The following is a 55,675-nucleotide window of genomic DNA, read 5'->3' as shown; positions in this document are numbered from 1 at the left end:
TTGATGTAGCCCCCAAGGCAACCGGTTTCCGTGTGAATGTATTTCTGGTTGTGTAAATGGCTTGATCACATCGCCATGCGGTAGCGCTTCGAGCAGCAGGAAGCCGCCTCAATGCATCGGAGCAAGGGCGTGGCCGCGCGCTAGGACTGTCGAGCAGCAGCGTTTTCCAGTCGAGGAACAAAATGCATCATCCAGGCAAGTCGCCTGTGGTCGGTATATAAGGCAAAGCGCTCTTGAAGCTGACGAGACGCCACGATTGCAGCAACATGAATCAGAGTTATCGCATTGGCTCAGCCGGATCAGCGGCCGTGTGGTGACATTCGCATTGTTCACGCCGTCTGCTCAAACCCGACAACCTGCGTCGTCGGTCCGGCCCGCTTCTGGCGCGCACGGCGCAGCGCGGCGAGCCGGGCCTTCTCGCACTCCTGGGCGGCGCTGGGTCGCGTCCCGCCTCGATCGGGGCCGGCTACTCGTCCGGTACGACGGTCTCGGGAAACGCCTGGGCGCTGAGCGCGCACATCGCGGCGGTCTGCTGCTCCACCGCGTCCGCTGTGGAGCGGTCCACCCTGTGCGGCGCCGCCTCCTGGTGCGCAGCGAGCGCACGGCGGTATCCATCGGAGGCGGTCTCCCGGGTGCGCTCCGGTCCGGTGGGCGCGGCTGGCTGCGGGCCCGGTTCGGCGGCCGCCGTGGCGGGGTCGGCCTTCGCGGTGGCGGGCGCGAGGACGTTGAGGCTGCGCACATTCGCGCCCGGTACCTCTGTACTGGCCGCCGCAATCAGCTTGGTCGCGCTCCAGCGCAGCTTCGTGCCGTACGCGGGAGCGTCGGGGCGACGTCCAGGCGGCCGGTGTCCGCGTCGAACTTCACGGCCTGGACCCGCCCGGCGAGCTCGGGCACGGCCGCGGCGAGCCCGAGCGGATCGCGCCCGTCACGCCGTACGACCCTGCTGCGCGAGCCGCTCGACGGTCATCGTTACGGAGGCCGTGGTGGTCTTGGGCATGGTCTCTCTCCACTTCGGAGGCAGCAGTACCCGGGGTGACGAGGGGTCCGGCCTTGAGGTGCCGGGCGGGGCAGGTCAGGCCAGGAGCAGGTCGTCGTCGCTGAACGGCATCGTGAAGTCGTCGTCGGGGTGGGTGCCGACGTGGTCGGGGCCGCTGCCGACGCCGTTCATGTTGTGGGTACCGCGCTTGTTGAGGCGGCGGGTGCAGGTGTAGCCGTCCCGGCTCATCAGGCCGCACTCGCCCTTCGGGGCGAGCGGGTTGCGGAACGGCACCTTCGGACGGGTGTAGACGATGCTGGCGTCGGCGAGGGCCTGGACGTACTCGCCGACCACGTCGGCGAACAACTCGCTGGCGCACTCCTGCTCGATCTCCGTCAGGACGACGGTGCCAGGCCCGGAGCAGGCATCGTTGCGGGCGTCGCGGATGCCGGTGGTGCTGGAGGCGTACCGGTCGATGCAGACCGTCGCACCGCAGTCGTTGCACGTGCCTTCGAAGACGAGGGCGTGCTTCTTCGACGGACGCGGCAGCCGCTTCCAGGCGAGGGTGTGGCCGTTCGCGCCAGCCACCTCGTTCATGTGCTGCTTGCCACAGATCCACCACTGCTGCGCCATGCGTCCTCCCTGATACCGGGTGGCTAACCACCTCTAGTTTGGCGCACCCTTGACGGGTGGTCAACCACCCGTGGAAGATTCCTTCATGGCTAATCAGCACAAGGAGAAACTGCGCGGCGTACGCGGCATCGACGACCAGCTATGGAAGGACTTCGAGACCGCCACCGCACACAAGAGCACCGACCGCTCCGCGGAGCTGCGCCGCTACATCGAGTGGTACGTCGGCAGACCAGACACCGAATTTCCCGAACGCCCCGAGCCGCCCGCTGGGCCCGTCGATCAGCGCAAGGAGGACATGTAGCCATGTCAGAGCAAGGCGAGATGGACTGGCTCCCTCCGAACGCCACACCGGAGCTGCCTCCGAACGCGCCCCCGGGCACGGTGCGGGTGACCACCGGCTCCATGGCTCGCAGCGTGAGCGACCAGGAGGCGCAGGACTTCGGTATCTCCACCGATCGGGCGTGCCTGGTGATCGAGCAGGTCTTCTACGACGCCGAAGACGACGTGCTGCAGCACACGGTGACCGTCAACTACAGCGGTCACCCCCACGAGATCCGGTACCAGCCGACCCCCGAGGACCTCGCGCGCAGAGAGTAGAAGCCCCACACCGTGCCCCTGCGCGGCGGGTCACCCGGCCCATCCGCTGCTGGGCGTACGCAGGGCTCGGCAACGCCTGATGGAAGCCGAGGCGGGGCATCTCCAGGCTTCCCATCGGTGCTTGGACAGCTGGCCGACCGTGCGGTTCAACAACGCGCTCCTGAAAGCAGGCGGCTTCGGCGCGGGCGTTTCCCAGACGTTGTCCGCGTACTCCGTTGCTACACCGGCCAGTTGGGCAGACTGATGAGCGGGCAGAGCCGTCTCGTACGCCAGACATCTGGCACGGAAGTGGGGGAACACGTGATCGTCAGGCGCTTCGCGGACAAGGACGATGAACTGGCCCGGCACCTTGTCCGGCACCTCAACACCCCGCTCGACTGGCCGGAGAGCGAAGGACTGAACACCGGGCAGGTTGCGGAGATCGCCTCTGCGGCAGCCTGCGACGTCTCCTACAATCAGGCGGCCAACGGCCATCTGGCCGACCTCTTCGCCGCACTTCCGCTGCCAGGCACGCCCGAGGGTCGCGATTTCTGGTATGCCCTGGGGCAGGCGGGAGGGGATGCCGCTCTTGACATCGACCCCGCCAATGCGGGTGGCCCATTCTTCGACCGCCTGATCGAAAGCAACGAAGCGGGCATCGCCGACCGCGTACTCAGCTTCCTGGGAGAACTCTCCGACCAGCAGCGCGAGGCTGTAGCCGAGGTGATCGGGGGCGCACTGGCGCGTGACACGTTCACCCAAGCCAGCCCTCGGTACATCGGGCGATTGTGGCTGCGCGACGCAGAGAGCACCGCCTGGCATGTCCTGCTCGCCAGTCGTCTGCCACATCAGGATGACGGCCGCCAGCGCTTCCTCGAAGCGTGGGGCAATGCCTGAGCACACTGATCGTCCTGGGCGGCCCGCACGGACACAGCTTCGGTTCCGACGCCAAATGCCCCGGCGATTGCGGTGCCGGGGCGGTGTGGCCGCAGCTCTCGCGCGGTCAGGAGACCTCGGTGATCCACAGCCAGGACGGGTCGTGCAGGCCGGGCAAGTCGCTGAAGCTGAGCGCCGTTATCGCCCTCGCGATCTGTGCATCCCACACTGAGCGGTGCTCGGGCGTGGCGTCGGCGCTGACGTGCGTGCCGGGCGGGACGTACTGGCGGTAGGTGACGAGGAACAGCTGCTCCTGCGTGTCGTCGCCGCCGGCCATGTAGCTGACGTCGGGGCAGTCGGTGAGCGCGGCGAGTTCCTGTTCGACCCGGTCCGTTTCCTGCCAGGCGGAACCGTTGACGGGGATGTGGACGCCATAGGCGGCGAAGGTCGAGTTGGTGTCCATGGTGCCCCCTTCGTGATGGAGGAATAGGTCGCCGTCCGGCCGGTTCCGGACTGCTGGGTTCTCCTGGCCTGTGGGTTGGGTGCGTGTCATACAGGAGTGGGGTTCCTCCCGCTTGCCTCGGGAGGAACCCCACCGCCTGTCACGCCTCGCGTACCTGCCGTTCGACTTCCTTCTTTGCCATCTCAAGCGCAGTGTCGTGATCGAACAGGTGCGCCTCGACCCACTCGTCGTCACGCTCGGACGCGGGCGGTACGTAGGACCAGTCGTGGGCGGCGTCCATGATGTCGTTGTCCATCTTGATGGCCCAGCGTCCGCTGCCGCGCTGCTGCTCGACGTTGATCGATGCGAACACCCCGCCCTCTCCGTGGAGGGATACCGCGTAGCGGGTGATCTCGACGGTCACGGCGGGGATCTCGTTCGTCATTCCCGGCTCCTCTGTTGAGTTCTCAAGGTGTCTTTCCGTCTTGCGATGCCTCCAATTTATAGGGCCTCTAGAAATCCGTCAAGGGCCCCTAGAAAAGGATCTTCAATATCCTCTACAGTCGTCTCATGACCATCAAGCCGACCGACCTGATCAGCACCTCCGCCGTTACCGAGGCGCTCGCCGCCATCGGGGCCATCGCCGATCCCGTCGCCAGGGAGAAGGCCGCACGCGATCTCCAGGACGCCCTCACCAAGGCCATCGCCGAACCCATGACGCAGGCCAAGGCCGTCCGGCAGCAGGCAGTACTCGAACTCAGGCAGACCCTCACCCTCGCCAAGATCTCCGAGAAGACCGGCCTGTCCATCCCGCGCGTCGACCAGCTCGCCAAGGGCAAATAGCCAGCGCCCCGGGTCGTGGTGTCAGGGACCGCCGAACAGGTCTGCGTGTTCGGGGTGTTGGGGTCTGTCACTTCGGCTAGGGTCGCAGCACACAGACATACGAGCTCGGGACCCTGACGTGCCCCGGGTCGGCCGACAACAAGGCGCCCCGAAGCGGGCTTGAGCCTCATCTGATGTCCACTGGTGGCTATTTATCGCAAGCGCGTCACTGATGCCGCGCAAACTTACTCGTTGAGCCCGTGAACCAGTACCGAACCAGCAGACCGGGATGAACAGCCACAGGACCGCCTTGGCACGGCATCGAGACCAGTGAACGTCAGCACGGCCTCAGCAAGATCCCACGTACGCAACGTGGTGGTCGGGCTGAGCGCTACGTGCCCCAGGTCCGGCCACCGGAAAGGTCATCCGGACCGTTGAAAACCACCCCGACGTTCGGCGTCAAGGTACTGCTGGTCGTGATCTGCGCCCTGGTCTCCTCCATCGTGGCCACCGGCGCCGGCATCCTCACCCATACCACCGGAGCCTCGCTGCCCGAAGCGATCCTGTCCGCAGGGGGCGCCTTCGCCATCTCCATGACCCTGGGACTCACGACGCTGGCCGTTCTTGGCCTCGGGTAATGACCACCCCTCCGGCCCGCGGCACCCCGACCAGTACGTCATGTCGCTGCCCGCGGCTGCCGCCGGGGCCTTCCCTGTGATCGGCGGGGCCGCGCACGGCCCCGCCGATCATCGCGCACGTTGTCCGTTCTCGCCCTGCGGCGGGCCCGCCGCAGGGCGAGAACGGACGCGCGGCCTGACGATGGCGCGGGCGTGGGCCACTGTGTCCCGGGGCCTCCGCCTTCAGCGCGCCGAGAGCGGTCGCCGGCAGATAGCCGGTGTCATACAAGGCATCGCTCCAGTCCCCAACCAGCGCGGTCCGCAGTGCCTCCCGCAACCGGCAGCTGGTGCCGCTCTGGCAGCGTCGCACCCGGCACGGGCGGGTGCCCTCGCTGGATGCGGCACTTGGCGACGGGCTGTCGCTGTACGACGTAGTCGCCGCCGACGTCAATGTGCTGGACCAGGTGACAGTCAGGGACTTCACGGACGAACGGGTCACCGCGATGCTGCACGGCCTGAGTTCCGCCGAGCAGCAGGTGGTGCTCGCGTACGCGTATGGCGAGGGCGGCACCTGGACCGAAGCCGCGGCCGTCGCCGGTGCCACCGACCCGGAAGCCTTCGGTGAACGGGTCCGGCGCAAGACTCGACGGCTCGCCGCCGAACAGGCCCGCCGCGCCACACAGTGACGCCCCGCTCCCCCGACCGCCTGATGCGGGCTCACGCCCCCTTCAACAGAGCCCGGTTACCCATGTCTCGCTGAGACTCTCGTCACGCGCTGCTGCGTTGTCCGGCTAGTTCGCCACCGGCCTCGATGCCGAGCGCTCTCTACTCGCATGCACTGAACATACAGCTCAGGGACCATCCGTACGTCCGACGGACTCTACCCGGCGCACGACAAGCCGCCTTGCGCTGCTAACTGCCCGCGCCTTCACCCTGCGACCTAAGGGGTGGGGCCTGCCCATCTTCCATGCCGCATGCGAGACGCGCATGCCTCTAATCTCACGGGAGAAGCCCGCCGTGTCCACGCTCACCCTGATTGTCGTCGTCCTAGTCGCCCTGGCCTTCGTCTCCGTCCCCGGCGCCCTCGCGTACCTGGCGTACCGCCATCCCGCCGCACGGGGGCCGATGACCGTCGCCATCACCGCCGTGGCGGCCATGGCCTCGATCGTCGTCCCGATCGCCGTTCGTTGAACCGCGCGGCGCTCACGGCCCCGGCTTACTGCTGGCAGACCTTCGCACCGAGGGACTGCCAGCACAACAGCACGAGCCCATGCCCGCTGAAAGTGGCCAGCGGGTACTGGGCCGGGTCAGCCGCAGTCGTTGTTGTTGATGCGCAGGGAGCGGGTGGTGTCGTTGAGGTTGTAGCCGCGCAGGTCGTGGATGGAGCCGCCGCTCTTGGTGACGCATACCCAGCGTCCGGCGTAGTCCCGCTTCTCGTAGACGCGGGCGGTGCGCCCGGAGTTGTTGCGTACCGAGCTGCCGCGGTCGCGGATCGCGGAGGGCAGGTCCTTGACGCTGCCGTCCACCGCCCGCTTCACCCAGGGCTGCCCTCCAAAGTTGATTTCCGGGTAGATGCAGACATACCCGTCCGGGCAGTCCACCTCCGCAGCCGCCACGGCAGCCGTACGGTGCTGCGGGACCGGCGCCGCAGGAGCAGCGCCGGCCTGGACCGGGCTGCTCAGGCTCAGGGGAACGAGCGCCAGTACGGCGCTCACGGCAAGGCGGTGCACGATTGAGGTCATGCGGCCAGGCAAGCGCAGGTGGTCGCACGGCACGCCGCAGACACACGCCGCCTCACCCTGCCAGGTACACCCCGGGCGGCAGGAACGATTTCTCTCCGCAGCCGGGTTTGGTCACCGTCCGGGCCTTGGCAGACCATTCCGGTTCCCCGCACCAAAATGGGCGACCGGTTCGGGGCTTGCGCGGGCTCGAAGGCTGTCAGGCCTTCTCGGCGAGGTCTTTCACTGGGACGGTCACGCTGTGCTTGGGGTGAGGCACTCGGGTAGTCGAGCGCGGCGCAAACGCCCTCTTGCTGCACTCAGTTGCGCCTTGCACTCTGTGACACAAGGACATTGCGATCCGTAATGGGGGGTGGGCGGTTGATGGAACGGGGGGCGGATTTATCCGAGCAAGACCAGCCAACTGTCGCCGCACTCAGGGGACGCATACTCCTGCACACCCGCACGCTGAAAGCCGCTGCTCTGGCCGACCGCACCAGCGACGGGACGATTCTCTGCGGGGCCGGGGCACTGAGCGAGGTCAAGGACGCTCTGCGGTATCTCGGCACCCTGCCGGTGCTCGCTGACCCGGCCCACTATGAGGAGAACTTCGCCGGAGTCGCGGCCAGCTTCTACGTCAAGCCCCGATCCGACACAGGAAGACTGCTCCCCCTGCCGCCCGACATGGACCGGCCCGGGCAGGACCAGCTGGCTGCTGGTACCACAGCAGTCCTCACCCCAACCTGCTACTTCGCCGCAGGGGATGACGTAGCCGTCAGCGCAGCGACCCGCCGCATGCAGCAGTTCGACGCCTCGCAGGTCATCTTCACGGTGCCGCTCGCCGCCGAATGGCTGCAGTCCGACAGGGACGTCCGGTTTCTGATCGGCGCACTGAACAAGGTTCCGCATTTGAAGGCGCTGGTCTTCGGCTCTGCCGGGGATCCGCTCCCCGACCGGGGCGCCGCATGGAGGCTGCGAAGCATGATCGACAACATCAATGATGCGGCGCTCATCCGCACCGGGCTTGCCGGCCTCGACGCCTACGCCCGTGGTGCGGCGTTTGTATCGATCGGCATGCAGAAATCGTGCCGCGCTTTCCGACCGCCCGACGCAGTAGGTCAGCCGGACGCGAACCGCAGCGGCAGGCCCAAGTCCTACGTTCTGCACCCGGACCTCATGCAGTACTTCCGCACGGATGCGCTGGCTCACCTCTACGGCTTCACCACTCCCCCGCCCTGCGACTGCACCGTCTGCGACGGCCAGTCACTCACGCGGTTCAGCGACGACCCTGACGACGTCAGGGAAGCCGAGCAGCACAACCTCGCCACCTGGCTGCCTTGGGCCGAAGAACTCCAGGAAGCATCACCCGACGACCGCCGCTACCTGTGGCGCGATCGCTGCTACGAGGCCATCGAAGCCCACGAACACGCCAGCCTCCAATGGCGCAGCCGACGCGACCCAGGACCGCCTGCCAGCCTCAGCCTGTGGGCGACCCAAGAGGACTGACCAGCCCCAGCCCCGCAGGATCTCCCAGCAGCCGCGCGTAGGCATGTTCGGCAAACTGCCAGCCGGCCGCCGTGTCGTGCACGTCCGCCAGCGGCTGCACCGGCACCAGCACGCGCGGCTCGTACGCGCCCTGCCAATGCACCACCCCGGTGCTGAACCGGGCCGCCTCCGCCTGAAGCTCCGCCGAACCGTCCATCGGAGCATTCAGCCAGATCGTCTGCGGGGCATACGCGCCGAACGGCATCACATCCAGCGCCCGAAGGCCAGCGTGGTCGCTGCGCACCACCGCCAGTTCCACCGACAGCGGCGGCACCGCCCAGCGCTCCACGCTGTCTCCACGCCGCCCGCACGCGTGGACCGGCTCGCCCCGCTCCAGCAAGCGACGATCCCTGCCGGCCAGCGACGCCCTCGCGACCGCACGCCCCACGGGCAGCTTCAACAACGCGTCCAGCAGCCACAAGTCGTCCAGAGGCCCGACACCGGCCGCCTGCCGGCGGGCGTGCTCATCGCCGTTCCAGCGGTACACCAGCACCACCTGCACGCCCCACAGCGTCACCTCGGTCACCTTGGCGTCCGGCCACAGTTTCCCGCCCGCCACCGCCTCACACAGGCGAGCAACATCGGTCTCAGTGAACTCGGAACTCATCTGATTCATCCCTCGGTACGACAGAACAAGCACACAACCACAGGGCTATCGGGTCACCGGACAGGAACGCGCCAACCCGCAAAACGCGAGAGGGAAACGGGGCAGGATGAGAGGCCCGATCCATGCCAGCCCGGCACCGCGGCCGCTGACGGCGGCCGGAGTTCCCGTGCCCGGCCGGACATCAGGCCCTGGAAGCACGGCGGCAACCCCGTTCTGACTGCCGGTGCCACTGTGGGACCTGTCCACCGGGAAAACCGGTGATCCCTTGTCTGAAGCAAGCTCTCCCTTCGGCTGCCCGGTGACAGGCTGACGTCCCGGCGGGTGCCGCAGCCCTCGCGGTTGCGGGTGGCCAGGTAGCGGGCAACTCTCTCGTGCCGCACGGTCCGGTACGCCAGCCGACCCCGCTCAGGCATGGGGCGGTTCTCTCATTGCTCAGTCGTCGTGTAGTCCTGCTTCTGCTAGGTCCTCTGGTGGCTCAACGGTGCCGTTGAGGACCCCATCGGCTAGGGCATCCCAGATGACCTTGCCTACAGGGCGGGGCCTGTCCGGGTCCGCCGGGTCGGTGGTGGGGTGGGTGAGGAGGTCGCTGCTGGCAGCCATCACAGCGAGTGCGCTCTGGCGTTGCCCAAGGGTGGGCAGCAGGTGGGCGTGGAGCTGCTGGAGGCGGGCGGTCGCACGTTGGATGACTCGGATGTCGACGTTCCAGTCCGCGTCCGGATGGGGCAGGTTCAGGCGTTCGAGCGCGCGGGGGACGGCGTCGGCGTCCCAGGCATCCGGGCTGGCGGCCATCTAGTGGAGGGTGATCGTCACGTCGTCGAGATCGTCGAAGTGCTGGTCTGTAATCGGCGCGGCAGGCGAGATGCCAGGGTCGATGGCCGGCTCGGGCAGGGAGTTCTTGATGTCCGGCAGGCTCGTCTCGATGGGCGACCGGTCGAGGACGGTATAGAGGAGGGTCCTGGTCATCGCGGCGAGTGGGCATGAGGTCACTTCGTTGAACGGTTTAATCTCGAAGCTGCTGTCGGCTGCTGCACGGTGAGCGTGGGTCTCGAATTGGTTGACCGCGTGGGTGCTCATGTTGACGCGTGGGGCTCTGGGGTTTTTCTGGGCCCCTTCGGCGGCTGCGCGGGTGGAACGCCAGACCAGATTGTAGAGCTCGCCGAGCGGGCGGTGTGCTGCCGCTTTGGACGCGGCGTCCTCAAGCCGTTGCCGGTGCGTTTCAGTGATGGCCGGCAGGTTCACCTCGTCGAGCCGGTGCTGGAAATACCGGACGGCTTCAGCGGTCAGAAGCTTCTGGGCGAGTGTGAGCAGGTCGTCCTGGCGGCCCGAGGTCAGCTTTTCGGGAGCAAGTGCTGTGTTGAGCGCGTCGTCCAGGAAGGTCGCACCGATGCCGGCACTGGTGCCGTAGGGCGCGTAGTAGTGCGCCAGGAGAGGGTAGAAGCTTGAATCCTTCTGCGGTTCGGCCACCGCATCAAGGTCGCCTCCCGCTGCTGCCAGAGCGGCCTCGAAGGATTCCGACTCCCAGACAACTGCCCCTACCGGGCTCTGGGGGTGAATGGCGATCAGGCCGCTGCGTACGAGTTCTCCGAGCAGGCTCGGCACCTTGTCCCGGTCGGGGTGCAGAGGGCTGGGCCAGTCACCAATGTTGCAGATCTGCGTCGTGGAGGGGGCGTAGCGCAAAAGTGCCAGAGCGGCGAGCATCTCGCGCACCGGTCGCTTCAGGTCGGCCTCTGCATTGAACCGGAACGCATAGTTCACGGCCATGGACTGCCGCTGCATGGCCGTCCACTCAGCGCGGGCTTCGGTAATGACCCGTTGTTCTTCTGCCTGCTTTCGAGCGATGTCCCGCTTCGCCTTCCGCCGCGGATCCAGGACCGCTTGCACAGCGGTTTGCAGGGAGTCGGTGCATTCCACACAGGGCGGGACCTGCCCGTTGCACACCTGCGTCAGAGCCGTACGGCTGGTCAGAGTGGCCGGGCCCCCGCACTGGGGACAAGCATGGTCAGCGACGGTGGCCCGCACCCCGGCAGCTGCAACCACATACAGCGGCTTCCCCCAGCCCTGACTGTCGATGTCAGCAGCCTTTTCGCACCAGTCGGGAGCGCCAAGAGCGGGGTGGAACCCGGCCAAGGCCCAGTAGCGCTCTCCGATGGCCACCAGCTCGGGATCCGCATCGTCGACGGCAGAGACCGTCGGGGTGAGATGGCTCAAATCATTGGTTACCGCGGCAGGTTGGGAAGTGTCACTCACAACCGACCAGCCTAGACAGAAACAGGAGACCGCACGCCCGGATGTCAGCGAAAGCTCCACGTGACGTGCCGCTGCGCCGCTCCTTGAACCATCGAGGGGAGACTGAGTTGTAGGTTCTCACTTTCGGTGTCATGCGCCGACGCTATGAGCTGGACGTTCCCCTCCAGTCTCACGACGTGTCGGCAGGCGGCCGTCTCAGATCGGTGTCATTTCCTCAGACTGTCCAGCCGGCTGCGCCGGACCTCATGAACCTGCATCGGCGGCCGTCCGTTCCCATCCACTCCCGCACCTTCACTGCTTGCTCGATGCGGTTGACGACGTCCTTCTTGGACTCCATGTCCAAGGTCTCCGGGATCTTGTCGAAGGTGTCGGGAAGGACGTCGAGGAGACCCCAGATCTGTTCGCCGGTACTGACGGTCAGCAGTTGCTGGCACCTCCACTGCAGCGGCACCTCGGGACGGTGCGTGAGCCGCTGCACGAGTGTCGGGAACAAGTAGTGCGTCGCCTCTGCGGCGAGGTGCTCTCGTAGCCAGTCGACCGGGAGCCGCTGGCTGAAGCCATGCATGGCGGCCTCCTGGGCCAGGTCCAGGAGCTGAGCGGTGCCGACGGCTCGGACAGTGCGGGGAAGGGTCGGGGTCATGTCGCGATGATGCCAAGAAGCCCTCGGAACACCGAGAGGTCGGCGGGGTCGGGTTGTAATCTGTCAAGGAACTTGGCCCAGGCTTTCTCGAACTCGCCGGAGGTCACCCTTCCACGGACGGCTCGCCCTTTATGCGGATCCATTCGTGGATGGTCTCGATGGCGTCGAGGAGGTCCTGGAAGGTGCAGAGATCCCGGTGCTGTCGTCGGACCTGGCCTGTTGCCATGTCCCCGTACTCAAGCTCGGCTTCCCCGCTACTCCAGACGATGAGCACGGCGACGAAGTCATCGTTTTCGAGCGTCATCCAGGTGCTGTTCTTGGTTCGGCCGTCCTCGGGCGACTGCTGGACCGCACCTGTGATTCCGCAGGATTGCAGGCGTTCCTCATGCTCGGCGAACCAGGCCTGGAGCCTCTGCGACAGTTCGACCAATATGGACTCTTTTTGTTCGTTTTGTCTCATGGTTGGGTGATGAACCCTGCGGATCGGTTGAGCTGGAAAGGAGATCCGGCCTTGGTTGGTTTCCAGCCTCGGTCCCGTGCTTCTCGGATGCTGGCAGCAACGTGGGCTGGGCGGATGGGCTCCGTCTCGACGCCCACCCAGTTGCTGGGATGGGCCTGGCCGCTGGTGACGATCAAGGTCGTGCCCGGCTGACTGCCGCTGGCTGCTTCAACCGCATAGGTCAGTGGTGTCCAGCAGAGTCCCTGCTTGTAGGAGGGCTTCCTGCGGATCCGCCAGCGGTACTCGATCCCGTCAACGGTTATGCACCGGGAACCCTTCTTGTTCAGCGCCATCTTCGCCTCCTGCGCCGTTGGACTCTGATGTGTGGCCGCGGTCGCGAAAAGCAGGTTGCACGCGAACGTACCGAACGTTATCGCCGACAAGCACCTTCGGGACTACGGATGGGTTGAACAGCCCATAAGTTGGTGTCAGTGCCGAGCGACCCGGCGCATCGCACCCGCCCCGGGTGCACTCACCGCGATCGGAGAGCACCGTGAAGAACAGGGCGTTGTGGCGTGTAGTTGACAACGAGAGTGGTAGCCAGTCCATCGTCAGCACGCCCTCTGAGGCGGTCGCGTTCGTCAACAGCCGGTTCGACACTGATGACGACGACGAGCCGTTCAGTATCACCGAGGTCGGTCCTCTCCTTCCGAAGCCGCTCGGGGTCATCACCGCATGGGCCGCCGATAAGGACGGCCAGCGAACTGACGGGCGTACTGCCCCGATCATCATCAGGCCGGTTGTGACGGACAACGCCAGCGAGTGCGATGACGTCGTGCTCTGGGGCGACGTGTACGTCTCCTGGGACCACGACATGTACACCGTCGAGGAGCCGGACAGCTCCGAGTACAGCGAGGCCTACAGTGCAGCCGAGTTGAGCGCGATCCTCGACGAGTACGCCGACGGCTACGAGTACGCGCCTGAAGGGCCTGAACAGCCCGACAGCCACAGGTGGCCGAAACCGGAAGAGTTGATCACCTACGGCGCCCAGGAGTGTGCCAAGCGGTTCGGGCACCTCGACGACGACGCCCTGCTGTGGCTCGCTGCCACCCGCATCACGCTCGCCGTATGGCGCAACACACCCGTTGAGAACTGGCATGCCGGGAAGAGTCCGCTTCACGACGGCACAATGATGCGGATCAACACGGCAACCACCCGACTCGTGCGCTCGATGCTGTCGTTCGACCATGTCGACTGGATCGGTCTCGGTCTCGCGATCGTCAACCCGTCCCGGGTTCTACCGACCGGGCAGTCTGTTCTCGAGCTCGGGCTGGCCTGCCACAACCCTGACGACCCGGCACACGAGGTTGATCCGCGCGTAGAACTCGCGGGGATGGCACAGGTCGCGATGTCATGGGGGCGAAGGTACTGCCTTAGCGAGAAGGAGTTCGGCCTGCGAACCCTGATCGAATCTTTCTGCGCGTCCGACAACGGCTGGTTCGGAGCACCGAGTTGGGGGCGCATCGTCGATCGGTTCCTTACGGCTGTCGACGACCGGGAGAATGCGCACTGGCGCATACACCGGGACGAGCCTTGGTTCGACGAGTGGTTCACCAACCGGCCGGCCGACATTGCGGACACCACGGAATTTCGTCGGCTGCTCCTTGCCGGACCCGACCTGCTGTCCGAGGAGGCCGCCGAATGGTGCGTGGATGGCGCCATCCGCTACGTCTGCCAGGACGACCACGTGAACGCCTGCTGGCGGTGCGGTATCCCGCTGGCAACGGAGTCCCCCAACGAGTGAATGTGTGCACCACATAGAAAAGCAGCAATGCACTGACCGCGCTCTCTCCCGCCTACTGCCGTCTCGACCGAGGCCGGCTGGCCGCCCAAGAACACCTCCGGCTCCGGAAACGCGCGTCGGCTGAGTTCGCGCATCGCCCTGGCCTGTCGCTCGACTGCCCGTGCGATGCTCGGATCCACCCGTATCAAGGGCGCGCCGACTGGTGTGCGGCGAGGACCTGGTGGGATCCGGCGAGCAGAGCGCACTACGGCGTCCGGCTTGGCTACGAGTGAGCCTTCTTCGATCGGGTGTATTTCTTGGCCAGCTCGACCCGTGCGCGGTGTGGGCCGCCCAGCGTGGTGCACCGCTGCTCGGGTTCCTGGCCGCAGTCGGGGCAGGTCACCTCGTACACCCGCCACTGCCGCCGCAACCGTTGCTGTTCCTTGCGTTCGTCGATGATCGGCTTCAGCCGCTCGTCGTGCGGCACCTGCCGCATCTCACCGGGCATGGCGTCGACGGCGCATTGCTGGCCGCTGCTCGCCCCGCAGCGCGGGCAGCGCCTCTCCAGCCACCGCTTCCGGGTAACTTGCTCATGGAGCTGCGGAAACCGCTTCTCTTGCCCGGGCTGGAGAGGGCCTGCGGCGTGACGTACACGCTCCCTCCAGGCTTTGACCTTTGCCTGACGATGCGGCCCGATACTGCCGGCCTCGCCTGCCGCCCGAAGCAGGTCACGGACCTTGATCCGCAGTACGTCCGGGTCCGGGTCGGGGGAAAGTTGGTCAAGGTCGTCGAGGATGGTGTTCAGGCGCTTGCTCCTGGTCGCCGCGATGGCGGTGAGGCAGCCGTCAGCCGCGTCGATCACGCGCTTCTCCTCCTCGGAACACGCGTCTTTGGCGGCTGTCTTAGCATGCCGCAACAACTTCTTGACCTTCCCAGCCCGCTTCTCAGCCACCGCCTGTTCCAGGCTGGCGAACAGCCCCCTGCGGGCCCCGACTTCTTTCTCGATCCAGAGGAGGCCAGAGCGCAGGGCGGCATCCAGCTGCTCCTGCAGCTGCGGGCTCAGGCCGGAAAGTTCCGGTATATCGCGGCATACCGAATCCGCCAGGGCGATGGACTCGGTTCGGCGGGCGTAGAGCAGTTTGCGCAGCAGCTCCCGTGCCCGGGTGTCCTGTGCCGTGTCCGTGTTCTGCCCCGGCGTCCACTTCGCGGGCGCCGCCGCGCTGCGGGCCCGGATGATCCGCTGAACCGCCGGCGTCGACAGCCCGCGCTCCGTCACCTCGCACTCCTCCAGGGCGAACCACTCGGTGCGCCGCGCGAAGGCCTCGGTACCGATCCGCACCCGCCTGCTCGTGCCTTCGCTGTCCAGGCGGATCCGGTGCACGTACCAACGCCGGATCAGCGTGTCCCGGTCGACCGGAACGCTCAGGCCGAGCACCGGCTCCAGGCCGCCGTCCCACACCGGCGCCACCACCTGGTTGAGGTGCACCCGCAGCGCGCCGCGCGGCCAGCGGATGTCGACGACGGAGCCGAGCGGGGCCCCGGCCGAGCCGGTGTACTCGATGCTCGCCTGCTCGCCGTGGCCGGCGAGCCAGGCTGTGGCCGCCGACCGCACATACAGGTGGTCGGCGCTGTTGACTCCGCGGGCGCGGCGGCCGCACAGGTGCGGGTGCCCGTCGGGGCCTGGGTGATGGGCGAAGTGACAGACCCGGTCGGTGTACAGCTTGGTGGTCAGCTGAAGACCGCACCCTCCGAGCAGCAGCCCGCACCAGAACGTGTCGTGCTCGTGACGGCGGCGGAAGGCGTCCAGCTCGATCGCCTCCAGCGGCAGCATCAGCGGATCTTCCGAGTCCGCACCGCCCAGAACCGCCGTCTGGATCTGCCGCTTGTCACCCCGCACGAACCCCCACCTTTCGTTCAAACTCATCCTGCCATCAACGACGTTGGCCTCACAGGCGATCGACGTGCTCAAGCCGTCGTACGCAGCGGGGCAGGCTCGGCAGGAACGGCCCCTGTCCCGGCCTGACGGGCGGCACGCTCCGCCCGGGCCCGGCGCAGCGCAAGAGCCCGGGTGGTCTCGGACTCGCGGCGGCGCTGGATGCGGGCTGCCTCGATCGGGGCCGACTGGTCGTCCGAGGATGTCTCCGGCTCCGGGAACGCGCGTCGGCTGAGCTCGCGCATCGCTCTGGTCTGCCGCTCGACTGCCTCCGCGATGCCCGGGTCCACCCGCCGTGCGGGGGCGACGGCCATGTGCGCGGCCAACGCCTGCTGATAGCCCGGCGCAGCCGTGTCCCTGGTCTCCACCGACGCCTGGGGTGTGGCCGCGGTCTGCGGGGCGGGTTCCGCCATACGGGGCGCGGGCGCGGCGCCGGCGGCCAGGACCCGCACGGCGCGGACGGCGTCGGTGCCGACCTCCTGGTTCGCTGCGGTGATGATCCGGGTGGTGATCAGGCGCAGTTGGGTGGCGTAGGCGGGCGAGTCCGGGCGCAGGTCCAGCTGCCCGTTCTCCGGGTGGAATGCGACGGCCTGGACGTGGTCGGGCAGCCGGGATGAGATCGCGGCTGCGATGTCGGGCCAGCGGTCCAGGAGGCTGCCGCCGGCAGCCGGGATCGCCCAGGCCCGTTCCGCCATGAGGCCCTGGAGCACGGCGGCGAACCCGCTCGGCTCGCGGCCGTCGCGCTTCACGACATGCTGGTTGGGGCGGCGCGGCATCCGGGCTTCGGTCTCGCCCCGCTTGCGGGCGGCCTCGCGGGCGGCGTGCAGCGCGACCCGCGCGAGGTCGACACCGGACAGCTCGGGGCCGTCCGAGTCGGCCTGTTCGATCGTGGTCTCGGTCATCTCAGCCTCCTACCGGCGGGTGATGGTCATGAGCGAGCTGCGGGCGGCGCTTGCCAGCTGACGGGCGCGGCGCATCAGGTCCTTGCCGTAGAGGCGTTCGGCGGTCTCCGGGCCCATGGAGTCGACCGCCACGTCGATGAGGTCGGTCACGCCCCGCCTGAGCTCACCGCGCGCCTGGTCGCGCATCTGGTCAATCTGCGGGTCAGCCAGCCCCGGTTCCTCGCACCGGTCATCCACGCTGAGGACCTGGTCCTGGTCCTGGCTGCGGCCGCCGATCGCCACCTCCCTGACCTGGACCTGGGCGAAAGCGGCCTCCACCTCGAGCTGGACGGCGCGACTGGACGGGACTTCCCAGTCGCCCTCGTGCCGCTCGGTGCGGGCGCGGACCTGCCGGATGCGGTCACGGCGGGCGGCCTCCTGGGCGCCGCGCCACCGCTCGGTCGCGTCGGCCCGCTTGGCGGGGGTGTCCAGGACCGTCACCGCGTTCGACAGCAGCACGGCGAGCAGACCAGAGCCCCGGCGGACATGGGTCGCCTCGCCGCGCAGGTGCAGCCAGGCCTTCACGTCGGTCACGGTCCATCCGGCATCAGCGACGCTGCGGGCCACCCAGGCGATCCGGGGCACCGAGCAGCCGCGCAGCCAGTCCAGCTCCTGGGTGAGCTCCCTGGCCAGCTGGAAGCGCCGTCCAACGGCGTTCAGTTTCCGGCGACCGCCGGCCTTGGCCTTGGACTTCTTTGGGACGGGTGACTGGCTGCCCCCGCTTGCGAGCTTGCTCTCAGGGGGGAGAGAAGTGGTACCGGCAGTAGAAGAACCATCAGTACCACCCCCCATTGGGGTGCAACGCGACCCGGCCGAAACAGCAGTTACAGAGGCACCAGAAGTACCCTTCCGGGCAGCCCCCACCGAGGTCTTCGCCGACGTCTTCGAGCGCGGCCGGCGCACCCTCCGGGCCGCCTTAGCCGCCAGCTTCGCCATCAGCTTGCGGCCGGACTCCGCGATCCCCGTCACCCGTCGCCCGGTGCCCTCACCAGCCGTCCGGATGCCCAGCGCGGCATCGAACTCCGGCGGCAGCATCAGCGCGAACTCCGACGCCAGCGACGGCCCGCCCCGCTGCCGCGTGCCCTTCACGATGTAGGCAAGCAACCCGGTCTCCCGCAGAATCTGCACATGGTTCTGCACCGCCCGCTTCGTCAGGCCGGTGCGGCGCATCAGGTACTCGATCCCCGGACGGCACGGCGACAGCTCGCTGAGCAGCTGCGCGATGAACACTGTCGTCGGCCCGAACGACCGCGGCCCGTGCGACCGGCAGCGGCGCGGTTCGTACAAACCCGAACCCGCCACCCAGTGCACCCCCTGCATCCAGGAGTAGCCATCCGGCGCGATCCGGCCCGTCGACGTCGACAGCCACTGGTTCGCCTCCGGCACGTACAGCGCGGGCAGCACAGCGACCGCGATGTCGTCGACCGACGAACGCGCAGCGGGAATCATCGCGGCGGCTGGCGCCGCCACGGCACTCACTGGCCCACCCGGAGGGACGTCAGAACACGATCCATCGGGCGACCATGAACCAGGTCACCTGTGGATAGATTCCGCCGAGCGGCAGCGGGCCTGTGGACAACGGGATCGGTCGCGGGGCTGACGGCGGCCGGGATGAAGGGGTGCACACCTGCTACAGGTGTCGCGATCGACTCCGGTGTGACAGTGGACAGGCACCAGATCGAGAAGACGTCCCGAACAGCGGGACGTACCGGGTAAATCAGGCTGTGAGATTGCGCGAGACGGGACGTCATGGGTGTGCAAAAGAGCATGAAACAGGCATGAGTGGGCTGGCGAAAGCCCGAGTAGTCGTGCAGAATGACGACGCCTCCTTCTTGGAAGGTGGGCATGACGAAGCCCCTCCTGTGAAGGGGGTGCTTCTGGTTCTGGAGAACCGAGAGTTGAACCGCTCGCAGCCGGTTGGCGCCGGGGCGGGCAGCTCCTCCAAGAGGCGGGCAACCTCACGGAGAGCAGATGGGCGCTGGACCTGGTGACGGGCAATCACCAAGGGCCAGTCGGCCCGGGGCGGCCTGAAGTCCTGCGATGCAGGCGCCGCCCCCGAAGACCTACGTCATCCCGACCCCCTCAACCGAGGGGCTAACCGGGGTACGCGCGGACAGCACAAACGCCCCGTCGAAGGTCCAGCAACCGGCATGGCTGTTGGACCCACGGCGGGGTGCGGTGTGTCGGGTGACGGGTACGGGTACCCTGATCACGTCGGCACCTTCCTTCTTGCGAAAAGGGTGCTCGGCAGGCCCCAGGACCCCCACTACAAGGTCCGAAGGCCACGTGGCCCCTCCCGGCTTGCTCAAGGCCGGTAGACGGGGCCACTTTTCTGTTTGATCAACGCTGCCGGTCACTGTACCGGCCTCGCCGAACCCAGCACCGCCCCGGCCCATACGTGTCGCAAAGCCAGACGACCACTGACGGCCCCTCACGACCCGACACCTCCTGCCGAATTCGCGCCTCACCCGCATCAACTGCGCCGCGCGTACCACTGATCCGAGCAGGAATCGGCTCGTGATCCAAGCGATTTGCGCGAAAATCTCCGCGAATTCCACCGGGCGGAAAACAACCTGATCGTGGCGCCCGCCTGGCGGAACGTGCCAGCGATCACCCGTCCGGAGAACCCGGTACGGTTCCTGCCCGTGACCCGACTTGCTCTCTTCGACCTGGACGGCACGCTCATCGACCGGCAGACCGCGGTCGGAGACGCTCTTACCGAGCTGTGCCGTGCGCATGACTTCAACACCCCCACCGAGCAATGGCTGCGTGCAGCGCTGGTCGACCGAGCGAATCCCGACGACTTCGTCCGGCTGCGCGACATCTTCGGCATTGCCGTGTCCGCCGCGCAGTTGTGGCAGGAGTACGTCGACCTCATGGCGGCCGCCGTTACCTGTCGCCCGGAGGTCCTTGCGGGCCTGGCACGCCTTCGCGCGGCCGCATGGACGATCGGCGTCATCACCAACGGGGCCGGCGACATCCAGCGCACCAAACTCGCCAGGACCGGTCTCACCGGAATGGCCGACGGCGTCGCCGTCTCGGGCGACTTGGAGATCCGCAAGCCAGACCGGCGGCTCTTCGAACTCGCGGCCACCCGATGCGGCGTCAGCCTCGCAGACGGCGGCTGGATGGTCGGCGACAACCCGGCCGGGGACATCGGCGGCGGCCAGCGGGCCGGCCTGGGCACCATCTGGCTGCGCGGCCGCCCCTGGCCCGACGAACTCGCCACCCCGCACCACGTGGTCGACGACGTCACCGACGCCATCACCATCCTGCTCAACGAGACGGAGTAGCACCGTGGACCAGCCGACCGTCGGCATCCTCCACCCCGGCAGCATGGGCGCCGCCGTCGCCGCCTGCGCCGCAACCAACGCGACCGCGGTCCTGTGGTGTGAGAACGGGCGCAGCACCGCGTCCGTGGAGCGCGCCGCCCGGTTCGGGCTGACACCCGTGGCGACGCTGTCCGAGCTGCTGGACCGCAGCGACATCGTCATCAGCCTCTGCCCGCCGGCCGCTGCCGAGGACCTGGCCCGTGACGTCGCCGGGCACCGCTTCGCCGGAGTGTACGTAGAGGCGAACGCCATCAATCCCGAGCGAGCGAAACGGATCGCTGCGCTGCTCGACGGCGCGACCGTCGTGGACGGCAGCGTCGTCGGCTCCCCGCCGACCGGCGGCAAGACGCCCATCTTGTACCTGTCCGGCCCGGCCGTCGCGTCCGAGCGCATCGAGGCGCTGTTCGCGGGCACCGCCGTACGAACGGCGGTGCTGGGCACGGAGGTCGGGAAGGCATCCGCGCTGAAGCTGTCGTACGCCAGTTTCCAGAAGACATCGCGGGTGCTGGTGGCGCTCGCGGTCGGCATGGCGCGCGAGCATGGCGTCGACCAGGAACTCATAGAGATCACATCGAGGCGCACCGACTCGTACCTGTCCGAGCCGCAGTACGTCGCCAACACCGCGGCCCGGGCTTGGCGCTGGGGCCCCGAGCTGGAGGAAGCCGCCGACACCCTTGCGGCCGCCGGCCTTCCACCGGAGATGCTGCGCGCGGCCGCGTCCACGCTGGCACGGTGGAACGACGTCAAGGACGACAGCGAGCTCACGCTCACCGACGCCTTGGACCGACTCGCCCAGCCGTAGCCCGCGCTCATCTTGTCGCCGCTCCTGCCCGCTGGGCCAGCAGCTGATCGATGAGCCGTGCCGCATCCTGCGGCTCCGACACCGCGGTGTCCACGGTCAGGTCCCAGACCATGCCCGGGTGCGCGTCCAGGTCCTCGAGAGTCGCGTCCCACGCCGCCAGACGTGCCGCGGTGTCGCTGTCGCCTCGCCCCGCAGACCGCTGCTCGGTCACCTCACGCGGGCACCACAGCAGCACCACTGACCAGCCGGCCGGATAGCCGTCGATCAGCGCTCGGATGCCGTCGACCTGCCCGAGATGCACCACAGGCACCCCGGCCGCGAACGCGGCGTCGACGCCAGGCCGGTCGACCGCGTACGTGTTGCCGTACCGCGCGTTCGCGTAGACGACGTCGCCCGCAGCCTCCAGCTTGCGCAGCTGCTCCGCCGTGCCCATCCGGTAGCCGTCCGACTTGCCCGTCCCGACCTTGAGCCGCGCGAACTGCACGTACCTGGAGTCGAGTCCGCTGAGCGCGGCGGTGACGGTGTCCTTGCCCGAGGCAGGCGGGCCGTAGAGGATCACGCCCTGCTTCTCCGTCACGCGTACATCGCCCCCATCGCCTGCCGGGCCTGGTCCGCGAGGCTCACTGCAGTTCCCAGCCGGTTGTCCACGACCAGATGCGGGACCGCCGGGCGCAGATCCAGGTCGATCGTGGCCATGTACTCGGCCCAGCGCTGGAGCTTCCACGCGTCCCGGGCGGCGGAGCGGAAGGTGATGTACTCCCGCATCGACTCCTCATCGCAGCGGACCCACACCGGGAAGACGTCGACGCCTAGGGCCGCTGCCCTGTTGGACAGACGCTGCATCCAGGCAGCGCTGGTCAGCTCCGAGATGAACGGGGCGGAGAGTACCGTGCTGATCCCACACTTGATGTTGGCCATGGCTGACTGCATGAGGCAGTCGTACTCCACCGGCCGGACCCGCTCCCGATAGAGCTCGGTATGCCGATCGTTCGGGTCACCGCCAAGCGCGACCAGAAGCTGTTCCACCAGCGGCCTGGTGAGCGGGTCCTTGTCGAGCAGCGGCCAGCCGGTGAGCTGGACGAAGAACCTCGCCAGCTCGGTTTTGCCGCTCCCGGCGTAGCCGCCGACCAGGATCAGTACGGGGCGGTGCGGATCGCCCCCGGTGTGTCTGCGCTTCCAGGCGTCGATGATGCGCTGCTGGAGAGCGACATGCCCGGCGTCTGTACTGCCGGGCGAGATGCGATGAATGGCCCGTTCGACAGCCAGGACGTGTGCGCCGTTGAGACTGTCCTTCACCGGTGTGAGCTTGAAGGACGTTTCTTCATCGGGCAGAGCGTTCCGGAAACCCAAGTCAGGCTCAGTGGCCCGGTAGAGGAGGCAGTAGGCGCGGCGGTAGTGCGGGCCCGGGTAGACCTCGCCCTGCTCGTGCTGCCACAGGGTCTGAGGATTTGCCGCCGGGATTCCCTTTAGCTTGGCTTGCTCAGCAACCGCGCGCAGCCGCTCGCCAGCCTGCTCCAGCGTCAACCCGTGCGACTCTCGCTGCTCGTGCAGTCGCTCGGGCCTCCACCCCAGGTGCTTCCCCACGCCGGTGACCTCCGTATTTCCCATGGCCCGGACCCTATGGCCGGAGCCCAAAATCCCGTGTGTATGCGGATGTTGAAAACGTGTGAACGAGGCCGTGCACAGGCTTCGACAAACCGCTGTGATGTTCCGTCTCCTTCGACGCCAGTGTGATGGAGCCCACAAGTTGCAGTAGTCGAAGGGGTGCAGAGACGTGGGTGTTGAGGTCTACGACGGTCGTGGTCACCACCTCTTACGCCGGCTGTCAGCCGGCCAAGGGTTGGCTCGCGCTCGATCAACGTATCACCTTAAGCGGATTCCGCTTAAGGGCGGATCGATGGAAAGGCGCCCCGGCCTTAAAGCTTGGGGCACCTGGGAGGCGACATCACACCACGCTGAGCCGGTACCTCATGCGGTAGCGGTGCGCAGCTTTCGCAAGAAGGGACACTTCGATCGGGCGGTCGTTATCCGAGTAGACGACACGGAACGTCAACAGCACCGGCATGTCCTTGGGGAGCTGGAGGGCCACTACCTCGTCCTCTGTGGGAATCTCCGAGGAAACCTCGTCGATGAACTCGCGCGGCGGGTAGCCCAGTTCGCTCAGAAGCGTGGGGGTGCCCCCACGGATCTTCCGGCGCTCCATCATCGCCGTACCTTCAGCCAGCCCAAGGGGGTAGTACGACCGCGTGAGCTCGGTGGGTTCCTCGTCCAGGAGCAGCACCTGTTTACGCAAAAGGGCACGCTCGTCTTGCTCCAGCCCGAGCGCTTGGGCGACTTCCCTTGGCGGTGTGACCACAGCTACGTCCATCAGCTTGGACGAACCTCGCTGCGAGCGCTTCGCGGCCTCACTGATCCATCGGTAAGGCTCTCCAGTGGTGGCGGGCGGCATGTACACCGCTGGGGAGATGGCCTGCTGAGTACTGCCCTTGACGAACACACCCCTGCCGGGTTGACCGACCAGGAGCTCTTCCTCCTTCAGCATCAGGAGAGCCTTCTGCACCGTGGTACCCGCGACGCCATACTGCTCCATCAAGGCAGGGGTCGACGGCAGTTGCGCTCCGGGAGCCAGATCCCCTCGGGTGATCTGGCGGCGCAAGCCTGCAGCGATCTTCTGGTGAGCCGACCGCTTATCGTCAAATGCTCTCGCCATGGGTCAGCTGGCCTGCTTCCTCTGTCGGTACTGCAGGTGCCGCGTCATGGTCATGACGCTGACTTCCATCGGCGTGCCGGTGGTGGACATGGTGAATCGGGTCAAGACCAGTACGGGTGCGCGTGCCGGCAGGTCGAGCTCCTCACGCTCGCGCGCAGTCGCAGTGGATGCTGCAACGTCTTCAAGGGGTTCGCTTTCAGGGGTGAAGCCCAGCTTGGCAAGCAGCGTTACTGCGCCACCTGGAATCTTTTTCGCGTTCGCGAGCGGGGTGCCTCGGGCGATGTGCGCCGGGTAGTACGAGTCGGCAAGCTCGACGGGTTGGTCGTCCAGTGTGATCAGGCGACGGCGAACCACGACCATCTCACTGGGGTGAATGCCGAAAAAGTCACGCACTGGCTGTGGCGCCTCTACCTCCTGAACTGCCAGAAGGCGCTGGCCGCCCCGTCGGCCGCGTGCTGCCGCCTCGGCGCTCCAGGCGTCGCCCTGTCCTGCTTCGCGTGGCAGGAGGTACGGCTGCGCTTCACCCATCCATGCATCGTCGCTGCTCACGACTCATCCCCTTGGATCGTCCAGACCTTCTCCAAACCCTAATCCCCTGACGCTTCAGCCATCATGGCGCCTGCGACACCTTGCCACCTTAAGGCGCATGCACTTATGGTCGCACTTAGGTCATCTCGCGAGAGATGGATTGCCTGAAGACGCCTGTTTTGATCTGCCCGAATCGCATGGCCCGCCTCTGCGCGACCTCCTACCGAAGGGAGCTCCACCTCGTGAACGTCACTCGCCGCCCCGTCTCCAGCCTCGCCACCGAGGACTACGACGCTGAGACACAGGACCTGCTGGACGCGATCGAGGTGGGGCTGCCGGACTTCGGCGACACCGGTCTGGTTGACCTGGACGTCGCCTTCGGTACACCACTAGCGATGTACGAGGCCGGCCTCCTGCCCGACGAGCGGCTGGAGGGCCTGGACATCGAGGCGACGATCGAGGCGATCGAAGCCAGGGAGAACCGGATGCTCGCCGCCCGTGACATCGCGGCCACCGACCCGACCATCGCCCGTTTCGTGCGTGAGCGTCTGGTCGACGTCCTTCTCCCCTATGCCGCGCAGCTGAATACTGCCCAGCTGGCCTCCGCCACGGCTTTGCCTGCCGCAGCCTGACCTTCCCCCTCGCCGGGTCTTCGGACCCGGCTCCCCCACCCGGAACCGCTCCTGTGGACGGCGCCGGATGAGGGAGCCGGAACCTCGGTCCCTCACAGAACCACAGCCAAACAGCAGGAGTCACCGTCTCTCCGGAGGCGGCGGCAATGGGGTTGAGCCCGCGCTCCCCCGGTCGACGGCACCTGTACCGAATAGCTCCACCCGAACCACCCCTGAACAGCGAAGTTGCGCTGTCTGTCCGCCAGGATCCCCGGCCGTCAGGTCGGCCTGGCGCGGCAGAGAGGGCAGCACTCGCCTCACTCGCCCGGAAAGGAACGCGATGGCGAAGAACCACAAGCGACCAGGCCGGACCCGCACCAAGCGCGACAACCGCCGCGAGCCGATGCTGCTCAGCAAGATCGACCCCCAGGAGATCAACATCCGTGAGGGCGAGATCAAGTCGATCGTCTGCCCCGACTGCCGCACCTGGCGGCGGCTGATAGGCGAGACGAAGCTGGTGATCCGTGATCACTGCATCAGCGACAAGGTCGCCGAAGGCCACAAGCACGTCCGGTGCGACGGAAGCAACCAGGTCGTCCAGCTCGACATCCCGATTGAGCAGTGGAGCGAGTCGATGCTCGCTGCCGACAGCACGGCCACCGGACGTCGCTCCGCTCGCCAGCACTACAAGCCGCTCCCGGCCCCGGCCAAGCCCATCACCAAGCTGGCCGTGCCCACCGCGCAGGCGGCCCTAGCCGCTTACCGAGAGCACTTCAAGAAGTGCCAGGCCAGCGGCGTGTCCGGGCGTTGCACTGGTATGCAGCGTTGTGCCGCCGGGGCCAGGCTCGCCACGCTCTACGAGCAGCGCAAGGTGCTCGATCGTGAGCGAGCCCGATTCGACCGCTCCTACAGGGCGGCTGCTTTGACGAATACCGCAGTCGAGTGGGCCAAGCACCACGAGGCCACGGTGAGCGTGAAGGCGGGCACGGCCAAGCGCAGCGGTACGGCGGTCGAAGAGGCCAACAACGCCTGCCGGATGCGACAGGCCGACACGGTCTCCGAGTTCCGCGGCCCCCAGCTTCCGCTGGCGCCGAAGGACGCGGCGGTGCACGAGCAGAGGCAGGCCGAACTAGGCAAGCAGTACGCACGGAGGAAGGCCACGTCAACCGCCTGAACTGCACCGCGACGAACGCCCACGGCCCCGGCCGACCCGATCACCGCGGGTCGGCCGGGGCCGTGGCTGCTCGTACGACAGCCAAAACGAGCGGCCCCGGGATCGCACCCCAGGGTCGTTCAGCAGGTCAATCCGTGAGAGGAAAACCTTGGCTCCCATCATGACATCTCCCGCGCCTCCCGGCGCACAGGCGAACAGCACCCCGGACATGGACGACATGCTGCGCCGGGCCCGCACGGACGACCAGCGCCGTGCGCAGCGGCCGGCGCTTCCGGCCCGCGTTCCCGGCCTGTACGTCCAGCACTGCGACCGCGGCTTCGTCGCCCACATCACGGCCTCCGAGTCCGCCTTCAGCACGGTGCGCGGCCTGACCGCGTCGGTGCCGACGGCATACGGGGCCGCCCAGACGACCGCCGACACCGCCGCGTGGCTCGTCTCCGAACTGCTCGGCAACGCCGTGCGGGCCTGCGGTGATCACGTGCCGCTGGTCGTAGAGGTCTACGTCACCGGACGCAGCGTCCAGGTGAACGTGCACGACCCCGCCGCCCATCTGCTGCCACGCCGCAGCGCGGTGGCGGTGGCGATGGACAGCGAGACCGCGGAGTCCGGGCGCGGCCTGGGCCTGCTGGACGTGCTGGCGCCCGGCTGGGACGTCGCGTCCTCCCCGGTCGGCAAGCAGATCCGCTGCCACATCGACGCCAGGTAGTACAGCCCGCCACCAACCCATGAGGCAGCCCTGGAATCCCCGGGGCTGCCTCGTACCTGGACCTTCTGGGAGGCCCACATGAAGCGACTGTCCGTAGCCCTCGTACTCAGCCACACCTACGCGCCCCTCTCCACCGACGCACCGGCCCGGCCCCGGCCAGCCTGCGTCGACGAGGACCCCGAGTTGTTTTTTCCGATCGGGGACACCGGCCCGGCGCTGCTCCAGATCGAGGATGCCAAGGCCGTCTGCCGTCGCTGCCCTGTGATGGAGTCCTGCCTTCAGGGCGCGCTGGAGCGGGGCGAGGAAGCAGGGGTGTGGGGCGGGCTCTCCGAGAAGGAACGCCGCTCCCTCAGGCGCCGCACGGCCCGCAAGCGCGCACAGGCTGCCTCCGCCGCCTGACGCCCGCCGGACGGGAGCGACAGTCAACTCCCCGCCCGTACTACGCAGTTCCACCAGGCCGGTCGCCCGCCGTACGGGCGGCCGGCCTTTCGCACGTGTCCAGCCCGGGAAAGCCTCGGGCTTCTTCCCCTCGCCAGGAGAGCTCATGCAGCGCAGCACCCAGCTCGACACCGCGACGACCACCACCGGCGCCTCCCGGATGCCGGACTCGCAGTGCGGGCACACCCCGAAGTGCCCGTCGGCCGCCAGCTCCGACCGGGAGGCCGCGCAGGTTGTGTCCGCTCACCCGGAGCAGGGCTGGAGCCTGCTGTGCAACGCCCTGGTGCTGTTCGAGGACACCGGGGAGCTGCTGCCCGACGGCCAGATCATCGCCCCGCACCGGCCCCTCGTGGCCACGGTCTGACGGCTGCCTGATCCGCCCGCACCGACCGCCGAACTCGGCGGCCGGGTCGGGCGGTGACTGAGAGCCGGACAGCCCGGACACCCGGCCCCGCGCCGGTGCACGCGATACGAGGAGAGCCCATGGCACAGCCGCAGACGCAGGTCGTCCAGCCGAAGACCACCTACATCAAGGGCGACTTGGTCCTGTTCCGCGACGTTGAACGCTTCTGGCTCGGTCTTCCCGGCCACACGTTCGTCGGCCGGGTGGAGCGGTCCTGGCGGCACGCCGACACCCGCAAGGTCCTCTACGACCTGACCGAGCTGAGCGGCAACCGCGCCCGCGCCGGGATCGACCCCGACTACATGCGGCCGCTCCCGGCGGCCGACGCGATGCACGACATCGACACCGCGCCGCTGAGCGAGCCGGACACCGGGGCGATGACCCCGGCCGCCGTCGCCTGGCTGCGCCAGCACCTCGTACAGGACGCCGCCGCGCTGCCCGCCCGAAGCTGACCACCCCAGCACAACGGCCCTCCGAGTCCCCGGCATTTCAGCTGCCGGGGCCCCGGAGGGCCTGGTCACGACCCTACCCACCGCCGTAGATCCACGGTGACCTCTTGCACGAGGCGCCCGGAAGAGAGAGGACACCCCGTGGCCACCAAGCCCGCCACCCGCCGCCGGCGCCAGCCCGCGGCGAACGCGAAGTCCCGAGGCACCGGGCGCGCCAAGGCCCCGGCGACGCCGGCCTCCATTCCTGCCCAGGACGCCGCCTCCGAGGAGACGGTGCCGCTGGTCTTCCCGGAGGCCGACCTGGTCCTGGCCGATGCCGCCGACCGCGCCGCCGACCTCCGGGACCAGGCCGCCGACGACGTCGCGCGGATCCTCGCCGACGGCCAGGTGCTCGCCACCGAGCTGCTGGACGGCGCCCGCACCGAGGCGGCCTCGATCACGGAGGCCGCCTCGGTGGAGCAGTCCCGCCTCCTGGTCGCCGCCGCGACGGACGCCGACCGGGTCCGGACGGAGGCCGCCACCACCGCGGCCGCCGACGCGGACCAGGTCCGCGCTGCCGCCGAAGCCACGGCGGAGCAGCTGCTCGCCGACGCGCGCGTGGAGGCCGACACCGTCACGACGACGGCGACCAGTGAGGCCGAGAAGGTCCTCGCCGACGCCAACGCGGCTGCCGAGCAGCTGCTCGCCGACGCCCACCGCCAGGCGCAGGAGGTCGCCACCACGGCGGCCGCCCAGGCGCAGCAGGTCCGCACCGAGGCCGCGCAGACCGCCGCGAAGGCCCTCGCCGACGCGGAGACGCGGCGCACCGAGCTGCTCGCGGCTGCGGAGCGCACCGCGGCACAGACCCGCACCCGCGCCACCACCGACGCCGACCAGCTCCTTCAGCAGGCTCGGGGCGAGGCCGACCGGCTGCGCAAGAGCGCGGACGCCCAGGCCACGCAGGTGAAGGCCGGGGCGCAGAAGGCGGCAGCCGAGCTGCACGAGGACGCCACCCGCGAGCGGGAGGCGTCCCGTGCGGATGCGGCGCGTACGCGGACGCTGGCCAAGGAGGACATCGGCCGACTGCGGGCGACGGCGGCCGAGGACGCGGACCGTCTGACCCGCACCGCCCGCGAGGAGGCCGACCGCCTCCTGGCCGCCGCCCGCACCAAGCGGGACACGGACCTCAAGGAAGCCCAGCAGGCGCTGGCGCAGGCCCGGCTGCGGGAAGCGGACGCGGACGTCACGCTGAAGGCCGCCGACGACATGGTGGCCGAAGCCGCCGCCCGGATGAAGCGCGCCACCGACCGCACCGAGCGGGCGCTGGAACGCAAGCGCCTCAAGCTCGAGGCCAAAGAGGAGCGCCGGGACGCGAAGGAGGCCCGCAAGGCGAAGGCCCGGGAGCTGCGGGCCGCGGACCGCGCCGGGAAGCCGGCCGTGGCCGACCGCGTGAAGCAGTTCGTGAAGGTCAACGCGGAGCGGTTGATGGTGATCGGTCCGATCACCGCCCCGATGGCCGTCGCATGGACGGGCCAGGCAGGCTTCGCTGAGGACATCCTCGGCTGGGTCGTCCCCTTCACGATCCTGTTCGCCGCCGCCTGGGAGCTGTCGACGGCGTTCGTGGGCTGGATGTACCACCAGGCCCGCCAGGGCGGCGACTCCGGAACCCTCTACCGCGTCTCCACATGGCTCTTCGCCCTCGGGGCGGCAGTCATGAACTTCTGGCACGCCTCCGGGATGCCGGAGGAGGGCAGCCGGGTCTGGGACGCGAAAGCCGAGATCTGGACGGAGCAGATCACCTACTGGCACTTCACCCCGAAGGCGGTGGCGTTCGCCGCCATGAGCATCGTGGGGATGGTGCTGTGGGAGCTGTACGCCTCGCTGATCCACCGCCGCAAGCTCCGTGAGGACGGCAGGGTCGCCAAGGCCCGCCCGTCGATCGGGGCGGTCCGCTGGTTCCGCTACCCGGTCCACTCCTTCACCGCATGGTCGCTCGCGATCACCGACCCGCGCCTGACCACGCTGGACCGGGCCTGGACCGCAGCGGGCGCGGAGCTCGCGGACCGCAAGGCGGTCCGGACCGGTCTGGCCCTGCACCGGGTCGTCGTCCCCCGCCTCGCGGCCGACGACCACGGACCGGCCGCCATCCCCACCGTCCTGACCCTGACCCGCACGGACCGGCCCGGACCGCTGGACAGCATGGTTTTGGTCCGCCCGGTCCAGCACGGCGGGTATCCGGTCCGGTCCGGTCCGGGCGACCGGAACGCGGTCCACGGTCCGGTCCGGACCGCTGGAGCCACGGACCGGACCGGCGGACCGGCGCTCGCCCTGGAGGCCGGTCCGGCCGGACCACAGGGCGCTGACCTGCCGACCGGCCCCGGTCCGGACCGTGGTCCTCGGACCGTGCCCGCCACCCAGGGCCCTGCGGCCGGCCGGGGGGTGACGGTCCGGACCGCCAATGCCGCTCCCGGACCGCAGGAGCCGGACCGCACCGGACCGGCCGACCGGGAAGCCCCGGAAGGCGTCTTGGGTCCGGACCGTGGCGAGGACGGCGGTCCGGACCTCACGGTCATCACGCTCACGGACCTGGAGCGGACCGCGCTGGACCGGCTCCGGACCGCGAACGAGCCGCTGAACCGGACCAACATTGCCAAGGCGGTCCGGACCGAGGGCGGTTCCATCGCCACGGACCGCGCCGGACAGATTGCCGTCGCCCTCAAGCAGCGCACGGTCCGCTGACCGGACCGCCCGCACAACCGCCCTGCCGCTCATGGTCGCCCCCGGCCCGCGCTCGCACAGTCGAGCGCGGACCGGGGACGGCCACGGCCGGCAGGCCGCTCGCCCACACCCGCCCCGAGCGGGGCGTCGGCGAGGCACGACCGAGTACCGCCCCAACCCCCGCGCAACAGCCTCGGGGATCGCGGATCCTCCCCTTCCCCACCCCCGAGACCTGGAGGTCTTCTCGCATGACCAGCACCGATCCGACCTACTCGCCTCTGCGTGATGTGGCGCAGTCCCCGGCGGCCACCGCCCGGTATTTGGCCGATGTCCAGCGGGTCCTGCTGGACATCGGCAAGAACCTGGAGACCCTCGCGCACGAGACCCGCGTGCACCTGCGCGACACCCACGTGGAGGGCGACCGCTGGTACCAGGCCCAGCTGCGGGCCCGGCCCGTCGAAAAAGCCCTCGGGGACGTCCTGAAAAGCCTGAACAGCCTGACGGCGGGCCTGGAAAAGAGCGCCTACAAGCGCCGCGCCCACGACGAGAAAGTCGTGAACGTGGCACGTGAGAGGAAAACAAAGGAACTGGAAAAGGAGCGGAAGAATCACCCGCAGATCCCGGCCGCACCGAATTATCCCCCGCAGCAGGGTGGACAGCAGGCGCCCGGCCCTGCTTATAGTGCTCCTGCGTCGATTTACGACCTCGGGCAGCACCGGGAATCCGCGTAATGGCCCGGCCGCTTCTGAAATCCGAGATCAAGGCGCAGCGCTCCCGTGAATACCTGATGGGGCAGCGGACGCGGCTCATTGCACGGCACGGCGAGGATCTCGGCGCTTTCTATTTCCTGGTGATGCTTGTGCAGACCCACGGAAAGAAAGCATTGCAGCGCGGGGACGTGGCGGGGCTTCGGGCCCTCGCCCATGACCTGCACGCCGTGTACGTCAAGCACACCCAGTAACCATCCACCGCGTCACGGAGGGGCCGCCACGCATCGTGGTGGCCCCTCCGGCGCATCCCAACGCCCAGGCGCCCACACACCTAGGCGCCCAGGCGCGCACACGCGTACGCGAGGCAGTCACCGTCTGTCAAGACCTACCGATCATGAGAGGGGTGTCCGTGTCGGACGACGAGAACGAGCCCGGCGAGACCGGACGGCTCTACACCTTTCCCCCGCCCGACGACGTACTGAACCGTCCCCCGCAATTGGCGGACCCCGGACGGCTTTTCCCCGAGCCGGAAATTCCACCGGAATCACCGGAAGAGACGACCATGGAACTGCCCGCAATCCCGGCAGCCCCCAACCCGGCTTCTTCCTTGCGCTCGGAAGGAATTCCGGCAGCAGAACCGGCAGCCGAGGAGGAAGAAGAGGGCGAGAGTGAATATGTGCAGCCTCGTTCTCTCGCTGACCGTCTCGGTGACTGGCTCGAATACCGGATAGAGGTCGGCCGGTCGCATATCGAAGGCGATTCGGCATTCCGTGAAGCAGAAATCGCACGGAAAGTCGCGCTTCTGGAAGCGCAGACCGAGCGTGAAACCGGGCTGTTGGAGGCGCAGAACAAGCTGCGCCAGGCCCAGGTGAAAGCGCAGGCGGACCGTACGGCGGCGCGCGGTAAATCCGATGCGGCGTCGGCGGCCGGTTTCGGCGCGGACAAGGGCCGCGGCAAAGGATCCGGCGGCGGCTCCGGCGGGGGCCGTTCCGGCGGCTCCGGAGCTGGCGGTGGCACGGGCCGCGGTCCCGGCGGGGGCCGCAGCGCGGGGGGCGGTGGCCGGGGAACTGGTGGCGGCCGTGACTCCAAGGGTTCGGGCAGCGGCTCCGGGAAGGGCGCTGATCGTTCTGCTGGCGGCCGTAAGAACGGTGCGGCGAACCAGCAGGCCGGTGGCTCCGGGAAGGGCCGCCAGAACCGCTCTGACGGTGCGGGCCCGGGTAAAGGCCGCCGAAACGGACAGGACACTCCCGGCAGGAAGGACTCCGGCAAGGGCGGATCGAAGGACAGCGGCCGCAAGGACGGCAAGCCGTCTCCTGCTCCTGATGCCCGGTCCGAGCGGGCACGCGGCCGCCAGGAGCGGGCATCCGCCCGCCAGGCAGCGCGCCAGCAACGCCGCGGCGCGGACCAGACCGCCAAGATCGCGGACCGCAGCAAGGACCGTGACCAGGCCCGCGCCGGCAAACAGACCGCACAGGAGCAGCGCCGCGAGCGGAAAGCCGAGAGGCAGGCTGCGAAGCAGGAGAAACGGGCAAAGCAGCAGACCGCTTCGGGCACTGATCCGGACCGCATCACCCTGGGCACGGCCGTGGCAAAAGAAGCACGCGAGCGCTGGGAAAAGCGCCGCGCCGCCGAGGAAGCCAAGGCCAAGAAGGACAAGGACACGAAGGAGGACAAAGCCAAGGAGGACAAGGGCGGCGGCACCGACGCCAAGGCCGCCAAGGACGACACCAAAGGTGATCCCGGCGACTGGTCGAAGGACGATGCCGACCGGCTGCGCGAGCGCATCGCCGAGGAACGTGCCCGCCGCGCAGAGAAGGACAAAGCGGATAAGGACCAGGCTGCCAAGGACGACACCGGCAGCAAGAAGGGCACGACAGACGGCGCCTCAAAGCCCGACGGCACCAAGCCGGACGGATCCGACGACGACTGGTTGGACGAGGACGACCAGGAAACACGCGACCGGTTCGCCGCGGCACAGGCCCGCCGCCGTGCTGCGGAACAGGACGCCGCGAAGGCCGGTACCGAGAGCGCCAAGGGCACGACAGAGGGGGCCGCACAGGCAGCCGCCGGCACCGGGCCGGACGGCTCCCAGCAGGCGTCCGGCAGGGACCAGTCTGCCAAGGCCGCCTCCGGGGGCGACGCTGACGAGTGGGACGAGTGGTGTGAGGAGGACGCGAAAGCCTTCCGCGACCGGCTCGCCTGGGAAAAAGCCCGCCGCGCCGCGGAAGAGGAGCGGGAGAAGAAGGAGTGGGAAGAGGCCCTGCACGCGGAGCAGGACCACGCTGCGGGTGGCGACGATGCGGCGAAGGCGTGGCCGTGGCCGGACACCGGCACACCGGTATTCGACTTCCCGGATCACCCGGCCCGGCCGCCCAAGCGCCCTGCGGGGCAGGGCGCCTACGTCTACGACGCGCCGGAGGCCGATCCGCGTGCCCTGCCGGCCGCGCCCGGGCCGCACACGCAGCGCCCCGGCAGCACCCAACCCACCCATGAGGAGGACCGCAGCGTGTCCGAGCCCGTCACCCGCAGCCCGTCCGCGTACGGACTCGGTCCGCAGCACCGTACAGACATCACCTTCGAGGAATACCTGATCGAGGCCGTCAACATCGCGGTCGCCGCGATGGAGGACAAGGAGACGGCGCAGCTGCTGTCCGAGGGCCTGGAGAAGGTCGCGGACGCGTTGCGGGGGATGGCCGCCGACCTGGCGGCCGACCACGCCATCGACCCCCGCGTGACCGAGCTGATCGCCGACCTCGCGGACGCAGCAAGCCGGATGAAGGATCACGCGAACCAGTGCGCCGGCGAGTGCGGCACGGCGTCGGACGCCGCGACCCTCGCCGCGACGTCGGTGGGCCGCGTGTACGGCGAGGACGTCCAGGCCATGGACGACGCCGGCCTGGCGTACGCGTCCGCCGCAGCCCACCACGACTGACCAGAAAGGAAACCATCGCCCATGAACAATGCTCCCGGCCTGTACACCGGTGGCCAGGCCCCGGCCACGGACGGCGACAACCGGTACAAGTCCGTGCAGCACAAGCTGACGACGCTGGCGCGGACGCTGGACAGTGCCGCGCTCGAACTTGAGCAGCTGCAGTTGCGGATGAAGACGAACGGCGGCCGGTCGGAGGATGCGGCGGGCGCGATCGCGAACGCCGGCCTGGATCCGGTGTTCGTGCAGATGCAGAACGCGGTCTCCCTCGCCCTGGGAGGCGCCGAAGTATCCGCCCGCAAGGTCAACGAGTCCGCACACGAGGTGGCCTCGCTCGCCCACGACGCGCAGGCCACGCACGCGCGCCTCTACCAGGGACTGGACGACATCCGCTCATCGCGCCGCTACCAGACCCCCAGGCCCGGCTTCTTCACCCGCTGATCCATCTGCTCTCCCCACCGCAGCACCACCCAGCCATGGGCGGCCCCGCACCCGCAGGGCCGCCCATGGCGTTTGCCCCTCTCTCGAAGGAGATCCTCGCCGTGTCCACGCCGCGCAGTGTCGCGCTCGAACGCCTCGCCTACACCCTGGCCGCGCCCGTGCTGGCCGTGGCCCCGAACGTCTACCCCGGCAGTCACGTGGATGCGGTCGTGCAGCTGGCCGGAGCCGCCGGAGTCGGCGGCTGGGTCCTGGCCTACCGCGACGGCGGGCAGGGCTCCGGCCGCAAGATCCTGCGCTGGTCGCCGCTCGTGCTCGCGGCCGCGGTCGACGTGGCCGCCAAGTCCACGCCCGGCTGGGGTCCGTGGTGGCTGGACGGACTGCTCGCCGCCGGATGGGCGGCAGCCGGCTGGGCTGTGCTGCCGTTCTCCCGGCACGCGCGCACCCGCCACCGCCCCGCCCTCGCCGCCCCCGCCCTGGAACCGGCGGCGCAGCCCGTCCCGGAAACCGAGTGGACACCGTCCGACGGTGCGAGCCCTTTCACCCGGCAGGTCCGGCAGTTGTGGGAGCGCGCCGGGAACCCCGGCCGCACCATCGTCGTCAAGGCGGTCCCGCACGCCGGGATGCCGCACGACCTGTCGATGCTGCTGCGCGCCTCCGAGGAAGGCCGGCCCATCACCGGGCTGACCGATGCCGCCGTCGCAGCCGCGTTCGGCGTCGACGCGCCGGTCGTGCACTTCGCGGACGTTCAGCGCCAGGCCGGCCGCGAGGGCGGCCCGGGCTGGCTGGAGGTCCACATCACACCCAACGCCGAACAGCGCCGCCGCACCGCACCCACCCCCGAAGAGAAGTGGCAGGACACCGTCGGCGGCGAGCGCGGCGCGATCCCCGGCTCGGTCTTCGTCAAGAAGACCCGCGACCACGAACGGAAGGTGACGTTCACGATCGCCCGCATGGAAGACGGGACGCGGGAGCCGCGGGTGAACGTGTCCGCGCTGTGCACGGCGATGGGCGCCGCCTACGACGACGGGCGGGTGTTCGTCACCACCGCCGGCCCCGACATCCTGGTCTCGGTGTGGGACGCCTCCCCGCTCGCCACCGTCCACCCGGCCACCCGCGACCTGCTCACCCCCGACCAGGACGGCCGCTGGGTGTCCGGCTATCTCACCAACGGGCAGCCTGCCCGCCAGCGCGTCTACACCGACCGGGGCGCCGCCCACGGCCTGTTCGTCGCCCCCTCCGGCGGCGGCAAGACCCAGCTGATGGGCCTGCACATCGCAGCCGACGCCCTGTTCGGGGCCGTGGTCATGCTCGCCACCGAGGCACCCGACGGGAAAACTGCCGCACTGGGCAAGCACACCGCCCGCTACGGGGTCGGCGCCCTGTACATGGTCCGCCTCCTGCGGGTCCTGGCCGCGCTGATGGAGATCCGCGGCACCATGGTGTGGGCCGACGGGCAGGTCCACGAGTGGGACCCGGCCCTGCCTGGCTGCCCCTACCGGATGCTGTCCGCCTACCTCGACGAATTCCTCTCCGCGGCCCGCAACGGCGACTACGGCGCGGAAGTCATGGACCTGGCCGAGCAGGTGTCGGTCAAGGGCCGCAAGTACGGGGTCGGCCTGAAGGTGGCCGGACAGTCCATCTACGTCCAGGACGGCTTCACGCAACTGCTGTGCGAGAACCTCCGCGAGAACTGCATCCCGATCCTCCTGAAGGTCGCCCCCAAGAAGATCACCGACATGTTCAAAGCACTCGGTACCACTGCCGAGTACATTCCCGAGCCGCTGCCGCGCTCCTTCTCCCCCGAGGAGGCGGGCCGCATCGAGCGGATCATGGCCGGAGAGCCGGAACCGCCGTCCGACTCCAACACCGGCGGGGCCGGATGGATCATCGAGGGCAAGAAGCCGGAAGTCCTGCGCACCCTCTACATGGACTTCAAGGCCGACATCGCCCTGCTGTTCCCCGACACCGTCCAGCACCTCACCGATCATGAGATCCGTGAGCTGGAAGCACGAGGACTCTGGTTCGACTGGACGGAGCCGCCCCGCCCCGGCGAGTTCGGCCCCGAACCCAAGGACGAAGCCGAAGACGAAGACACCGTCCCCCACCACCGTGGCCGCAGGGCCCCGGCCCCGCGCCGCCGCGACACCGTCACCACCGCCCGCCAGGCACTGGAGACGATCAAACACCTCACCAACACCTGACCCCGCCCACAACCACCCGCGCGCCGCGCCCCGACCTCCCGGGGCGCGGCGCCCTGCATTGGGGAGCTTCCGTTGACCACGCCAGTGTCCCTGTCCCCCACCGACTCCCAGCCCACGACGACCGCCCCGGTCACGGCCCGCGACGCGTTGAGCCTGGAAGCCCGGCTGGCGGCCGTTGACGCGGCGATGACCGTACGGCTGGAAGAAGCCACCGTCGCCTACGAGGTCAACACCGCTCACGCCGCCACCGTCGTCGACTTCGCCGACGTGGTCACCGTCCCGCTCACCCCCACCCTCCAACCGCCTGTCCTCCCGGCCCCGGCCGACGACAGCACCTCGTCCATCACCTCGCTCCTTGAGCGCGCCCACCACCGCATGCAGACCGACGGATGGTGCTCCGGCGCCCTCACCGACGAAAACGGTGCGGTCTGTCTGCTTGGAGCGATCCGCAAAGAAGCCGGCGGCAACCGCGGCCTGGCCAGCGATGCCGCGGCCGTGGTCCTGGACGCGATCCGCCGCCAGTTCGGCGACGACGTCGACTCGGTGCCCGCCTTCAACGACGCACACGGCAGCGGCGGCGCCCCGCTGCGGATCCTCGCCGACGCGGCCCAGGCCGCCGACGCCCGCGGTTTGTAATCCGCTCCGCCCCGCTCTCCCCGCCTCGCCCTCCAGCGGCATCGAGGCGCGTAGCTGACTGCCGCGATCCATCGCGCGACGGCAGCCGTAGTGACCTGCACAGCCACACCAGCGAGCGCCGCGGCTAACCCGGCCGCGGCGTGGCCCCGACCTGAACGGAAACCCCATGAAGAACCTGAAGCCGAGCGAGTTCTGGACCGGCACCTACCACGGCCGCCACAACGGCCGCTCCGTCACGGTCACCGCCACCCGCGACGACACCCGCCCCCAGCCCTACGCCTGGACATGCACCTGCGGCGCCTCCCGCAGCTTCCCCACCGAGGACGGTGTGGACCGCACCGCCTGGCGGCACACGCACCCGAGTCTCTGGGACCAGGTGAGGCAGCGGATCACCCGACTGCTCACCGCCCGCTGAGACCTGACGCCCTACCCGGCCCTCGCCCCCACTCCTCGTGGGTGCGAGGACTGGACAGGCCGCCCGGCCGCACGCACCACCCACTGCGCCCCGCCGACACCAGCACGACGCCGGCGGGGCGCAGCACTGTCCCCTGACGCTCGGAGGAGATCACCTGTGCTCATTCCCCGCCCGCGCCGCCGGATCGGCCGGCCCCGCCCCCAGCGGCCCGGCCCGCGCTACCCGCAGCGTCCGTCCCGGCTGCCCGGCCCCTGGATCCGGTGATGGTCAGGACGCGTACGAGTCGCCCCTGCTGCCCGCAGATACCGGCACGGAAGCCGCGTGGGGCCTGTGGGCTGCCGGAGTACGACCGCGGCGCCACTTGCCCCGACCACCTCCTCACGCGCCGCCAGCTCCGTGACCGCAGCGTCAGCCCCGGCGGCCACGGCCCGGTCGGCATCCTGCGCTGTACGCGCTGCCGCTACACCCCGCAGTGGTCCTGCCCGCCTGGGCACCGCGGCCGCGCCTGGCTTCTCCTTGGGTCAGGCGGCGAGATGGTGTGCGGGACCGGCGGGGAGTGTGTAGGTGGCCGGGTCGGCGGGGATGCCCTCCGCGCATTCCAGACAGCAGCCGAGGGTGCGCAGCGGGAGGCAGTAACTGCGAATCCGGCTCCGTTCCCGGCCCGCCCGCGATCCCTGGCGTGACAAACCACCGTTCTGACAGCCCCGGCCGCCTGCTGAGGCCTGCTCCGCTACGACAAGGAGAAGCCGCCATGACACTGCCCGCCCTGATCATCCCGGACGACTCCAGCACCCACACGGACCACAACCTCTCTGAAGCCTGCGCCGTGGTCGGCAGCGAGATCGCCCGTACCGACGGAAAATCCAGCCTGCTGCTGGCGTTCACGGGCGCCGTGCTGGCCGGTCTGGCCTCCGTCGCCGACCAGCATCTGCCGCTGGCCACCCGAATTTTCGGTGGCCTCGCCGTGCTCGCTCTGGCCGCCGCTTCCGTGCTGCTGCTCCTGGTCGTGCGGCCCCGCTTAGGCGGCAATGACCGGGCGTCGTTCCCGTACTGGGCACGCCTGAGCGAGGAAGAGATCCGCGCGTGCATGCACGGCGACACCCGTACCGCCCGCATCCGGATCCTGTCCCTCATCGCCGTGCGGAAGTTCACGCACCTGCGCCGCGCGGTCGACCTGATCCTCGCTGCGCTCACCCTGCTGCTCCTGGCCGCGACCGGCGCCCTGCTCTGACGGTCCCGCGTCCCGCCCTGCACGGTTGCCGCCCCCCGGCGGCCGGTGCGGGGCCGGGCGCAGGACCGGACAGCCCGGCCCGGCCACAAGGCGGCCTCCTGCCCGCTGCACGAGGCCGCCGACCCCGAAGGGAGCCCCCATGCAGGTCAACGCCTACGCGATCGGCCCGGCCCGCCGACCGGTCCTGGACCGGGTGTGCACCATCGCCGACCAGGCCACCCGCCTTGTCGAGAAGGAGATGAGTGCGTGCCTGCGCGGGGTGGAACTCCTCGTCACCGACACGTACTTCACCCGCCTCCTCGCCTGCGCAGAAGACGGCGCCAGCCTGTACGGGTGCACCTTGTACGGCCTGGACCGGATTGTGTGTGTCGCCAACGCCCAAGCCCACTTGCACGACCCGGCCGAGGTCGACAAAACGGTCATCCATGAACTCGTGCATGCCGCGCAGATGCTGCGGCCCGGCGTGCGGCGCGTCGAAAAGTTCCGCACTGAAGAGTCCCTGTCCCGGCTCTCAGCACCAGCCCGGGAGCAGTACCACACGCGCTGGGACGACAGCGAAGCACAAGCCTGCGAACTGGAGCACCTCGCCGCCTACCTCGACCCGGCCACCGGACCCGCCCGTGAAGCCCGCCACGCACCTCTCCACACCATCGCCTGAAGAAAGGACCGATACCGAATGGAGATTGCGCTAGCCGGCCTGCTCGCCCTGGCGGGCACCGTGACCGGCAGCCTGCTCCAACAACACGCGGACCGGCACCGTATCCGGGCCGCCGAACAGGCCGCCCACCGCCAGGCGGTGCGCGAGGCGGTCGTGGCTCTGGTGTCCGCACTCAGCACGCACCGCGGCCACCTCTACCGCCGCTGGGAACTCGCCCGCGACGATGCCGCGACCGGCGAGCAGACGGAAGAGGCCCGGCTCGCCGGCCGGGCCACGCGCGGTGCGGTCACCGCGGCCCTGTACCGGCTGCGCGTGCTCACCCGCGACGACGTGCTGCTGTCCGCCGCCACCACAGCGGTCGGCGCCGCCTACGCGGTCAAGGCCAGGGGTGAGGACCTCACCCAGGTCACGGCCGCGGACATGGAGCGCCGCTATCAGCGGGCGGTCGGCGCCGACGACGCAGTCCTTGCCGCCTGTGTCCGGCACTGCAACCGGTGACCGTGGCCCGGCGCTGCCCGGGACGGCCGCGCCCGGCATCCCCACCGCGGTCGCGCCCGTCCCGGGCCGCATCCCACCCGTACGAAGACGAGAAGGAGAGATCCATTATGGACGTTCTGCCCGCCCGGACCCGCCCCTACGATCCGGATTCCCCGCTGGCCTACCTGATGGAGATCGCTGCCGCCACGGTGGATGAGGCCTCCGAGGAAGAGGAGCGTGACGCAGCCGTAACGGGGGCGGCGCACCACCTCTCCCACCACTTCCCCTACTCGCTGCATGCCGCCCTCGACGCCGACGCCTGACAGGGCCACCGCATCGTGCGCGAACACGGGGACCGTCGCTTCGAGGCGTCCGCGGTGGCGTTCCTGGGTGGCGGTCTGTGGCTGCACCACACCCTGCGCATCAGTGAAGCGGACGGGGCGAGCGACGTGCTGACGCTGATCGTGCCGTGCACCTGCGGGCGCGGCTACACCGACATCGGCGTCGACACCGAAGACGACCTCATCGAGACGCTCGCGGAACTGAGGCCGACGTACGGCCGGTCCCTGCACGACGACTCCGCGCCGGACTGCCACAGCGTCCGGCCGGTCCCCGCGTTGACGGGATGGCCCCGGGACGCCCGCAGCAGTTGACCGTCACTTGCACGATGTCTCTCTCGCTCAACGGCGGTACGAGGGCGGCGATCCCTAGTTGTGTCGTCATCTCATGCGGTTGGTGCTGCCTCAGCGGTATCGCACGGTTGGTGGGGAGCAGGGCGCCTCGGGCTCTGCCTCCACGGCAGTCCTCTCTGCGCACGCCTCGCCCTGCCTTTTTGGCAGAGGAAAGTACTGGTCAGGGGCGCGTCCCAAAAAATCTTGAAAAATGTACCCCCCTAGGGTTGACGTACCCCCCTAGGAGGGTGCATTGGTGAGTGTAAGGACGACAACAGCAGAGGGAGAGGGCAGCGGAGATGAAGACCTACCAGATCGAGATCAAGGACACCGACAAGACCGTCGTCAAGCGCTTCAACTTCCAGTCCGACAAGGACTCGGCCTACGAGATCTTCAGCGAATGGGGCGGCTACTACGACAGCAGCCACAAGCTGGAGCTGAGCAACTGGCGGACCGGCGAGTTACTCCCCGAGGGCCGGCAGAGCGGATTCTCCGAGTGGATGAACCGCGATCTCACCGAGTGGGTGAACGAATTCGTCGCGTGGACGTGACACCAGCCGAGGGGCCGGGGAAACCCGGCCCCTCCCCACATGGAGGGACGACCGTGACACCCGCACTGACCGAGCTGATCGCGGCTCTTCAGCGACTCGCCGAACTGCCGCCCGTCGAACGGGCCCGACGGTGCCCCGACCTCATCGACACCGCCAAGGCCGCCCTCGCGGCCGAACGCGTCGCCGCTGTCGCCGAGGCCGTCGACAGCGGTGAGTGGAGCCAGGCCGCGATCGGGCGGGAGCTGGGCAAGTCACGGCAGAAGGTCAACGACATGCTCGCTGGCTACCGCCGGGAGCAGGCCAGCACCAAGACGCCACGAGAGGGATAAGACAGCACCTCCCGCATGCCCGACCGCAGGTCAGGCCGGACAGAACTGAAGATCAAAAAGCAAGAGGCGCACCCCCTACGCCGTGGAAAGCCGGGGTGCGCCTCTCTCATGCCCGCCCACAAACGGGGCGAGAACTGGAGACCATCATGCCCGCCACTGCTGTCTTACGGCAGCCGACCCGCACACTCCTCATCACCGCGGCCGCCGTGCCGCTCGCCCTGGCCGTCCTCGCCGACGACGTCCGGGTGCGCCGCCAGCTGCACACCGCCCGCCGGGACCCGCTGACCGGCCTGCCCGGCCGCGACATCCTCACCGACCGCATCGACCGGCTCGCCCACACCCGCCGCAACCTCCTGCACGTCCTGGTCGCCGACGCCGACGGACTCAAAGCCGTCAACGACACTCTCGGGCACGAGGCCGGTGACGTCCTGATCGCCGCGACCGGCCGTCGCCTCAGCGCGTGGGCCGCCGGCCACAGCGGGCTCGCCGCCCGCCTGGGAGGTGACGAGTTCGGCGCCGCGATCCTGGTGCCCCGCGCCGCAGCGGTCCGCAAAGTCCTTGTCCTGCGCGAGGTGCTGGCACAGCCCATCCCCTACGAGGGGCAGCTGCTGCACGACAGCGACGGGCAGGTGCTGCGCCCGTCGGTGTCCATCGGTATCGCCCGCGCCACCGTCCTCCCGGACGGGACCGCAGCCTCCCGGATCCTGCGGAGTGCGGACGTGGCGATGTACCGGGTCAAGACCGGCGAGAAGCCGTGCGGGTATGTGGCGACTCGCAAGGATGCGTACGTGCCCGGGGTGCGAGGCCGCCGTCCGGGCCGGCCCGGCACCGCGCTGGCGGCGCGATGACGGGCCCGCTGTACGCCCCCGACTGGCTGCGCGGCATCACCATCAAACAGCCCTGGATGGCGTGCATCGTGCACGGCGACAAGCGGATCGAGAACCGCCCCCGGCCCTGGCTGGCGGGCTGGTACCTGCTGCACGCCGGAGCTGCCATCGACCGGCCGGCGCTGCGGGAGCCGTTCGTGGCCCGCACGATCCACGGCCACCAGTTGCACACCCGCGCAGTCCTCGCCGTGGCCCGTATCACCGGCTGCCACACCCACACCGGCACGGACTCCGGCGACGCTTCGTGCGGCCGGTGGGCGCAGCCCGGCTGCTTCCACCTCGCCCTCGACGACATGCACGTGCTGCCGCTGCCCGTGCCCTGTCCCGGAGCGCTCGGGCCATGGCGCGTCCCGCAGCCCGTCTTCGAGCAGGTCCTGCTCCAACTCCCCCACCTGACCGGCCTGTTTCCGGAGGTCACGTCATGAGCCGGCCCGGCATCCACCTGGCCGCCGCATGAGCGCCCGGGGTCGTAAGGCGGAGCCGTTCGAGCCGGGCCTGGTCCCGGCTCCCGGTGGATTCCTGGACTGGCGGGACGGTCGGCACTTCGACCGCTGGCAGGACCGGCCGTGCGCGCTGTGCACCAAGCCGACGCCGATGCGCTCCCACCGGGATGAGCCGGTCCACAAGGTTTGTGCCGAGGCCTGGATCACCGCCAACCCGGTGAAGGCGCGGCAGGGCCGGTTCGCTTCTGATCCGCAGCCCAAGCGCAGCCGGTCCAAGGCCGACGACGACCACGCCTGATGGCACGTCGCACCCCCTCTTCCTCCCTCTTTTTCCTCGATCACTTCAAGGAGGGCTCCTCCATGAGCCGACCCGAAGCCGATCCCCGCATCCCCTTCCCCCACACCGACGCGAGGCTGGCCTGCCGCACAGAACCGTCCTGGTTCGTCCAGGAGCACGGCCAGATGAGCAACGCGGACGACCGGGCCCGCATCGAGCGCGCTCGCACGGCCTGCCGCGGCTGCCCGATCGCGGCCGACTGCCTCAAGTGGGCGCTCGCCAACCCCGAGCTGACGCCCACCGGCGTCTGGGCAGCGACCATCTCCCGCGAACGCAAGGCACTGCGCCGCCGCCTCCAGGCCCGGCACGGACTGGACTGGGTCGGCGTCATCGCGCAGGCCGACCGCGCACGCGAGCAGGCCCGCCTCAACCGGGCCCGCCCGTCGGCGCCCGACCCGGCCCCCGCCGCGAGCGCCATGTGGACCAGCCACTACGAGCCCTGGCGCGAACCGCTCACCCCCGGTCGGCAGCAGCGCAACCGCGAACTCCTCAACCAGACCTGACCGATCCCTGATACGGCCCGGGGCAGCCGTCGACGCCCGCGTCCGGCTGCCCCGGCTGCCATCCCACCCGCGCACTCACGTACGTAGGGCGCGCCCCACGCTGACCGGCTTTCGCGCGCCCCACTACCCCCGCCAGGAAGGGACGGAGGTTCTACGACATGACCACACCCGGTGCCGGGGCGACAAGCACCCCGACACTGCTTCGCATCGCCGAAGACGAACTCCAGCGTTTGCGCGGTCAACTCGCCGCAGCGGTCGGGTTCATCCACGACCCGGCCTACGACCTGTCCGCCCGCCAGGCGCTCGCGCAGCTGCTGAAGCTGCCCTGCCCGGCACCCACACCCTGTGGCCGTGCCGGACCGCAGGCACCCCACCCCACGCCCGAACCCGCCCCGTCGACCACCGCCCCGTACAGCCGCCCCCGAGGAAGGACCGCCGTATGCCCTCCGTCGACCACCTCATCGGAGCCGAGCGCGCCGCCCGCGTCATCAACCCCCTCGTACGCGAGCTGATGCGCGAGGACCTGCTGCCGGAACCGGCCGCGTACCGGATCGTCTGCGAAGGCGTCCTCGCCGGAGACCCGTGGTGGCTGGCCGAACCCGGCCAAGCCTGGACACTGCGCCCCGACGTCACCGACCCCGCCCTCGACCTGCTGGTCATCGTCCGCCGGGACACCGACCAGCTCACCGTCGAAGACGAGGACGGGCAACGCCATCAGGTCCCGCTGCGCGTGCTGGCCGCCTACGAACTGACGTCGTGGTGCTGGATACGCGACGACACCCTCCACAGCCACTGACACACGCTTCCTTACACGTCCACGGCCCGGGTGGGGCCGCCCGTGATGGGCGGCCCCACCCGGGCCGCTTTCACCGACGCCTCCGCGCCACGACAGACAGGAACCCTCGTGCAGTTCACCGTCGACCAGAGTGACCTCGCCGCGGCCGTCACCTATGCCGCCCACAGCCTGCCCGCCCGGCCGCCCGTCCCCGTCCTGGCCGGACTGCTCCTGACCGCCACCGACGACGACATGCTGCGTATCAGTGCCTTCGACTACGAGACGTCCAGCGACATCACGATCCAGGCTGCCGTCACCGTCCCCGGCCGCGCTCTCGTCTCCGGCCGGCTCCTCACCGACATCGCCGCCCGCGTCCGCGGCACCGTACGGGGCGAACTCACCGGGCCCCGCCTGATCCTGACCGCCGGGAGTGCCCGGTTCACCCTGCCCACGCTGCCGCTGGAGGACTACCCGCAGCTCCCCGACGCCGGGACCGGCTCGGGCACGCTGCCCGGCCCGGCGCTGGCCGAAGCCGTCACCCAGGTCGCTGCCGCGCTCGGCAACGACGATGCTCTGCCCGTCCTGTCCGGGATCTCCCTGCACTACGACCAGGACGCGGGCACGCTCACCTTTACCGCCACCGACCGCTACCGGTTCGCGGTACGCACCCTCACCTGGAAGCACTGCAATTTGACCGGCGAGCGCACCGCCCTCGCCCCGGGTAAGAAGCTGCTGGACGCGGTCAAGGCATGCGCCGACGACCCCGCCGTCGACCTGACCATTCCCGGCGATGGCGGCAACTCGGGTCTGTTCACGGTGCGCAGCGAGACCAGCACCTCTACTTTGCGCGCCATCGAGGGTTCCCTGCCCGCTTACAGCACCCTGTTCCCGAGCGAGTTCGCCCACACCGCCACCGTGGAGATCAGCGTGCTCAAGGAGGCCGTCCAGCGCGTCGCGCTGGTCGCCACCAGGAGCACCCCCGTCCGGCTGACGTTCACCGCCGACGGCTCACTCGTACTGGAGGCTGGCAGCAGCGACGACGCACAAGCCGTCGACACCGTCGACACCGCCCTCCAGGGCGAAGAGCTGACCATCGCCTTCAACCCGCAGTTCCTCACCGACGCCCTCACCGCCTTCACCGTCGGCGGCGCCACTGCCGTCGACTTCCAGTTCACCTCCCCCACCAAGCCCGCCATCCTGCACGGCCACGACAGCGACGACCAGGCCCTGCGCTACGCGCTGATGCCCGTCCGGCTCACCGACTGACTGACCGGCCCAACTCACTCCACCCGGGGCGGCTGCTGCGGAGCGGCCGCCGAGGGCGACCCCGCCCTAAAGCTGCTGGTCGCCCTCATCGGCATTCACGCGCTATACCCCCACCAAGCACGAGCACTGCCTTTGGCTGCCGTCGACTTCACCGGCGGCCGGCTCGTGCACGGCGATATCGACCACCCCCTCGACGCCTTCACCTGTCAGGCCGCGGCCGACTACATCCAACTCCGCCACTCACGCTGGCCACACACTCGCAGCCCCCACCTGTTCCTCAGCTTGCAGACCGCGCACTCTCGCACGCCGGTCACCATCGGCTGGATGCAGCCCTTGCTCAAGGATCTTTCGGTCACCGCCCAACGGCTCCGCGAGGACCGGATCCTCGAAGAGGCCGCCGTCACCGGCGCGGACCCGCAGCACCTGTGCGCGGTATTCAACATCACCCCCGACACCGGACTGCGCTACACCCGGACATTCCACCCTGACCCCTTGTCCTACTGAGACCACGCCATGAAAAACACGTTGGCCGGTCCGCTGCGGAGCTGCGATGATGCCTCCGCTTCTCTAGCGGAGGACATTTGTTCGCTTTCGTGTGTGCTGGGTGTGGTGCCAGGCTGACCAACCCGCTGTCCCAGGTAGAGCTGCCGGCCCACGCCCATCAGAAGTATGGGAACGGGATTCAGCTCCCGGTTCTCATGGAGACGGGCACGTTTGCCGTGGAACCGGAGCCCTGGGGGCACCCGTGGCGGAGGTGGGAGGAGATCGATCCAGACGAGGCGGCAGCCCGGGGCATCCACGCTCCGGTCTACGCCTTGTCTGACGGCCCACCTGGCACCATCGTCATCGCACCCGGGGATACGCGCGGCACCGTGCTCGTTCCGGAGCAAGCGGGCGGCTACTGCTGCGGCCTCGACTGGGGTGACGGCCCCAACATGGCTTGCGAGGCGTGCGGCCTGCCCGTGGCGAACCGCATCGACGACTGCTCTCTCTGGCAGGCGGTCTGGCTTGCGCCGGATGCCGTGCACCGCCTGCGCGTCGACGACGCCGACACCGCAATCCTCTCCTGGGCGGAACTGTTGGTGGAGGGGAAAGCCACGCCCCCGATCGTGCCGATCACCAGATGGGGCTCGCTGCTCGGGCTGGACCACTGGTGGTCATGGAGCCCGCAATGGGAGGCGGCAGCCGGCCGGGCGCTGGCCCACCTGCTGGCCGCTTCGGATGGCAGGCCGGTGGCTGTCCCGCACGGCCTGATCGCGGAAGTGTTCCAGCGCGCCCTCGACGCCCTGCTGCCCGTGGTCCAGCCGGCGCGGCGCGCCGTCCTGGCCGGGCCCGGACTGTCTGCCCCCGACACGGACGCCGACATGGTCATCGTGCCGACCCACCCACAGACGGGGGAATTCTGGAGCCCGGCCGGCCCGGCCGCATCGGCATACCCGGTGCCGCTGCCGTTCGTGGTGTGGATGTGGATGGCCTTCCCCGAGCCACACCTCCACCTCCCCGCGTCAGGAACCATGCCAGACGGCGTTCTCCGCGACGACCCGCCTGCGCCGCGCCCCCACTACCTGTTCCGGGCCGACCCGGGAACCTTCCAGCACACGCTAGTCCGGTTGCCGGCCGTCCGCAGCCCATGGCTGCGCGAGATCCTGGAGAACCTCACGCACCACATGCGAGCCGGGCTCTTCTAGCCGACTGGCAGGGGCACCGGTATGCGTCAAGCGTTGAGGGTGCCTGGCGGGTGCCTGACCGCGCGGTCCGTCAGGTTGGATGGCACCGTGGCGAGACGATCCAAGACGAAGAAGAAGCGGCCCTCCTTCGGCATACCGAAGGAGATCATCCTGCTGACTGGGCAAGACGTGTGGCCCTACACGTTCATCGCCGACGACTCGGGTGGCGGATGCGGCAAGGTCCCGCTGCCCGCTGACGCGGCCCCTGAGGAGGTGCAGACGGCGATCTTCACACAGCTTGCGGACCTCACCCGCATATTCCACGGCGTTGAGATCGACGTTGAGTGGTCCTCCCTGACACCGGACTCGTGGGTAGGCCACATCCGGCGTGTTACCGCGGAGGAGCCTGCTCCGCCTGGCGCGGTACCTGATACGGCATGGGAAAAGATCCGCACGAGCACACACCCCGAGGAGTCCGTCTACCTCCGCAGGAAGTCCAGCGAATCCTGAAGAACGACCTGCCGTCGGCTCGTGACGCGCGAAGAACAGCACAGACGCGCTCTCGGTCTGCTGCCGGATCAGACGGGCTGTTCCTGCTGCGGAAGCTCTTGCAGCAGAGCGCTGTAAGCGTCGGGGTGCTGTTCACGCAGAATCCTCAGCCACACCCGAGCCCCCTCTGTGAAGGCCTCCGGCTCCATCTTCAGATGCAGATGAGTGACTACGGAGAAGGGATTGTCATAGGGGAGCCGACGGCCCTGCCAGGTCTCTTCACCTGCATCTGCCGGAGCCTCGGGGGTATTAACGCCGTTAACGGTGGCGGGGCCGTCGGCTTCCCCAGCTGAAGGCTGACGTCGGCGCCGCCAGTCACTCCCTGGGCGCCAACTGACCCGTCCCCCGCTCGTTCATGGACCGCTTCGCCCGCGAACTACGGACCCACCTCGATCCACTTGAGGAAGCGGAAGGCCGCGAGGAGCATGGCACATCATGTTCGCCCTGCACGGCATCCTGGCCCCGGGTCTAGTCGGCCCGTTCATCCGATGCGCACATGACGCGTGGAAGAGCACCGTCGAACTCACCCAGCAAATTGTGACTGAGCGCTTCAACTGGCGGGTTGAGCGAGGATGCGCCTTGGCCCGGCGCAGCGGCTGTGTCGAGGTGTGCTTGGTCGCGGCAAGCACGACCCTGCTACACCTCGCCGCCCTCCTCCCAACGGCACTCAGTGCAGCGCACCCCGGCGTATTGGTCTCCGCGGTCGTAGTCGGTCGCACCCCACTGTTCGAGCTTGGCTGGCGGGGCGCCGCAGTTGGGGCAGATCACGTAGACGCCGGCTCCGCGAAATGACACGGCCTCAATGGTCGCCTCGTCCAGGAGCTGTTGGACACCTTGAAGGAATCCGGTGGTATCGACGCCCAAGATCTTGTTGACGGCGGTCTGGTCGTCGTCCTCAGTCACGGAGACCCAGTAAAGGGGGCGGAGGAGCGCCGGGAGTGGCGTGTCGTCCAGGCAGACGGGGATGATCCTGAGTCCGTCTTCCATTCGCCGGATGATCGCAGTCTCCAACTCGGACTTGACCCACTCCGACGTGCTGGCGTGCTTGGACCAGCAGACGAGCACAGTGTCGACCGTGTCCAAGGCGACCCCGACTTTCCCAGGAATGGAGTCGCCGGGGCTCAGTTCCCACTCATCGAGCCAGATGTCCACGCCGCCCAACCGCAGCTTCGTGGCGAAGGAGCGAACGGCAGGCTTGTCCTTATGGTTGTGGGAAACGAACGCGCGCACTGCTGCTCCTTGTCATCCCAAAGACCTGGAACCAGATTATCGTCAAGGTGACGTTTTCGTATGCGTATTCAGCACTCCGACTCGCAGGATGCACAAAGCGCCGTTGAGGGCTCGCAGTTGCCAGAGAGGGCGCTCCCCGGGGTGCGCCCTCTCTGGCACCTTCCTGGACCGCAAGCGCTCACCCACCAAGTACAGCGCTCAGTCACACGAATGCCAGCGGCGCGGGTGTAAGCGGCGGAAACAATAGTTCCCAAGTTGTTCGACCGCCTCGAACGACGGCTACGGCTTACTGTGCGTACCTGAGTCCGCCCGGTGCCAAGGCGCCCTTCGCCTCGCCAGGGAGGCGTACAGGCGTTTTCGGTGATGAAGGCGAGGCGGCCGGGTCACTGTGGCCGTCCAGGTCCAGGGCGAGCACACGCTCAGTACTTGATGACCGCGTACGACGCGCTCCTCCCCCCATCGAAGTGATTACGACGTAATCACTCCCCACAGACTGTCTGGATCCGCACATCAACAAAGTACCGAGCCTCCCTCGCTGCGGTCATGTTGAAGGCCCGAGACGGCGACCGAGGTCGTGGCCAGGAACTCTGACACCAATTCCTCCCCTACAGACTGATGCAGCCCGGCCGCTCTCGCGCCGCCGATGGACTTGCTGGGTCGATAGCCGGCTGAGCCCCGCGCGCCCTGCGCCGATTGATCATTTTTTTGCCGCAGATGGCAGGCGCAACGACAGCGCTGTGCAACTGGCCCGGGTGCAGTCAGTGGCTGGCTGGTGCCAGCAGTAGATCCCGGTGCTGCAGGGCCAGTTGAAGCAGACCCGCTGCAGGGGAAGACATACGACGCCGGGGGAGGTCTCCGACGCTTTCTGCTGTCAACGGAATGCCGGTGATCGCTCCGTGCTGACGCGGCCCGCTGATGACAAAGCCTTCGTCATTGCTGTCGACCGCATCTGCGAAGATCATGTCGAAGGTCTCTGCCTCGAACACGGCAACGGTCAGCAGACACACAGCCAGGTTCAGGGGTTCCAGGCCCATTCCGAAACACCACACACGTAACGAGCCGTTCGCCAGTGCGGCGTTGAGCAGACTGTAGGGCGGCTGTTCGTAGTCGACCTCTCGCCCCGTGGCTCCCGTCGCCTCCGGCGCTCCGAGTAGTTCCTCGTTGTACTCGCGCATGATGGTCCGCCACAGGTCTGCGTCCTTGCGGTGGGCGAGCGGAGACATTGATGCCGGTTGCACCATGCCGGCCGGGATCGGCCCGTACACTCCCCCTCCCGTCGCGACTGCTCCTGCATCCCTCAGCAGGAGGAAGAAGGTGCCCTCCCCGTCGGGCGTACGCCGCACTGTCAGGGTGCCAGCAGAGGGAAGGACCACGCGCTGGCTGAGGGAGAGCGGATCATCCCGCAGCGCTGCACGCATGGGTGTCCGGCGCCAGGCCGGAGCCTGGTGTGGCCTCTTGCGGGTTGCCGCGGCCAGCTCGTGGGCGACCGCCTCATTCTGGTCGACAAGGTCGAAGTATTGCCCCGGGCCAAAGACCAGACGCGGTCCTGTTGAAGCCGTCCAGTCCGCCCTCGCCAGACGAAAGGACGGACGGTCTTCAAACAGCCGGGGCCGCGCCAAGGCTCCCATGGCTGAGGAGTACCGCGCATACCGGCGCCACTTGGACTCCTTGGGCAGACGGCGTTGAGTAAGCCGACGCAATCGGGGATGCGACGGCGCCTCTACGTCCTGCCAATCAACGGATACGGCTGACAAGGGAACAGGTAGCGGCGGGCGCATGGTCGCGTCCCACAGCAGGGTGCTGCCGCCGATACGCTCCAACGCGGGACGCGCTGCGATGTGCATGCCAGCTGCTACCTCCGACAACTGACCCGAGCGTTCCCGTAGGTTGTTCCGCTCGACGATGAATCGATCCCGAGACCGACCGACCGCTGCGGCATCCATCGCACGCCAGCCGTAGTAGACACCACCCAGGCCTGCCGCCAGCCCCAGTACACCGACAGCCGTCTCACCATCCACACGCTCTCCCCCGGTCAACTGGCCATCAGCACCCCACGTGTATACCCATCTTTGGGGGCCGTCAGAAGCCCTACGCTGTCTAGAAGGTCGGCCAGCGAGGTGCCCGGCGCAGGACGCGTGCTCTTCCTGGGCTTGACGGCCGGTGGCCATGGAGGCGTCTCTCGGGAGAGTGCCAGCTCGGTGATTACGCCGTAATCACCGCAGGCGGCGGGGCCCGGAGGCGCCGGTGATTACGGCGTAATGGGGGAGAAGCGTGTCTCACGATCACAACAGCTATGTCTAACTAACGTGTCGGCGAACCGAAGGATCATGGACGTTAGTAAGGTGTCCCTCATGACTTCAACTGCCGCCGCCAGCGACCGCGAGAAGGTCGTCTCCAAACTGCCGGGATGGCTCCGGCAGGACCTCAAAATCAGAGCCGCCCAGCACGGCATAGAGATCCAGGCCGCCGTCGAACAGGGCATCACCGCCTGGTGCAACCTGGCGTCCGCCCTCGATACCGTCGACACCGCAGGCGCCGACTCGTTCTCCACCTTCCTTCCCGCAGGACAGTGGGAACAGTTCCGAGGCGTTGCCGCCGACCGCGGCCTCTCCCTCATCCAGGGACTCGCCCAGTCCGCGCACCTGTGGCTGGACTCCAACCCAGCCCCGGACATCGAACGCCCCGCAGTCACCCGCCGCTTCATCGTCTGCAATCAGAAGGGCGGTGTCGGCAAGACAGCCATCACCGCTGGCACCGGCGAAGCACTGGCCGAAGACCCCGGCACCCTCCACAAGGTCCGCATCGCCAAGCAACTCGCGGTCGCCGCCGGAGGCGACGACGGCCCGCTCGAAGTTGAAGACCTGCCCGGCCTCGGACTGCGGGTACTGCTAGTCGACTTCGACCCGCAATGCCACCTCACCAACCAGCTCGGTGCCATGCCGCTGCCGATGAACGGTGACAGCCTCACCAACCACATGGCCGGCGATCCCAAGGGTGATCTCCGCGACCTCGTCGTCTCCATCGACGACGAAACCTTCGGCGGGCGCCTTCACCTCCTGCCCGCCTGCAACGACGCATTCCTGCTCGACGTGCGCCTGTCGGCGGTACGCGCCCGGGAGGCAGCACTTGAGCGTGCACTCGCCCCGCTCGAAGCCGACTACGACGTCATCCTCGTTGACTGCCCGCCCAGCCTCGGACTCAGCATGGATGCCGCCGCCTACTACGGCCGCCGCCGGGACGGTGAGAAGCCCGGTCAGTCCGGCGCCCTCATCGTCGTGCAGGCCGAAGACAGCTCCGCCGACGCCTACGGACTCCTCACCGCCCAGATCGATGACCTCCGCAGCGACCTGCAGATCGACATCGACTATCTCGGCATCGTCGTCAACCTCTACGACGGCCGCCGCGGCTACATCGCCACCTCTTCCCTCCAAGGATGGGTCGACATAAAGGACCCACGAGTCGTGGGCCTCATCGGAGACCTCAAAGAGCAAAAGGAGGCTGTCCGTATGAAGCAGCCCCTGCTGTCCTACGCCCCCAAGTCACAGCAGGCGATCGGCATGCGCGCGCTCGCCCGGGAGATCTCATGAGCAAGGCCAGCAAGCTGGGCGCCGGGCGCTTCGGTGGTGAAACCCAGACAGTCAGCGCCCGCCGACAGGCGGTCGCTGCCGCCACCGGCGTGCCGACCGAGGGAATCGCTCCGCCGGCTGAACTCCCGGTCCACCGCATCAGCCTCAACCCCGACAACCCCCGCTCCACCCTTGGCGACCTCACCGACCTTGCCGGCAGCCTGAAAACCCACGGCCAGAAGCAGGCGATCACGGTCATGAACCGCGACGCCTATATCAAGGCCACACCGGACCATGAGTCCGCCCTCGAACCGGACACCACCCACGTCGTCGTCGACGGCAGCAGCCGCCTTGCCGCCGCCCGTGAAGCCGGACTCGCCACCCTCAAGGTCATGGTCAGCGATGACCAGGGCAGCACCTCCGAGGAACTCCTCGAATCCGCCCTCGTCGCCAACATCCACCGACAAGATCTCGAAGAACTCGACGAAGCCCGCGCCCTGCACCGGCTCCTGGCCATGCACGGAAGCCAGAGGGCACTGGCCAAGCACCTCCACCGTTCCCAAGGCTGGGTGTCACAGCGCCTTGCCCTGCTCAACCTGACCCCCGAACTGCAAGCCCGCATCGGCCAGGAACCCATCGACCTGCTGCGCGCCGTCGGCAACAAGCCCGCCGACCAGCAGGAAGCGGCACTGGAAGAGTTGAAGGCTGACCGGGCTCGCAAGGAAGAAAGGGTCCGAGCCTCACAGAAGACGCAGCAGGTAGCAGAGCCGCCTGCAGAAGCTACCAAGAGTGGCCACGCGAATGATTACGCCGTAATCACCAGCCCTCCTGCCGACACTGCGTCAGCCGACAATGCAACTGAGAGCGGCCGCACACGTGATTACGCCGTAATCACCGGCACCCCGGCAGCTGGCACTGCGGAACCCATAGACGCCGAGAAGATCCCCGAATCGCGTGTGCAAACGCCCCCACCGGCAACGGTCAAGGAAACCGCCGGAGAAAGCGGGAAGCCCTCCAAGCTGCCCTACGACGAGCCCAGCGCTCTCGCGATGCTCCTCGACGAGAAAGTAGTCAATGATGACCTCTTCTTCGACCTGCTCCGCTTCTTGAGCTCGGCGGGTCTGAAGCGGAACCCCGCTCGGCTTGGTGAACTGGCGCAAACCTTCGCAGAACAGGCCAGTGCTCAGGTTGACTGATCCAACAGCCACCAACCTCAATACCTGGCCATAGACGAGGGGCAAAGCCGGTACCTGAGGCCGCCTTGAACAGCACTAATGGCTACGCTGGCACACCGCTGTACAGGTCTCCCAGCGCAGCCATTTGCTCTGTCTGACCTTCATAACTGTCGTCAAAGCCTGCTGGCTGCGCCGAATCATGCGAGCCAGCACGGATGGCTCGCATGCTGTTGCCCCCTGTCTCCAACTTCCGTGACACGCCATAGTTCTCTTCTACGGGCGAGCTTGCCGGGTCACGGCGTTGGTCAAGCGGGGGGCACATGAGCGAGTTCGATCGAATCTTCGATCCGCAGTACTACACGGCGACCGAGCTGTTCACCAACCGGGTCGACGAACACACGGCGTTCACCACGAGCCTGCTGCAACACCTAGCAGGGGTACGCGATGGCACGGCAACTCTGCGTCAGACCGCCCGTCGGAACGTCATCACTTTTTTCGGCGTAGGCGGAATCGGCAAGACCGAGCTCTCCAGGCGACTGGAGGCATGGTGCGCGGGGGATCTGACAGAGCCCAGAGACTGGACGCAGCTGCCGCCTGATCACTCGCTCTCCACCATCCGCATCGACTTCCACGGAGGTCGCGTCGTCAATGCTGTGGACATCGTGCTCCGGTTACGCGTCGCGATGGCTGACAGAAGACGGCGCTTTCCCGCGTTCGACCTGGGCCTCGCTGCGTGGTGGTCCCTGGCACGACCGGGAACGCCACTGCCAGACCTCTCCACCTCCACTTTCGACGTACGCGGGCAAATCACCGACACGCTGAACGACCTGCTGAGCGACGTCGGCGCCAGCTTCGGCCTAGGTCCGCTCACGGTGCGCAGTGGGATCCGTATTATCGATGCAGTCCGGGAGAAGCGACTGCGTAGCCGCACCCTGGGGGAGTGTGCACCGCTGCTGCACGTCATCACCCAGGCCCAACAGGACCCGTCCGACTACGTCGCCGCGACGCTCGCCGGCCTGCTCTCCTGGGATCTTGAGAACCTCCCCCTGGCCAAGCGTCCCGCCACGGTGGCGTTCGCCGACGCTGCGGAGTACGTCCAAGGGGACGATCGCTCGCAGGAGCGCCTCTTCAACCGCATCGTGCACCTGACCCCTGGCACCCTGTGGGTGGTCACCTCGCGCAATCGGCTGGACTGGGATGCAGCTCACGTCCACCAGCTCCTCCCAGCAACCGGCCCGCATACTTGGCCCGGTTTGAGACTGGAAGCCCAGGCCGACCCCCGCCAGCACCTAGGAGTTGTCTTCAAATGTCACGCCCACATCAGGAGCGAGGCGAGTGTGACGGCTGCTTGGTAGGACTCGGCGGTCTTGTCGTAGCGGGTCG

At 68.5% G+C, this 55,675-nt stretch carries 64 protein-coding genes and 1 pseudogene; 44 read left to right on the top strand and 21 right to left on the bottom strand.

The annotated features are described in order from the left end of the window. Positions 1-466: 466 nt before the first annotated feature. Positions 467-739 (bottom strand): hypothetical protein, encoded by a 273-nt coding sequence (locus tag ACH4DZ_RS41095; RefSeq protein WP_398294337.1) that lies wholly within the window; start codon positions 737-739, stop codon positions 467-469. Between the two features lie 333 nt (positions 740-1,072). Further along, entirely contained in the window at positions 1,073-1,609 is a 537-nt protein-coding gene (locus ACH4DZ_RS41090; RefSeq protein WP_398294335.1) for a hypothetical protein, read from the bottom strand. An 85-nt stretch (positions 1,610-1,694) separates the two neighbouring features. Here ACH4DZ_RS41090 and ACH4DZ_RS41085 point away from each other — a divergent pair, with 85 nt between their 5' ends. The 3 genes from ACH4DZ_RS41085 to ACH4DZ_RS41075 all read left to right on the top strand — a co-directional run bounded on the left by ACH4DZ_RS41085 (position 1,695) and on the right by ACH4DZ_RS41075 (position 3,082). Further along, a complete protein-coding gene (locus tag ACH4DZ_RS41085) occupies positions 1,695-1,910 on the top strand; it encodes a hypothetical protein (protein ID WP_398294333.1) in 216 nt (71 codons plus the stop codon). Between the two features lie 2 nt (positions 1,911-1,912). Next, complete coding sequence (locus ACH4DZ_RS41080; protein ID WP_398294331.1) at positions 1,913-2,206, top strand: UTRA domain-containing protein; 294 nt, start codon at positions 1,913-1,915, stop codon at positions 2,204-2,206. Positions 2,207-2,506: 300 nt separating this feature from the next. Continuing rightward, positions 2,507-3,082: a hypothetical protein gene (locus ACH4DZ_RS41075; protein ID WP_398294329.1), complete on the top strand. Its 576-nt coding sequence runs from the start codon at positions 2,507-2,509 to the stop codon at positions 3,080-3,082. A 106-nt stretch (positions 3,083-3,188) separates the two neighbouring features. On the opposite strand, the gene ACH4DZ_RS41070 is transcribed toward ACH4DZ_RS41075, so the two are convergent. Next, positions 3,189-3,524 carry a hypothetical protein gene (locus tag ACH4DZ_RS41070; RefSeq protein WP_398294327.1) on the bottom strand — a complete coding sequence of 112 codons (336 nt, stop codon included), beginning with the start codon at positions 3,522-3,524 and terminating at the stop codon, positions 3,189-3,191. 139 nt (positions 3,525-3,663) lie between these two features. Beyond that, positions 3,664-3,948 carry a hypothetical protein gene (locus tag ACH4DZ_RS41065; protein WP_398294325.1) on the bottom strand — a complete coding sequence of 95 codons (285 nt, stop codon included), beginning with the start codon at positions 3,946-3,948 and terminating at the stop codon, positions 3,664-3,666. A gap of 125 nt (positions 3,949-4,073) precedes the next feature. Between ACH4DZ_RS41065 and ACH4DZ_RS41060 the strand changes: the two genes are divergently transcribed. The 4 genes from ACH4DZ_RS41060 (at position 4,074) to ACH4DZ_RS41045 (ending at position 6,133) form a co-directional block, all read left to right on the top strand. Continuing rightward, positions 4,074-4,346 carry a hypothetical protein gene (locus ACH4DZ_RS41060; RefSeq protein WP_398294323.1) on the top strand — a complete coding sequence of 91 codons (273 nt, stop codon included), beginning with the start codon at positions 4,074-4,076 and terminating at the stop codon, positions 4,344-4,346. A 413-nt stretch (positions 4,347-4,759) separates the two neighbouring features. After that, the gene (locus tag ACH4DZ_RS41055; protein WP_398294321.1) at positions 4,760-4,963 is read left to right on the top strand and encodes a hypothetical protein; all 204 of its coding nucleotides are present in this window, start codon (positions 4,760-4,762) and stop codon (positions 4,961-4,963) included. 257 nt (positions 4,964-5,220) lie between these two features. Further along, positions 5,221-5,628 carry a hypothetical protein gene (locus ACH4DZ_RS41050; RefSeq protein WP_398294319.1) on the top strand — a complete coding sequence of 136 codons (408 nt, stop codon included), beginning with the start codon at positions 5,221-5,223 and terminating at the stop codon, positions 5,626-5,628. A gap of 331 nt (positions 5,629-5,959) precedes the next feature. Beyond that, the gene (locus ACH4DZ_RS41045) at positions 5,960-6,133 is read left to right on the top strand and encodes a hypothetical protein (RefSeq protein WP_398294317.1); all 174 of its coding nucleotides are present in this window, start codon (positions 5,960-5,962) and stop codon (positions 6,131-6,133) included. Positions 6,134-6,249: 116 nt separating this feature from the next. Here ACH4DZ_RS41045 and ACH4DZ_RS41040 read toward each other — a convergent pair whose 3' ends face one another. After that, the gene (locus tag ACH4DZ_RS41040; RefSeq protein ID WP_398294315.1) at positions 6,250-6,684 is read right to left on the bottom strand and encodes a peptidase inhibitor family I36 protein; all 435 of its coding nucleotides are present in this window, start codon (positions 6,682-6,684) and stop codon (positions 6,250-6,252) included. 360 nt (positions 6,685-7,044) lie between these two features. On the opposite strand from ACH4DZ_RS41040, the gene ACH4DZ_RS41035 reads away from it, so the two are divergent. Continuing rightward, the gene (locus ACH4DZ_RS41035) at positions 7,045-8,166 is read left to right on the top strand and encodes a hypothetical protein (RefSeq protein ID WP_398294313.1); all 1,122 of its coding nucleotides are present in this window, start codon (positions 7,045-7,047) and stop codon (positions 8,164-8,166) included. Here the strand turns inward: ACH4DZ_RS41035 and ACH4DZ_RS41030 are convergent. From ACH4DZ_RS41030 to ACH4DZ_RS41005, 6 genes and pseudogenes are all read right to left on the bottom strand, one after another. Beyond that, positions 8,138-8,812, bottom strand: a complete 675-nt coding sequence (locus ACH4DZ_RS41030; protein ID WP_398294311.1) for a hypothetical protein — start codon at positions 8,810-8,812, stop codon at positions 8,138-8,140. The genes ACH4DZ_RS41035 and ACH4DZ_RS41030 overlap by 29 nt on opposite strands. A 432-nt stretch (positions 8,813-9,244) precedes the next feature. After that, positions 9,245-9,601, bottom strand: a complete 357-nt coding sequence (locus ACH4DZ_RS41025; RefSeq protein WP_398294309.1) for a hypothetical protein — start codon at positions 9,599-9,601, stop codon at positions 9,245-9,247. Further along, positions 9,602-11,059 (bottom strand): hypothetical protein, encoded by a 1,458-nt coding sequence (locus tag ACH4DZ_RS41020; RefSeq protein WP_398294307.1) that lies wholly within the window; start codon positions 11,057-11,059, stop codon positions 9,602-9,604. Between the two features lie 243 nt (positions 11,060-11,302). Further along, positions 11,303-11,699, bottom strand: a pseudogene (locus ACH4DZ_RS41015) (hypothetical protein). 103 nt (positions 11,700-11,802) lie between these two features. Then, positions 11,803-12,159, bottom strand: coding sequence for a hypothetical protein (locus ACH4DZ_RS41010; RefSeq protein WP_398294305.1), 357 nt, complete (start codon positions 12,157-12,159; stop codon positions 11,803-11,805). After that, on the bottom strand, positions 12,156-12,491 hold the full coding sequence (locus tag ACH4DZ_RS41005; protein ID WP_398294303.1) for a hypothetical protein: 336 nt from the start codon (positions 12,489-12,491) through the stop codon (positions 12,156-12,158). The genes ACH4DZ_RS41010 and ACH4DZ_RS41005 overlap by 4 nt, the downstream gene beginning before the upstream one ends. Before the next feature lie 200 nt (positions 12,492-12,691). Here ACH4DZ_RS41005 and ACH4DZ_RS41000 point away from each other — a divergent pair, with 200 nt between their 5' ends. Continuing rightward, positions 12,692-13,942 carry a hypothetical protein gene (locus tag ACH4DZ_RS41000; protein WP_398294301.1) on the top strand — a complete coding sequence of 417 codons (1,251 nt, stop codon included), beginning with the start codon at positions 12,692-12,694 and terminating at the stop codon, positions 13,940-13,942. A gap of 262 nt (positions 13,943-14,204) precedes the next feature. Here the strand turns inward: ACH4DZ_RS41000 and ACH4DZ_RS40995 are convergent, their stop codons facing one another. From ACH4DZ_RS40995 to ACH4DZ_RS40985, 3 genes are all read right to left on the bottom strand, one after another. Beyond that, positions 14,205-15,818, bottom strand: coding sequence for a hypothetical protein (locus ACH4DZ_RS40995; RefSeq protein WP_398294299.1), 1,614 nt, complete (start codon positions 15,816-15,818; stop codon positions 14,205-14,207). 68 nt (positions 15,819-15,886) lie between these two features. Next, the gene (locus ACH4DZ_RS40990; protein ID WP_398294297.1) at positions 15,887-16,756 is read right to left on the bottom strand and encodes a DciA family protein; all 870 of its coding nucleotides are present in this window, start codon (positions 16,754-16,756) and stop codon (positions 15,887-15,889) included. A gap of 9 nt (positions 16,757-16,765) precedes the next feature. Further along, entirely contained in the window at positions 16,766-18,274 is a 1,509-nt protein-coding gene (locus ACH4DZ_RS40985; protein ID WP_398294295.1) for a transcriptional regulator, read from the bottom strand. Between the two features lie 1,166 nt (positions 18,275-19,440). Between ACH4DZ_RS40985 and ACH4DZ_RS40980 the strand changes: the two genes are divergently transcribed. Continuing rightward, on the top strand, positions 19,441-20,088 hold the full coding sequence (locus tag ACH4DZ_RS40980) for an HAD family hydrolase (RefSeq protein ID WP_398294293.1): 648 nt from the start codon (positions 19,441-19,443) through the stop codon (positions 20,086-20,088). 4 nt (positions 20,089-20,092) lie between these two features. Then, entirely contained in the window at positions 20,093-20,929 is an 837-nt protein-coding gene (locus ACH4DZ_RS40975; RefSeq protein WP_398294291.1) for a DUF1932 domain-containing protein, read from the top strand. A gap of 7 nt (positions 20,930-20,936) precedes the next feature. Here ACH4DZ_RS40975 and ACH4DZ_RS40970 read toward each other — a convergent pair whose 3' ends face one another. The 4 genes from ACH4DZ_RS40970 to ACH4DZ_RS40955 all read right to left on the bottom strand — a co-directional run bounded on the left by ACH4DZ_RS40970 (position 20,937) and on the right by ACH4DZ_RS40955 (position 24,188). Next, entirely contained in the window at positions 20,937-21,506 is a 570-nt protein-coding gene (locus tag ACH4DZ_RS40970; RefSeq protein ID WP_398294289.1) for a guanylate kinase, read from the bottom strand. Next, complete coding sequence (locus ACH4DZ_RS40965; RefSeq protein WP_398294287.1) at positions 21,503-22,537, bottom strand: AAA family ATPase; 1,035 nt, start codon at positions 22,535-22,537, stop codon at positions 21,503-21,505. The genes ACH4DZ_RS40970 and ACH4DZ_RS40965 overlap by 4 nt, the downstream gene beginning before the upstream one ends. Before the next feature lie 337 nt (positions 22,538-22,874). Continuing rightward, entirely contained in the window at positions 22,875-23,639 is a 765-nt protein-coding gene (locus ACH4DZ_RS40960) for a GntR family transcriptional regulator (protein WP_398294285.1), read from the bottom strand. Positions 23,640-23,642: 3 nt separating this feature from the next. After that, positions 23,643-24,188 (bottom strand): UTRA domain-containing protein, encoded by a 546-nt coding sequence (locus ACH4DZ_RS40955; protein ID WP_398294283.1) that lies wholly within the window; start codon positions 24,186-24,188, stop codon positions 23,643-23,645. 221 nt (positions 24,189-24,409) lie between these two features. Here ACH4DZ_RS40955 and ACH4DZ_RS40950 point away from each other — a divergent pair, with 221 nt between their 5' ends. The 14 genes from ACH4DZ_RS40950 (at position 24,410) to ACH4DZ_RS40885 (ending at position 37,977) form a co-directional block, all read left to right on the top strand. Further along, positions 24,410-24,799, top strand: a complete 390-nt coding sequence (locus ACH4DZ_RS40950) for a hypothetical protein (protein ID WP_398294281.1) — start codon at positions 24,410-24,412, stop codon at positions 24,797-24,799. 319 nt (positions 24,800-25,118) lie between these two features. Further along, a complete protein-coding gene (locus ACH4DZ_RS40945; RefSeq protein WP_398294279.1) occupies positions 25,119-25,952 on the top strand; it encodes a hypothetical protein in 834 nt (277 codons plus the stop codon). A gap of 160 nt (positions 25,953-26,112) precedes the next feature. Further along, entirely contained in the window at positions 26,113-26,658 is a 546-nt protein-coding gene (locus tag ACH4DZ_RS40940; RefSeq protein ID WP_398294277.1) for an ATP-binding protein, read from the top strand. A 78-nt stretch (positions 26,659-26,736) separates the two neighbouring features. Beyond that, entirely contained in the window at positions 26,737-27,057 is a 321-nt protein-coding gene (locus ACH4DZ_RS40935; RefSeq protein WP_398294275.1) for a WhiB family transcriptional regulator, read from the top strand. Positions 27,058-27,256: 199 nt separating this feature from the next. Next, positions 27,257-27,460: a DUF5999 family protein gene (locus tag ACH4DZ_RS40930; RefSeq protein ID WP_398294418.1), complete on the top strand. Its 204-nt coding sequence runs from the start codon at positions 27,257-27,259 to the stop codon at positions 27,458-27,460. Between the two features lie 119 nt (positions 27,461-27,579). Then, a complete protein-coding gene (locus ACH4DZ_RS40925; RefSeq protein WP_398294273.1) occupies positions 27,580-27,951 on the top strand; it encodes a hypothetical protein in 372 nt (123 codons plus the stop codon). Between the two features lie 138 nt (positions 27,952-28,089). Beyond that, the gene (locus ACH4DZ_RS40920; RefSeq protein WP_398294271.1) at positions 28,090-30,666 is read left to right on the top strand and encodes a hypothetical protein; all 2,577 of its coding nucleotides are present in this window, start codon (positions 28,090-28,092) and stop codon (positions 30,664-30,666) included. A 227-nt stretch (positions 30,667-30,893) separates the two neighbouring features. Beyond that, on the top strand, positions 30,894-31,376 hold the full coding sequence (locus ACH4DZ_RS40915; protein WP_398294269.1) for a hypothetical protein: 483 nt from the start codon (positions 30,894-30,896) through the stop codon (positions 31,374-31,376). Further along, entirely contained in the window at positions 31,376-31,606 is a 231-nt protein-coding gene (locus tag ACH4DZ_RS40910; protein WP_398294267.1) for a carbohydrate ABC transporter, read from the top strand. The genes ACH4DZ_RS40915 and ACH4DZ_RS40910 overlap by 1 nt, the downstream gene beginning before the upstream one ends. A gap of 158 nt (positions 31,607-31,764) precedes the next feature. Beyond that, on the top strand, positions 31,765-34,287 hold the full coding sequence (locus ACH4DZ_RS40905) for an ATP/GTP-binding protein (protein ID WP_398294265.1): 2,523 nt from the start codon (positions 31,765-31,767) through the stop codon (positions 34,285-34,287). A 21-nt stretch (positions 34,288-34,308) separates the two neighbouring features. Beyond that, positions 34,309-34,725 carry a conjugal transfer protein TraB gene (locus tag ACH4DZ_RS40900; RefSeq protein ID WP_398294263.1) on the top strand — a complete coding sequence of 139 codons (417 nt, stop codon included), beginning with the start codon at positions 34,309-34,311 and terminating at the stop codon, positions 34,723-34,725. A gap of 101 nt (positions 34,726-34,826) precedes the next feature. Beyond that, positions 34,827-36,926, top strand: coding sequence for a chromosome segregation protein ParM (locus ACH4DZ_RS40895; protein ID WP_398294416.1), 2,100 nt, complete (start codon positions 34,827-34,829; stop codon positions 36,924-36,926). A 72-nt stretch (positions 36,927-36,998) separates the two neighbouring features. Further along, a complete protein-coding gene (locus ACH4DZ_RS40890) occupies positions 36,999-37,562 on the top strand; it encodes a hypothetical protein (protein ID WP_398294261.1) in 564 nt (187 codons plus the stop codon). A gap of 166 nt (positions 37,563-37,728) precedes the next feature. Continuing rightward, positions 37,729-37,977: a hypothetical protein gene (locus tag ACH4DZ_RS40885; RefSeq protein ID WP_398294259.1), complete on the top strand. Its 249-nt coding sequence runs from the start codon at positions 37,729-37,731 to the stop codon at positions 37,975-37,977. A 521-nt stretch (positions 37,978-38,498) separates the two neighbouring features. Here ACH4DZ_RS40885 and ACH4DZ_RS40880 read toward each other — a convergent pair. Continuing rightward, on the bottom strand, positions 38,499-38,663 hold the full coding sequence (locus ACH4DZ_RS40880) for a hypothetical protein (RefSeq protein WP_398294257.1): 165 nt from the start codon (positions 38,661-38,663) through the stop codon (positions 38,499-38,501). 65 nt (positions 38,664-38,728) lie between these two features. On the opposite strand from ACH4DZ_RS40880, the gene ACH4DZ_RS40875 reads away from it, so the two are divergent. The 16 genes from ACH4DZ_RS40875 (at position 38,729) to ACH4DZ_RS40800 (ending at position 48,282) form a co-directional block, all read left to right on the top strand. Next, positions 38,729-39,208 carry a Pycsar system effector family protein gene (locus ACH4DZ_RS40875; protein WP_398294255.1) on the top strand — a complete coding sequence of 160 codons (480 nt, stop codon included), beginning with the start codon at positions 38,729-38,731 and terminating at the stop codon, positions 39,206-39,208. A 139-nt stretch (positions 39,209-39,347) separates the two neighbouring features. Continuing rightward, positions 39,348-39,866 carry a hypothetical protein gene (locus tag ACH4DZ_RS40870; protein WP_398294253.1) on the top strand — a complete coding sequence of 173 codons (519 nt, stop codon included), beginning with the start codon at positions 39,348-39,350 and terminating at the stop codon, positions 39,864-39,866. An 18-nt stretch (positions 39,867-39,884) separates the two neighbouring features. Beyond that, a complete protein-coding gene (locus tag ACH4DZ_RS40865; RefSeq protein WP_398294251.1) occupies positions 39,885-40,364 on the top strand; it encodes a hypothetical protein in 480 nt (159 codons plus the stop codon). Between the two features lie 107 nt (positions 40,365-40,471). Next, positions 40,472-40,666, top strand: coding sequence for a hypothetical protein (locus tag ACH4DZ_RS40860; RefSeq protein ID WP_398294249.1), 195 nt, complete (start codon positions 40,472-40,474; stop codon positions 40,664-40,666). Between the two features lie 15 nt (positions 40,667-40,681). Continuing rightward, complete coding sequence (locus ACH4DZ_RS40855; protein ID WP_398294247.1) at positions 40,682-40,996, top strand: hypothetical protein; 315 nt, start codon at positions 40,682-40,684, stop codon at positions 40,994-40,996. Between the two features lie 317 nt (positions 40,997-41,313). Next, on the top strand, positions 41,314-41,565 hold the full coding sequence (locus tag ACH4DZ_RS40850; protein WP_398294245.1) for a hypothetical protein: 252 nt from the start codon (positions 41,314-41,316) through the stop codon (positions 41,563-41,565). Positions 41,566-41,618: 53 nt separating this feature from the next. After that, the gene (locus tag ACH4DZ_RS40845; RefSeq protein ID WP_398294243.1) at positions 41,619-41,894 is read left to right on the top strand and encodes a hypothetical protein; all 276 of its coding nucleotides are present in this window, start codon (positions 41,619-41,621) and stop codon (positions 41,892-41,894) included. Between the two features lie 146 nt (positions 41,895-42,040). After that, the gene (locus ACH4DZ_RS40840; RefSeq protein ID WP_398294241.1) at positions 42,041-42,742 is read left to right on the top strand and encodes a GGDEF domain-containing protein; all 702 of its coding nucleotides are present in this window, start codon (positions 42,041-42,043) and stop codon (positions 42,740-42,742) included. Then, entirely contained in the window at positions 42,739-43,206 is a 468-nt protein-coding gene (locus tag ACH4DZ_RS40835) for a hypothetical protein (protein WP_398294239.1), read from the top strand. The genes ACH4DZ_RS40840 and ACH4DZ_RS40835 overlap by 4 nt, the downstream gene beginning before the upstream one ends. Before the next feature lie 28 nt (positions 43,207-43,234). Beyond that, a complete protein-coding gene (locus ACH4DZ_RS40830) occupies positions 43,235-43,522 on the top strand; it encodes a hypothetical protein (RefSeq protein WP_398294237.1) in 288 nt (95 codons plus the stop codon). 62 nt (positions 43,523-43,584) lie between these two features. After that, positions 43,585-44,064, top strand: coding sequence for a WhiB family transcriptional regulator (locus ACH4DZ_RS40825; RefSeq protein ID WP_398294235.1), 480 nt, complete (start codon positions 43,585-43,587; stop codon positions 44,062-44,064). A gap of 439 nt (positions 44,065-44,503) precedes the next feature. Next, complete coding sequence (locus ACH4DZ_RS40820) at positions 44,504-44,860, top strand: hypothetical protein (protein WP_398294233.1); 357 nt, start codon at positions 44,504-44,506, stop codon at positions 44,858-44,860. Positions 44,861-44,968: 108 nt separating this feature from the next. Further along, positions 44,969-46,105, top strand: a complete 1,137-nt coding sequence (gene dnaN / locus ACH4DZ_RS40815) for a DNA polymerase III subunit beta (RefSeq protein ID WP_398294231.1) — start codon at positions 44,969-44,971, stop codon at positions 46,103-46,105. 132 nt (positions 46,106-46,237) lie between these two features. Beyond that, positions 46,238-46,609, top strand: coding sequence for a hypothetical protein (locus ACH4DZ_RS40810; RefSeq protein WP_398294229.1), 372 nt, complete (start codon positions 46,238-46,240; stop codon positions 46,607-46,609). 77 nt (positions 46,610-46,686) lie between these two features. After that, positions 46,687-47,793: a hypothetical protein gene (locus ACH4DZ_RS40805; RefSeq protein ID WP_398294227.1), complete on the top strand. Its 1,107-nt coding sequence runs from the start codon at positions 46,687-46,689 to the stop codon at positions 47,791-47,793. An 87-nt stretch (positions 47,794-47,880) separates the two neighbouring features. Beyond that, positions 47,881-48,282 carry a hypothetical protein gene (locus tag ACH4DZ_RS40800; protein ID WP_398294226.1) on the top strand — a complete coding sequence of 134 codons (402 nt, stop codon included), beginning with the start codon at positions 47,881-47,883 and terminating at the stop codon, positions 48,280-48,282. Between the two features lie 675 nt (positions 48,283-48,957). Here ACH4DZ_RS40800 and ACH4DZ_RS40795 read toward each other — a convergent pair. Continuing rightward, a complete protein-coding gene (locus ACH4DZ_RS40795) occupies positions 48,958-49,551 on the bottom strand; it encodes a toll/interleukin-1 receptor domain-containing protein (protein WP_398294224.1) in 594 nt (197 codons plus the stop codon). 758 nt (positions 49,552-50,309) lie between these two features. After that, positions 50,310-51,569, bottom strand: a complete 1,260-nt coding sequence (locus ACH4DZ_RS40790; protein ID WP_398294222.1) for a transcriptional regulator — start codon at positions 51,567-51,569, stop codon at positions 50,310-50,312. A gap of 333 nt (positions 51,570-51,902) precedes the next feature. On the opposite strand from ACH4DZ_RS40790, the gene ACH4DZ_RS40785 reads away from it, so the two are divergent. From ACH4DZ_RS40785 to ACH4DZ_RS40775, 3 genes are all read left to right on the top strand, one after another. Further along, positions 51,903-53,138 carry a ParA family protein gene (locus ACH4DZ_RS40785; RefSeq protein WP_398294220.1) on the top strand — a complete coding sequence of 412 codons (1,236 nt, stop codon included), beginning with the start codon at positions 51,903-51,905 and terminating at the stop codon, positions 53,136-53,138. Continuing rightward, positions 53,135-54,313 (top strand): ParB/RepB/Spo0J family partition protein, encoded by a 1,179-nt coding sequence (locus ACH4DZ_RS40780; protein WP_398294218.1) that lies wholly within the window; start codon positions 53,135-53,137, stop codon positions 54,311-54,313. The genes ACH4DZ_RS40785 and ACH4DZ_RS40780 overlap by 4 nt, the downstream gene beginning before the upstream one ends. 299 nt (positions 54,314-54,612) lie before the next feature. Further along, positions 54,613-55,647 (top strand): hypothetical protein, encoded by a 1,035-nt coding sequence (locus ACH4DZ_RS40775; protein ID WP_398294216.1) that lies wholly within the window; start codon positions 54,613-54,615, stop codon positions 55,645-55,647. Positions 55,648-55,675 lie beyond the last annotated feature (28 nt).

It is taken from the genome of Streptomyces sp. NPDC017991 (genome assembly GCF_044328075.1).
In the GTDB taxonomy this organism is placed as follows: domain Bacteria; phylum Actinomycetota; class Actinomycetes; order Streptomycetales; family Streptomycetaceae; genus Streptomyces.
This window is presented reverse-complemented; position numbering and strand designations above follow the sequence as displayed.

Coding starts and splice junctions, on each gene's coding strand:
- ACH4DZ_RS40830 (WP_398294237.1), top strand. CDS start 43,235: ATGAGCGCCCGGGGTCGTAAGGCGGAGCCGTTCGAGCCGGGCCTGGTC.
- ACH4DZ_RS40785 (WP_398294220.1), top strand. CDS start 51,903: ATGACTTCAACTGCCGCCGCCAGCGACCGCGAGAAGGTCGTCTCCAAA.
- ACH4DZ_RS41035 (WP_398294313.1), top strand. CDS start 7,045: ATGGAACGGGGGGCGGATTTATCCGAGCAAGACCAGCCAACTGTCGCC.
- ACH4DZ_RS41010 (WP_398294305.1), bottom strand. CDS start 12,159: ATGAGACAAAACGAACAAAAAGAGTCCATATTGGTCGAACTGTCGCAG.
- ACH4DZ_RS40910 (WP_398294267.1), top strand. CDS start 31,376: ATGGCCCGGCCGCTTCTGAAATCCGAGATCAAGGCGCAGCGCTCCCGT.
- ACH4DZ_RS41005 (WP_398294303.1), bottom strand. CDS start 12,491: ATGGCGCTGAACAAGAAGGGTTCCCGGTGCATAACCGTTGACGGGATC.
- ACH4DZ_RS40850 (WP_398294245.1), top strand. CDS start 41,314: ATGAAGACCTACCAGATCGAGATCAAGGACACCGACAAGACCGTCGTC.
- ACH4DZ_RS40935 (WP_398294275.1), top strand. CDS start 26,737: ATGAAGCGACTGTCCGTAGCCCTCGTACTCAGCCACACCTACGCGCCC.
- ACH4DZ_RS40875 (WP_398294255.1), top strand. CDS start 38,729: ATGACACTGCCCGCCCTGATCATCCCGGACGACTCCAGCACCCACACG.
- ACH4DZ_RS41090 (WP_398294335.1), bottom strand. CDS start 1,609: ATGGCGCAGCAGTGGTGGATCTGTGGCAAGCAGCACATGAACGAGGTG.
- ACH4DZ_RS41040 (WP_398294315.1), bottom strand. CDS start 6,684: ATGACCTCAATCGTGCACCGCCTTGCCGTGAGCGCCGTACTGGCGCTC.
- ACH4DZ_RS40870 (WP_398294253.1), top strand. CDS start 39,348: ATGCAGGTCAACGCCTACGCGATCGGCCCGGCCCGCCGACCGGTCCTG.
- ACH4DZ_RS40865 (WP_398294251.1), top strand. CDS start 39,885: ATGGAGATTGCGCTAGCCGGCCTGCTCGCCCTGGCGGGCACCGTGACC.
- ACH4DZ_RS40960 (WP_398294285.1), bottom strand. CDS start 23,639: ATGGCGAGAGCATTTGACGATAAGCGGTCGGCTCACCAGAAGATCGCT.
- ACH4DZ_RS40835 (WP_398294239.1), top strand. CDS start 42,739: ATGACGGGCCCGCTGTACGCCCCCGACTGGCTGCGCGGCATCACCATC.
- ACH4DZ_RS40860 (WP_398294249.1), top strand. CDS start 40,472: ATGGACGTTCTGCCCGCCCGGACCCGCCCCTACGATCCGGATTCCCCG.
- ACH4DZ_RS40885 (WP_398294259.1), top strand. CDS start 37,729: ATGAAGAACCTGAAGCCGAGCGAGTTCTGGACCGGCACCTACCACGGC.
- ACH4DZ_RS40930 (WP_398294418.1), top strand. CDS start 27,257: ATGCCGGACTCGCAGTGCGGGCACACCCCGAAGTGCCCGTCGGCCGCC.
- ACH4DZ_RS40990 (WP_398294297.1), bottom strand. CDS start 16,756: ATGACCGAGACCACGATCGAACAGGCCGACTCGGACGGCCCCGAGCTG.
- ACH4DZ_RS40840 (WP_398294241.1), top strand. CDS start 42,041: ATGCCCGCCACTGCTGTCTTACGGCAGCCGACCCGCACACTCCTCATC.
- ACH4DZ_RS41070 (WP_398294327.1), bottom strand. CDS start 3,524: ATGGACACCAACTCGACCTTCGCCGCCTATGGCGTCCACATCCCCGTC.
- ACH4DZ_RS40945 (WP_398294279.1), top strand. CDS start 25,119: ATGGCGAAGAACCACAAGCGACCAGGCCGGACCCGCACCAAGCGCGAC.
- ACH4DZ_RS40965 (WP_398294287.1), bottom strand. CDS start 22,537: ATGGGAAATACGGAGGTCACCGGCGTGGGGAAGCACCTGGGGTGGAGG.
- ACH4DZ_RS40915 (WP_398294269.1), top strand. CDS start 30,894: ATGACCAGCACCGATCCGACCTACTCGCCTCTGCGTGATGTGGCGCAG.
- ACH4DZ_RS40820 (WP_398294233.1), top strand. CDS start 44,504: ATGCCCTCCGTCGACCACCTCATCGGAGCCGAGCGCGCCGCCCGCGTC.
- ACH4DZ_RS41065 (WP_398294325.1), bottom strand. CDS start 3,948: ATGACGAACGAGATCCCCGCCGTGACCGTCGAGATCACCCGCTACGCG.
- ACH4DZ_RS40775 (WP_398294216.1), top strand. CDS start 54,613: ATGAGCGAGTTCGATCGAATCTTCGATCCGCAGTACTACACGGCGACC.
- ACH4DZ_RS40825 (WP_398294235.1), top strand. CDS start 43,585: ATGAGCCGACCCGAAGCCGATCCCCGCATCCCCTTCCCCCACACCGAC.
- ACH4DZ_RS41085 (WP_398294333.1), top strand. CDS start 1,695: ATGGCTAATCAGCACAAGGAGAAACTGCGCGGCGTACGCGGCATCGAC.
- ACH4DZ_RS40940 (WP_398294277.1), top strand. CDS start 26,113: ATGACATCTCCCGCGCCTCCCGGCGCACAGGCGAACAGCACCCCGGAC.
- ACH4DZ_RS41025 (WP_398294309.1), bottom strand. CDS start 9,601: ATGGCCGCCAGCCCGGATGCCTGGGACGCCGACGCCGTCCCCCGCGCG.
- ACH4DZ_RS40900 (WP_398294263.1), top strand. CDS start 34,309: ATGAACAATGCTCCCGGCCTGTACACCGGTGGCCAGGCCCCGGCCACG.
- ACH4DZ_RS41030 (WP_398294311.1), bottom strand. CDS start 8,812: ATGAGTTCCGAGTTCACTGAGACCGATGTTGCTCGCCTGTGTGAGGCG.
- ACH4DZ_RS41080 (WP_398294331.1), top strand. CDS start 1,913: ATGTCAGAGCAAGGCGAGATGGACTGGCTCCCTCCGAACGCCACACCG.
- ACH4DZ_RS40925 (WP_398294273.1), top strand. CDS start 27,580: ATGGCACAGCCGCAGACGCAGGTCGTCCAGCCGAAGACCACCTACATC.
- ACH4DZ_RS40780 (WP_398294218.1), top strand. CDS start 53,135: ATGAGCAAGGCCAGCAAGCTGGGCGCCGGGCGCTTCGGTGGTGAAACC.
- ACH4DZ_RS41060 (WP_398294323.1), top strand. CDS start 4,074: ATGACCATCAAGCCGACCGACCTGATCAGCACCTCCGCCGTTACCGAG.